Origin of the sequence: Streptomyces sp. NPDC126510 (assembly GCF_040302345.1) — a bacterium.
Taxonomy (GTDB): Bacteria; Actinomycetota; Actinomycetes; order Streptomycetales; family Streptomycetaceae; genus Streptomyces.
The window spans coordinates 229,081-286,751 of the sequence record NZ_JBEORR010000001.1; the positions used below are offsets into that span (position 1 = coordinate 229,081).

Genomic DNA, 57,671 nt, shown 5'->3' on the forward strand with positions numbered 1-57,671 from the left:
GGGTGGTTCGAAAAGCGAAGAGCGACGCGATGGCCGGCCAGGCGTGAGGCGGGAAGCGAACCGTTCGGGGTTACCTGTGGGTCAGCTGTGGTCGAACGATAGGCAAAGGGAAGGTCAGCGGGATACGGGGGAAACCCTCGATCCGGCGCGAACACCACCCTCTATGGCGGGCAGTCGAGCGCCCAATGAACCCTTTTCGAGCAGGTCGTGGCGTGATGAACGCGTCGGGCCGATTTCCCGTACTGCACTACCGAACGTCGCCGCCCGGGCCGAGGAGAAGCAGACGGATGCCTCGTACGACCGCACACCGCACCGCACTCGCGGCCGCCCTCGTGACCCCGCTGCTGCTGCCGCTGTGGGCTGCCGGGCCGGCCCGGGCGCACGGTGCTCCGACGGACCCGGTGAGCCGGGTGGTGGCCTGTTCGCCGGAGGGTGGTGACCGCACGGGCACGGCGGCCTGCCGGGCGGCCGTCGCGGCGAACGGGGCGCCTTTCACGGCGTGGGACAACCTGCGCGTGGCGAACGTGAACGGCCGGGACCGGCAGGTCGTTCCGGACGGGAAGCTGTGCAGTGGGGGCCTGCCCGCATACCGGGGTCTCGATCTCGCCCGCGCCGACTGGCCGTCGACCCGGATGACGCCCGGGGCGACCCTGCGGATGCGGTACGTCTCGACGATCCCGCACACCGGCACGTTCCGCCTGTATCTGACGAAGCCCGGCTACGACCCGGCCGGGCCGCTGTCCTGGTCCGACCTGCCCGAGAAGCCGTTCGCCCAGGTGACGGACCCGGCGCTGACGGGCGGCGCGTACCGCTTCCAGGCGACTCTGCCGTCGGACCGCACCGGGCGCCATGTGCTGTACACGGTGTGGCAGAACAGCAGCACGCCGGACACCTACTACTCCTGCTCGGACGTGGTGTTCCCGGAGACCGGGAAGGAGCCGCGGGAGAAGGAGCAGAAGCCGGAGGAGCGGGAGGCCGGGCAGAAGAGCGAGCCGCAGAAGGCGAAGGAGAAGCCGAAGCCCGCGGCGAGCCCTGCCGCGCACTCCTCCGGGCCCGTGCCTCAAGACGACCACACGCCGCTGGCCACCACCTCAGGCCCGGCCTCCGGCCCGTCCGCGCCCATGCTGGCGGGCGGCGCCGCGGCGGTGCTGTTGCTCACCGGCGGCGCCGCCCTGGTCGTACGGCTACGGCGGCGCTGAATCAGCGCCCGGGGGCTGCCTAGTTGACGTTGACGGCGACGCCGCCCTTGGTCACCGGGGCGTACTTGGCGGTGAAGAAGGCGTTGGCGAAGCACAGCGACGAGCCGGACACCTTGGTGAACTGCTGGTTGGTGAAGGAGATGCTGTTGTCGGCGTTGCTCGCCGTGCCGGTCAGGCCGGGGGCCTGGTAGACGCAGGTGACGCTGCCGAGCAGGGTGCGCAGCTTGACCGTGGACTGGACGGTGGAGCCCGCGGCCGGGGTGACGGAGACGGCGCCGCCGGAGGACACGCTGGTGGTGTAGGGCAGGTTGTCGACGGTGATGCCGCTGACGCCGAGCACCCCGACGACGTTGGTGGTGCAGCCGCTGGTGTCGAAGCTGTGCGAGGTCAGGGACTCGGTGGCGGTGCCGGGGGCGGCCGGGTTGTCGGTGACGGTGGCGGAGAACGCCGACTTGGTGCAGGAGATGCCGCTGGTGCCGGTGGCGCTGGAGTAGAACGTGGCGGCGGTGCCGCTCGCCAGGGACGCGTCGAGGACGTCACCGACGGCGACGGCCGCGCCGTCGGCGGTGGTCAGGACGGGGGTGTCGGCCGCGGAGGCGGGGGCGGCGAGACCCAGGGCGGCGACGGCGGCGGTGAGGGCGAGGAGGGTGCGCGTACGCATGCGGGTGTACCTCTTTCCATAGCGGGGGGTGAGGGGGTGGCGCCGGGCGCCCGCCGTTGCCGGCTCGTCACGCCTTCTCCGTACGTGACGGGCCGGCAACGGCAGACCGGACACCGGCCGGAGGCTCACACGGGAGGGGACCTCCGGCCGGGCCGGGCGGGGGGTGGCTGGTGGCACGTCACCGGGGAAGCGGCCATGCCGTGGCGAGGGCTCGGGCGAGGGAAAGCCCGTGCGGACGCACCGGGCGACGAGATGCCCGTACGGGGACGGGCGGGTCCGGGACACGGGGACGTGCCGAGTGACGGATCCGGCGCCACGGATCCGGTGGGACGAGGAGAGTTGTAGACCTGCCTCTCCGTCAACGTCAAGGCTTTGCTGGGGAGTTGTACGCAGGCTGAGCGTTGCGGAGCATGACCGGCTCACTCCCGGCGCACAATCGACACTCTTTGTTCACACTTCTCTTGACCCGTCATGTAACCCCCGGTAACTTCCTCGACGGCTACTGCGGCGTAATGAGAAAGCCCTTGCAACCGCCGGGAGTTGCGGGAGACGTGCGTACGCGGTCGATGTCCGCGCCAGGGCAACGTGCCACCGAAGTCCGATCCGCACCGACATGCACCTGGAGCACACATGACCTCCTCCGCCGAGCACACCCCCGAAAGACCGGACGGCGCCACCGCCCCCGACGTCCACGCCGGTCCCGCGCGACGCGGGCGGGTCCGGGCGCGCCGCGCCGCCGTGATGGCGGTGCCGGCCACCCTGGCGGCCGCCGGCCTCGCGGTCCTCACCGCCGAGGGGGCGCTGGGCGTGCAGTTCGCCATCTCCGGCATGCCGTTCACCGTCACCGCGACCGAGCTGAACGGCACCGGCTTCGCGCAGTTCGGCGGCCTGGACGAGATGGCCGAAGGCAGCCCCAACGCGGGCGACACCGGCGGCCAGGTGCTGGTCGTCACGTCCGTGATCAAGAACGCGACGCTCAACAAGCTGTGCCAGAGCGTGGACCTGGGCGGCACGAACCTGGTCATCAGGGCGGGTGAGGGCGCGCAGAAGGTCTCCGCCAGCGATCTGACGACCGACTCCACCGAGCTGACCGGTGACGCCGCGTTCACCAACATCGAGATCGGCAACGACGCCAGCACCCTGAACAAGGCCGGCCCCAAGGGCCGCGGGCCGAAGGGCGTGTTCAGCCAGCAGTCCGACACCGTGCACATCGCCAACCTGCGGCAGACCAACTACGCCACGACGGCGGGCGTGTTCAAGCTGCCCGGCCTGAAGCTGGGCTTCAGCGGATCGGGTTGCTGATGTCGCGCGGTCCGCGCGAGGGGTTCCGGCCCGCCTTCCGGCAGTGGCGGGCCGGCCGCCCGTTCTGGGGCGGGCTGCTGCTCGCCCTGGGCGGGGTGGAGGTGCTGCTCACGCTGAAGGCGTCGCTGGACGTCATCCTGCACGTCGGCATGCAGGGTCTGGCCGGCTACCTGCTCCCGGTCGTGATGCTGCTGTGCGGTGTGCTGATCCTCTTCAACCCCGCCCAGCGCCTGTTCTACTCGGTCATCGGGGTCCTGGTCACCCTGGGCACCTGGCTGACCTCCAACCTCGGCGGCTTCTTCGTCGGCCTGCTCCTGGGCCTGGTGGGCAGCTGCCTCGCCTTCGGCTGGCTCCCGGACCAGGAACCCCGCGTCGGCCGCAGGCAGCGCCGCAGGGAGGCCAGGGCCGCGCAGGCGGTGCCGAAGAACCTGGAGCGGCAGACCAGCCAGACCGCCTGAATCAGGTCAGTGCTCCTCCCAACCCTGGCGCCGCCCGGCCGCGGCCACTTGGCTGGACGCGTGACGCGCCCGCCCACCGGCGTGTGCGCGCCCCGCGACCAGCCGTCAGCCCAGGGAGAGTCCGATGGAGTTCAGCCGCCCGATGGTGATCGACCCGACCGGCCGCGACATCCACGGCGAGGCCGCCCGGATCCGTGAGCGCGGACCCGTCACACCCGTCGAACTCCCCCACGGTGTCCCGGCCTGGGCGGTCAGCAGCGCGCCGCTCCTGAAGCGGCTGCTCACCGACCCGAGGGTGTCGAAGGACCCACGCCGGCACTGGCAGCGCTGGATCGACGGCGAGGTCACACCGGACTGGCCGCTGTACACCTGGGTCGCGGTGCGGAACATGTTCACGGCCTACGGCACCGAGCACAAACGGCTGCGCACTCTGGTCTCCAAGGCCTTCACCGCCCGCCGCACCGCCGCGCTGCGGCCCCGGATCGAGGAGATCACCGCGGCGCTCCTCGACCGTGTCGCCAAGGCGGGGGCCGACGGGCTCGCGGTCGATCTGCGGGAGGAGTTCTGCTATCCGCTGCCCATCCAGGTCATCGGCGAACTGCTCGGACTGCCCGAGGAGCTGGGTGCCGAGCTGCGCGTCGTGGTGGACGGCGTCTTCCACACCTCGGCCGACGCGGCCGAGGTCGCCGACATCTACGCCCGGTTCTACGCGGTCCTCGGTGAACTGGTCGCCGCGAAACGGGCCGCGCCCGGCGACGACCTGACCTCCGCGCTGATCTCGGCCCACGAGCAGGAGAGCGGCACGCGACTCAGCGAGCAGGAGCTGCTCGACACGCTGATGCTGATGATCAGCGCCGGTCACGAGACGACGGTCAACCTGCTCGACAACGCCGTCCACGCGCTGCTCACCCACCCCGCCCAGCTCGCGCACGTCCTCGAGGGGCGGGCCTCCTGGGACGACGTGATCGAGGAGACCCTGCGGGCCGAGGCGCCGGTGGCCAGCCTGCCGCTGCGGTACGCCGTCGAGGACCTCCCCCTCGGCGAACTGGGCGGCCCGGACGGCGCGGTGATCCGCAAGGGAGAGGCGATCCTCGCCGCGTACGCCGCCGCCGGACGCGATCCGGAGCAGCACGGCCCGGACGCCGCCGTCTTCGACGTCACCCGGGCCTCGAAGGATCATCTGGCCTTCGGGTACGGGGTCCACCACTGCCTGGGCGCCCCGCTGGGCCGGCTGGAGGCCCGCGTGGCCCTGCCGGCGCTGTTCGGCCGGTTCCCCGGCCTCACGCTCGCCGCGCCGGCGGACGGGCCGGCGCCGGTGGACTCCTTCATCTCGCACGGCCATCGGTCGCTGCCGGTTCTGACCGGCTGACGGGCGGTGCGGCGGGCGCCGCGTCCGGGGAGCCCGGCTCCGCGGCGCCCTCCTCCTTCATGGCCTTGGCCTCGCTCTTGAGGATCCGCATCGAGCGGCCCAGCGACCGTGCCGTGTCCGGCAGTTTCTTCGATCCGAACAGGACGATCACGACGATCGCCACGATCAGCAGATGCCAGGGCTCCAGTCCGTTGCGCAGCACGTCCTGCCCTTCCTCTCGTCAACAGTTGCTACATTGCGCAACTGTACAACCCACGGGCGAGAGGCAAACAGACGCCGATGACGGTCACCAGCAATCGGACGACGGACCCGCCGCGGCACCGGAGCGGGGGCACCGGCCACGGCAGCCGGGGCGCGCCCCGGGACCGCAGGCGCCGGCGCGGCCGCCGCCGGGGCGGGGGCATACGCACCGCCCTCCTGATCACCCTGGCGCTGCTCGTCCTGGCCGCCGGCGGTGCCGGCTGGCTCTATCTGAAGCTGGACGGTGACATCAGTACGTTCGACTCCGGCGGGATCTCCGACAACCGCCCCGACGCCGGTTCGTCGAAGGGCGAGAACGTCCTGGTCATCGGCTCCGACACCCGCACCGGCGGCAACAACGCGCTGGGCGGCGGCGAGAAGGACGACGTGGGCCGCTCCGACACCGCCTTCCTGCTGCACGTCTACGCCGACCACCGGCACGCGATCGCCGTCTCCATCCCCCGTGACACGCTCGTCACGATCCCGCCCTGCAAGCTGCCCGACGGCACCTGGACCCAGGCCCGGCCGGACACCATGTTCAACGCCGCGTACTCGGTCGGCCAAACCCCCGAGGGCAACCCGGCCTGCACCCAGAACACGGTCGAACAGCTCACCGGGCTGCGCGTCGACCACACCGTCGTCGTCGACTTCAAGGGTTTCGCGGAACTGACGGAGGTGGTGGGCGGCGTGCGCGTGTGCCTGCCGCAGAACGTCTACGAGAACGACCTCAACCCGCATCTCACCGCCCCCGGCAAGCTGCTCTTCCCCAAGGGCGAGCAGACGGTGTCGGGGCAGAAGGCGCTGGACTACGTCCGGATCCGGCACGGGATCGGCGACGGCTCCGACATCGGCCGGATCAAACGCCAGCAGGCGTTCGTGGCGAGCCTGCTGAAGGAGGTCAAGAGCAAGGGCCTCACCCCCACGAAGCTGTTGCCGCTGGCCGACGCCGCGACGAAGTCGCTCACCGTGGACCCCGGCCTGGGCTCCGCCGACAAGCTGATCTCCTTCGCGATGTCCCTGAAGGACATCGACCTGCACAACACCAAGTTCGTCACCCTGCCCTGGCGTTACGTGGGGTCCCGGGTGGCGATCGTCCAGCCGGACGCGGACGCCCTGTGGGCCGCGCTCCGGTCCGACCGCACGATCGACGGCAAGAACGCCGGCGGGAAGAAGAGCGGAACATCCGGTGCCGGGGCTGCTTCCGCCTCCCCCGCGCCGGTCTCCGGTGAGGGTGTCGACGTCGCCGTCTACAACGGCACCACCGTCCCCGGCCTGGCCGCCCGCGCCACCGCCACCCTGACCGGGGACGGCTTCACCGTGACGGGCACGGCGACGGCGGCCGAGCAGGACCACACGAGCACGCTGGTCGAGTACGGACCGGGCCAGGAGGAGAAGGCCCGGACCGTGGCACGGGCTTTCCCCGGGGCCGAGCTCCGGTCCACGACCGGCAGCGGGATCAGCGTCGTCCTCGGGCAGTCGTACGCGGACGACCCGGCCGCGGGCGCCTCCGCGTCCCCGGCGCCGACCGCCGTGCCGTCCGAGGTCGCCGACGGGGCCAGGTCCGCGGACGACAACCCCTGCTCGAACCTCACCTACGGCTGACGCGCCGGTGCCGGGCCCGGGCCGCCAGCAGGGCCAGGGCGTACAGGCCGAGGACGACGGCCGGCAGCGGGTAGTACGCGACGGGGAGGGCCGTCATGCCGAGGGCCGACCCCAGAGGGCTCGGCGGGAGGAGCAGACCGACGGCGGCGAGGCCGGCCGCCGCCAGGCCGACCGGGCCCGGCGGGCGGCCCGCCGCGTCGCGCCGGCCGGTGCGCAGGAGCAGCATCACCGCGGCCTGGGTGAGCAGGTTCTCGGTGAACCAGGCGGAATGGAACACGGCCTCGTCGTCCACGGCGTCGGGGCCGTTCAGCGCCAGCGCGAGGACGGCGAAGGTCGCGAGGTCGGCGAGCGCGTTGAGCATCCCGAAACCGAGGGCGAACCGGAGGAAGGCACGCGGCCTCAGCACCGCCGGGCCGCGCAGGGCCGCAGCGCCGGGACGGTCGTGGGCGAAGGCGAGCTGGGCCGCGTCGAAGCACAGGTTCTGGGCGAGCACCTGGGCCGGGAGCATCGGCAGGAAGGGCAGGAGGAGACCGGCGCCCAGCATGGCGACGACGTTGCCCAGGTTCGAGGAGAGCGTGACGCGCAGGTACGAGGCGATGTTGCCGCTGGCGTGCCGGCCTGCCGTGATCGCGTGGCCGATCGCCGTGAGGTCCTTGTCGGCGAGCACGACGTCGGCGCTCTCCCGCGCCACGCCGACGGCCGAGCGGGGTGCGATGCCGACGTCGGCGGCGCGCAGCGCGGCCACGTCGTTCACGCCGTCGCCGAGGAAGCCCACGGTGTGCCCGGCGGCGCGCAGCGCGGTGACGAGGCGGGCCTTGTCCTCGGGGGCGCAGCGGGCGACGACCGTCGCGCCGCCGGGGCCGTCGGGGACCTGTGCGGCGGTCCGTACCTCGCCCGGGTCCAGGCCAAGGTCCCGGCAGGCCCGGGCCGCCGTGGCCGGGTGGTCGCCGGTGAGCACCTTCACGGTGACGCCGCGGTCGGCCAGGGCGCGCAGCGCCTCGGCGGCGGTGGGTGCGAGGGCGTCCCGGAAGGTCACCAGACCTCGGAAGGCCAGGCCCCGGGCTTCGGCCGTGCGGGCGCCGGCGGGGCGGTCGGCCGTGGCGACGGCCAGGACCCGCAGCCCGGCGTCCGCCTCCCGGGCGGCGAGGGCGAGCAGCCGCTCGTGTTCGCCCGGTCCTGTCGCGCAGCGCTCCAGGACGGCTTCCGCGGCGCCCGTGAGGACGACGGTGTGCTGTCCGAGGCCGCTTCGTACCACGGCCGTCGAGGTGCGCCGGACGGGGTCGAACGGCACGGCGTCCACGCCGTCGTACTCCTCGCCCACCGGCCCGGCCGCCTCCAGCAGGGCCTCGTCGAGGGCGTCCGGGGACGGCAGTTCGGCGAGCTGGAGGGTCCACCAGGCGCCGACGGCGGCCCAGCGCAGCACCTCGGGGTCGTCCCGGCCGGATGGGTCGAGGGCCCGTTCGACGACCGGGCGGTCCTGGGTGAGGGTGCCGGTCTTGTCGACGCACAGCACGTCGACCGCGCCCAGGTCGTGCAGGGCGGGCAGCCGTTTGACGATGACGGCGTGCGCGCGGGCGAGGAGCGCGGCGCCCCGGGCCAGGCAGGTCGTGACGATCACCGGCAGCATCTCGGGTGTCAGCCCGACGGCGACCGCGACAGCGAAGGGCAGTGTCTCCAGGCCGCGGTCGCGCAGGGTCGCGTTCGCCATCAGCACCAGCGGCGGTGTCAGCAGCATGAACCGGATGAGCACCCAGGAGATGCCGTGCACGGACCGGTCGAAAGCACCGCCCTGCCGGGGCGCGTCCGGCACCCGGTGAGCGGCGGCGAACCGCGTCGCGGCCCCGGTCGCGGTGACGACGGCGGTGGCGCTGCCGGAGGCGATCGTGCTGCCCTGGAAGCACAGCCGGGACTCGCCGGGGTCGTCGTCGTCGGCCGCCCGCTTCGCCACCGGCGCCGACTCCCCGGTCAGCGCCCCCTGTTGCACCATGAGCCCACGGGCCCGCAGCAGCCGTACGTCCGCCGGGACCAGATCGCCCGGACCGAGCCGGAGCACGTCGCCGGGGACCAGTTCGGCCACCGGCACCTCCCGGGGGTCCGGCTGCCCGGCGGGGTCGGCGCGGCGCAGCACCGTGGCGGTACCGGCGACCAGTTCACGCAGGGCGGCCAGGGACCGGTCGGCCCGGTGTTCCCCGCTCGCCCGCAGCACACAGCTGACCGCGACCAGGGCGAGGATCACCACGGCGGTGCCCCAGGAGGCGACGGCGGCGGAGACCAGGCCCAGACAGAGCAGTACGGCGGTGAAGGGGTCGCGCAGGGCGCGTGCGCACCGGCGGGGCCAGGAGGGGGTACGGCGGTCCGGCAGGGTGTTCTCGCCGGACACGGCCAGCCGGGAGGCGGCCTCCGTGTCGGTCAGCCCGCGAGGCCCCGACTCCAGCCGCCGCAGCACCTCCAGTGTGGTGCCCTCGGCGGGCTCAGAGGCCATGGAGGCGGCGGCGGCGCGTCGGCGCGGCGCGGTCGGTGAGCCGGTCCACGAGCAGCCGTACGACCTCGACGACGTCGGGGTCGTCGACGTAGTACACCTGCCGACGGCCCTCACGGCGGGAGCGGACGAGTCCGGCCAGCTTCAGTTTGGTGAGGTGCTGGCTGACCGCGGGCAGCGCGCCGCCGACCCGCTCGGCGAGCCCGGTCACGTCGCTCTCGCCCTGCGCCAGCGCCCAGACGATGTGCAGCCTGGCGGGCGAGGCGAGCAGAGCGAAGGACGCGGCCGCCTGGGCGAGCACGTCCTCGGAGGGGTCCTCGAAGCCACCGCCGGCTGCCGCCACCGTCACCGCCCCTTCCGTCGCCTGCCTCGCCCTGTGCGCCGCCCCAGTCTAGGCGGGCCCGGAAGGCCCGCCGCGGCCAGCGTTCCCGGCCTCGTCCAGCCGGCCCCCCGGGGCGGCCGAACCGCACGGACGGTATGGAAAAGCCGAGGTGAGAGCATCAAGACCCCCCTTTGTTCGACCGGCCGGACAGATCATCACGATGCGGCAGCATCAACTCACGGCATGTGGCCGCTCACTTGACGCCCGGTGGTCACACACGGTTGGCTCCGGGCCAGCGAGAGTCATCCGGCCGGTGCATCCCTGCGGCCCCGTCCGCACTCTCACCCTGCTCTTGCTCGGCCGCACAGCGAGGTCCGCCCCCCATGAACACTCCTTGCCCGCCCCACACCCCCGGCAGAGGCATCCGTGTCGCGGCCCTGCTGTCCGCCCTGTGTCTGCTGGTGTCGGGCTGCTCCGTCCTGGGCGCGGCCGACGACGCGGCGGGCGGGGACGCCGCGGGCGGACCGGGCGGCAAGATGAAGGTCGCCCTGATCACCCACGGCGGCAAGGGGGACGCCTTCTGGGACCTGGTGCGCAGGGGCGCCGAGACGGCTGCCGCCAAGGACGGCGTGGACCTCACGTACGCGGGCGACGCCGACCCGGCCGCGCAGGCCGGGCTGGTGCGGGACGCGGTCCGCGACAAGGTCGACGGCATCGCGGTGACGCTGGCCAAGCCGGCGGCGATGGGGGGCCCGATCGCCCGGGCCAGGGCGGCCGGCATCCCCGTCGTCGGGCTCAACTCCGGCATCGACGCCTGGCGTCCCGCAGGCCTGCTGGAGTACTTCGGCCAGGACGAGTCCGTCGCGGGCCGGGCCGTCGGCGACAAGCTGGACGACGTCCGGGCCCGGCACGCCCTGTGCGTGGTGCACGAGCGGGGCAACGTCGCGCTCGAGGCGCGCTGCGCCGGAATGCGGAAGACGTTCCGCGGTGACACCGACAACCTGTACGTGGACGGCAGCGACATGAACGCGGTGACCGCCGCGATCGCCTCCCGGCTGCGGCAGGACACGAGCATCGACGAGGTCGTCACCCTGGGCGCCCAGTACGGGCTCAGCGCCGTCGAGGCCGTGCGGCAGTCCGGCAGCCGGGCGAAGGTCGCCACCTTCGACCTGAACAAGGACCTGGTCAGGGCGGTGAAGAGCGGTGAGGTGCAGTTCGCCGTGGACCAGCAGCCCTATCTGCAGGGCTACCTGGCGGTGGACGCCCTGTGGCTGTACCGGACCAACGGCAACGTCAGCGGCGGCGGGACGGCGCCGGTGCTCACCGGTCCCGCGTTCGTGACCAGGTCGAACGTGTCCGCCGTGGCGCGGTTCGCGGCCGCCGGGACCCGGTGACCGGGCGCTTCCTGTGACGGTGTCGCCAAAGATTCGGTCAGGCCCGGCCCGCAGGTCCACTTGTACGGATAACATCCTGCGCATCCCATGTGCCGTGCCCGGGACGGCACCACCCTCGCGCCCGTCCCCCACACCCCCCGACCGCTCCCCCTTCTCCCCGTTCCTCAGCCCCCGCTGATCGCCCTAGGACGACGATGCCTCGACGGACAGGTGCCCGGCGCCGCCTCGGTTCCATACGCCTTTCCCTGGTGCTCCTGGCCCTCGTGCCCAGCGTCACCCTCGCCGCGATGTGGGGCGTGACGACGATCCAGATGTTCTCGGAGGGCCTCAGGCTGCGCGACCAGACGGAGCTCAGCCGGTCGACCGGCGCCATGGGCACCGACGCGACGCTCGCGCTGCAGCGGGAGCGCAGCCTCTCGGCCGCCTGGCTGTCCTCCGCCAAGGGCTCCCGGGCGGCCCTCGACGCCCAGCGCCAGGAGACCGACAAGGCGGTGGCCAAGCTGGTCGGACAGGCGGACGCGATCGAGAAGGCGCCCGCTCGCATATCCGACCGGCTGTACTCGGTGCTGGGCTCGGTGGGCAGCCTGGAGTACTACCGGGACCAGGTGGACCACCCCACCGACATCACCGCGCAGCAGGCGCTTGACCAGTACTCGTCGATCATCGACGACCAGATTCACGCCTTCCAGGAGCTGTCCCAGGTCGACGACGGCGACCTCACCTCGCAGGCCGGCCCGCTGATCGGTCTCGAGCACGCGGCGGAGCTGGTCTCCCGCGAGGACGCGCAGTTGACCCTGGCCTGGCCGGCCGGGCACCTGGACGACAAGACGTGGACGCAGTTCACGGAGATGGTGAACACCCGGCGCTGGCTGGTCCAGGACCAGGTCATGCCGCAGCTGACGGGCAGCGCCAAGACCCAGACCGAGCGGATCCTGGCGAGCCGGGACTGGCAGACGCTGCAGTCCGTCGAGGACCGGGTGCTGGCCTCGCGCAACGCGAGCGGCAGCGCCGACCGGATCGCCCTTCCGGACGCGCGAAAGCAGTGGTCCGCCGCCATGGGCAAGCTGTCCGATCAGTACACGGCCCTCATCCAGCAGCAGACGGCGAGCCTGCTGCAGCGCAGCGCCGACAAGGCGGACGCCCTGCTGCTCAAGGCGGCCCTGCTGAGCGCCGGCGGGCTGCTCGCGCTGCTGCTGTGCGCCGGCATGTCCTGGCGGATCACCCGCTCGCTGTCCCGGCGGCTGCGGGGCCTGCGCCGGGCCGCCGTCGACCTCGCTCAGGAGCGGCTGCCCGACGTCGTGGCCCGGCTGGAGCGGGGCGAGACGGTCGACCCGGAGTCGGCGACCACACCCCTGGACTACGGACACGACGAACTCGGCCAGGTGGCACGGGCGTTCAACACCGCCCAGCGCACGGCCGTGCACACCGCCGTCGAACTCGCCGACACCCGGCGCGGCTTCCAGAAGATCATCCTGGGCATCGCGCGGCAGAGCCAGAACCTGGTCAACCTCCAGCTGAGCAAGCTCGACACGCTGGAGCGCGAGCACACCGACCCCGACATCCTCAAGGGCCTGTACGAACTGGACTCCACGGCGAGCCAGTTGCGCCGGTACGAGGAGAACCTGGTCATCGTCAGCGGCGAACGGCCCGGCCGCAGCTGGAGCGAGCCGGTGGCGCTGATGGACATCCTGCGCAGCGCGGTCGGGGAGGTCGCCGAGTACCAGCGAGTGGAGGTGCTCACCGAGGAGGAGGTGTGCGTCGCGCCGCCCGCGGTCGCCGACGTCATCCATCTGCTGGCCGAGCTCATCGACAACGCGACCGCGTACTCCCCCTCCCCGAGCTCCGTCACGGTGCGGGCCGCGATGGTGGCCAAGGGCCTGGCCGTGGAGATCGAGGACCGGGGCCTCGGCATGTCGGAGGAGGACTACACGTCCTTCAACGAACAGCTGGCGGTGCCCCCGCAGTTCGACGTGGTGGCGCTCGCCGACGACCTGCGCCTCGGCATGTTCGTGATCGCCCAGCTGGCACACCGGCACGGCATCGCCGTCACCCTGCGCTCGTCGCCCTACGGCGGGACCACGGCGATCGTGCTGATCCCGCACGAGATCGTGGTGCGCGAGCCGGCGGACGACACGGCGCCGCAGCCGCGGGCCGCCGGGGCCGGAACCGGTCCGAACGGACTCGCGGCCCCGGCCGGCCCGAGAGGAACGGGCGGCGGGAAGGACGGCGACGCCCAGGAGGACGGGCCGGTGGCGGTGGACGGGCCTGTGGTGGACGGACGGGATGGGAAGGACGCCGAGCCGAGCGGGGCGCCGCAGCGCGCCGGGGTGCCGGGGGGAACCGGGAGCGCCGCCGGGTCCGTTCGCGCGCTCAGACCTCTCGTCACGGCCCGCACCGCCTCCGCCGCCCCGTCGCCCGCCGGCCGCGAGGTCCTCCCCCGCCGGGACGGTCTCGCCCCGCTGCCCCGCAGGGTGCCGCAGACCAGCCTGGTGGAGGAGCTGCGCGAGGAGGCACCACCGGCCGCCGACGACGGCTCCCTCGACGACTTCACCGCGGAGGCCGCCGCGTCCTCCCTGGCCGGCTTCCAGCGCGGCACGCTCCGGGCCCGTGACGCCGGCACCGAGCCGCCCCACCCCGACGAGACGACCTTGGTGCCCCGGCAGGCCGCCGCCGATCCCGTCGCCCCGACTCCGCCCGCAGACCGCTGACGAAGGACACCGCAATGACACGCCCCATCCCCGCCACGCACACCCAGCTCGACCAGCTGCTGACCGGACTCGTGGAGCGGGTCGCCGACGTGAACCAGGCCGTGGTGCTCTCCGAGGACGGCCTGGTGGTCAGCAAGTCCACCGGATTCCTGCGCGACGACGCCGAGCGGCTCGCGGCTACCGCGTCCGGGCTGATGAGCCTCAGCAAGGGCGTCAGCATGGACTTCCGGGGCGGTCCGGTGCGCCAGGCGCTCATCGAGATGGCCAACAGCTATCTGATCCTCACCTCTGCGGGCCCCGGCGCGCACCTGGTCGTGCTGACCGGGCCGGGCGCGGACGTCGGGGTGGTGGCGTATCAGATGAACATGCTGGTGAAGAAGATCGGCGAGCACCTCAGCGCGGCACCCCGGGGCATGGCAGGCCCCGTCGTCGATCCCGGTGTGTGAGGTGGACGTAGGTGATCCGGCGGGCCGGCTCGTCAGGCCGTTCGCTCTGACCGGTGGCCGGACCCGGCCCAGCCGCGCCGACTTCACACTCATCTCGACGGTGACGGCGGTCGATCCGCCGCCCGACACGGCGGCCCGCTGCCAGCCCGAGCACACCCGGATCCTGCGGTTGTGCGCCGAGCCGGTCGCCGTGGCGGAGCTGGCCGCCCGGCTCGATCTGCCGGTGAGCGTGGTCGTCATCATGCTGTGCGACCTGCTGGAGGCGGGCCGGATCACCGTCCGCCCGCCGCGCCTCGTCTCCCGTACCTCCCCGGACCTGGACCTGCTGCAGAAAGTGAGGGACGGCCTTGGCCGGCTCTGACCTTGCCACTGACGCGTCTTCGGCACCCGACACGGTGAAGATCCTCATCGCCGGGGGCTTCGGCGTCGGCAAGACCACCATGGTCGGGTCGGTCAGCGAGATCGTCCCGCTGCGCACCGAGGAACCCCTGACCATGGCCGGTCTGGGCATCGACGACCTCGACGGCATCGAGGAGAAGCGGGCCACCACCGTGGCCCTGGACTTCGGCCGGATCACCCTCAGCCGGGAACTGGTGCTGTACCTGTTCGGTACGCCGGGGCAGCAGCGGTTCTGGTTCATGTGGAACGACCTGGCGCTCGGCGCGCTCGGGGCGGTGGTCCTGATCGACGTGCGCCGGCCCGAGTCCAGCTTCGCCGCGATCGACTTCTTCGAGCGCCGGGGCATTCCGTTCGTCGTCGGTGTCAACGGCTTCCACGGCGAACACCCTTATCCGCCCGAGGAGATCAGGGAGGCGCTGGCGGTGCCCGATCACGTCCGGGTGCTGTTGTGCGACGCCCGGGACCGGGAGTCGTGCCGGGACGTGCTGATCGCCCTGATCGACCAGCTGATCGCGTCGGCGGTGCAGGCGTAGGGGCGGCTGCCGCAAGGGAGCGGCCCGGGCGGTCGCGCTCGCCCGGGCCGGTTTTCCCCAAGGCCGTCAGGCCGTCAGTTCAGGCCCGCCGACTTCAGCCACGCCGTCGCCACGTCCAGCGGGTCCTTCTTCTGGAGCTGCACCTGCAGATCCAGTTCCCGGAGCGTCTTCGTGTCCAGCTTGGCGGAGACGGCGTCGAGCGCGTCGACGCCCTTCTGGGGGAGGCCGCTCTTGTTGACCAGCGGGGTGACGTTGGCGAACCCGAAGAGGTTCTCCGGGTCCTTCAGGACGACGAACTTCTCCTTCACGATGGTCGGGTCCGTGGTGAAGATGTCCGCGGCCTGGATGGTGTTCCTGGCCAGGGCCGCCTGGGTCAGCGGGCCGCCGGCGTCGAGCGCCTTGAAGGACTTGAACTCCAGGCCGTACACGGACTTCAGGCCCTTCAGGCCCTGCTGACGGGTCTGGAACTCGGGCGAACCGCCGATCACCAGGTCCGGGGCGGCGTCCTTGAGGTCCGCGAGGGTGGAGGAGGAGGTGAGCTTGTACTTGTCGGCCGTCTCGGCGTTGACGGTGACCGAGTCCTTGTCCTCGGCCGGCGAGGACTGAAGCAGCGTCAGCCTCTTGTCCAGCTTGGCCTTGACGGCCTCGTTCACCGCGTCGGACGACTTCTGCTCGGCCTTGGGGTCCAGGTAGGCCAGCAGCGAGCCGTTGTACTCCGGCAGCACGGTGACGGAGCCGTTCTTCATCAGCCCGTACGACGTCTCACGGCTGCCGATGTTGTGCTTGTAGGTGACCTCGATGCCCTTGGCCTTGAGCGCCTCGCCGTAGATGTCGGCGAGCAGGGTGCTCTCGGCGAAGTTGTTGGAGCCGACGACGACGGTGCCGGCCTTCGCCTTCCCGTCCTCGAGGGGGTTGTCGGAGGAGTCGCCGGACGAACAGCCCGCGAGCAGCGCCGCAGCGGCGGTGAGCGCGACGGCCGCCACGCTGGTGTGCCTCGTCCTGGACCTGCTGCTCTTCGCGGTGAAAGTCATTCACCGATCCAATCCAGCCGCTTTGTGATCAGTCAAGAGCACCCTGGTCACGGTTTGTTACAGACCGGACCATCAACGCCGGCGCACCCCCGGTGACACGGCCGCCCGGCCCGCCACCCAGAACAGCGCCAGCGTGACCAGGGCCAGGGCGGCCACCAGGGTGGCGCCGCCGACCACCTTCTCGTAGTCGCGCTGGTAGAGGCCGTCGACGATGTACCGGCCGAGGCCGCCCAGACTGACGTAGGCGGCGATGGTGGCGGTCGACACGATCTGGATGGCCGCCGAGCGCAGACCGCTCAGGATCAGCGGCAGCGCGACCGGCAGTTCGACCTGGAACAGGATCCGCGACTCGTGCATGCCCATGCCGCGGGCGGCGTCCACCGGGGACGGGTCGACGGTGCGCACCGCCTCGTAGGTGGTCACCAGGATCGGCGGTACGGCGAGGACGACCAGGGGGATCATCACGGGCAGCAGGCCGAAGCCCATCACGATGACGATCAGCACCAGCAGGCCGAAACTGGGCAGTGCGCGGGCCGCGGTGGCGATGAAGGCGAGGGCGTTGCCGCCCCGCCCGGTGTGCCCGGTCAGCAGCCCGACGGGCAGGCCGATCGCGGCGGCGAGGGACAGGGCGAGCAGCGCGTACTGGACGTGCTCCAGCAGACGTTGCGGGATGCCGTCGTAGCCGTGCCAGTGCGCGCTGTCGCTGAAGAAGGCGTTGACGAAGTTCAGTACGTTCACCGGGTCACGTCCTGGGGGGCGGGCAGGGGCTGCCGCACCCTGCTCTTCGGGCGCCTGCGGGTGCCGTTCGGCATCCACGGGGTCAGCGCGACGCGCAGCAGCACCAGCAGGGCGTCGCACAGGATGGCCAGGACGGCCGTGGTGATGACGGAGTTGACGGCCAGTTCGGGACGGTCGTACTTCTGCGCGTCGGCGAGGAGGTTGCCGAGGGCGCCCTGGTTGCCGATGAGGGTGCCGACGCTGACCAGGGAGATGCTGGAGACGGTGGCGACCCGGAGCCCGGCGATGATGGCGGGCACGGCGATCGGCAACTGCACCTGGAGATAGCGGGGTACGGGTCCGAAGCCCATGGCGGTGGCCGCGGCCAGGGTCTCCTGGGGCACGGACCGCACCCCGTCGACGATGGCCGGGACGAGCACCACGAGGCTGTACACGGCCAGCGGGATCATCACGGTCAGCTCGGTCTGGCCGGTGTAGTCGATGAGGACGACGAAGAAGGCCAGCGACGGGACGGCGTAGAGGACGGTGGTGGCGCCGAGCACCGGCGGGTACAGCCAGCGGAAGCGGATGCAGAGCTGGGCGAGCGGCAGCGCGAGCAGCAGTCCGGCCAGGACGGGCAGCAGGGCCTCGCGCAGATGGAGTCCGATCAGGCCGGCGTAGCTGTGCTGGAGGTCGCTCGGGATGTCGAAGAAGCCGTTCACGACGCGACCTCGGCCACATCGGCGTTGCCTGCGGCGTGGGCGCTGCGGATCGCCTCGCCGATGGCCGCCTGTGAGACCACGCCGGTCACCCGCCCGGCGTCGTCCACGGCGACGGCCCAGCCGGCCGGGGAGAGCACGGCGCAGTCGAGGGCGGCGCGCAGGGAGTCGGTGCCGGGGACGAACGGCCGTCCGTGCGGCAGGAGCCGTCCGGGGTCGATGCCGCCGGCCGTCAGGTTCGCCGGCTCGGCCCAGCCGAGGGGTTTGCCCCCGGCGTCGGTGACCAGCAGCCAGGTGGCGTCGGCGGCGGCGATCCGCTCGGCGGTGGCGTCGGCCGGGATCACCGGGCCGGTGGTCAGCGGGAGTTCGGCGGAGGGAAAGAACGACAGCCGCCGGATGCCGCGATCGGCCCCGAGGAAGTCCTCGACGAAGGCGTCGGCAGGGCTGGACAGCAGCTCGGCGGGGGGCGCGTACTGGGCGAGGTGACCGCCCTCGCGCATCACGGCGACCATCGTGCCGAGTTTGATCGCCTCGTCGATGTCGTGGGTGACGAAGACGATGGTCTTGCCCAGCTCGTCCTGGATGCGAAGCAGTTCGTCCTGGAGTCCCTTGCGCACGACCGGGTCGACCGCCGAGAACGGCTCGTCCATGAGCAGCACGGGCGGGTCGGCGGCGAGCGCCCGGGCCACGCCGACGCGCTGCTGCTGGCCGCCGGACAGCTGGTACGGGTACCGCTTGGCGAGCGCGGTGTCGAGTCCCACGCGCTCCATCAGCTCGGCCGCCCGGGCCCGGGCCTTCTGCTTGCCCCAGCCGAGCACGCGGGGCACGGTGGCGATGTTGTCGAGGATCGTGCGGTGCTGGAAGAGGCCGGCGTTCTGGATGACGTAACCCATGGACCGGCGCAGGGTGGTGACGGGGCGGCGCTGGATGTCCTCGCCGTCGAGGAGGATCGTTCCCTCGCTGGGTTCGACCATCCTGTTGATCATCCGCAGGGTGGTCGTCTTGCCGCAGCCCGAGGGTCCGACGAGGACCGTGATCGAGCGGTCGGGTATCTCCAGGGAGAGCCGGTCGACAGCCACCGTGCCGTCCGGATACCTCTTGGTGACTGATTCGATCCGTATCAAGGCGCCGGAGCCCTTCGGGTTGGCGGAAGCGTTGGCCAGGGTCGTACGGGCTGTTTCCGGACGAGTCTAGAGGGCGCCTCTCAGCGGTCCGCAGGGCGTACGTCCCGCACGGGCAGGCGCACGGTGAACACCGTCGCCCCCGGTGCGCTGTTCAGCTCGATGCGGCCGCCGTGGGCACGGACCAGGGACTGGGCGACCGCGAGGCCCAGGCCGCTGCCGCCGCGGTCGCGGCTGCGGGCCTTGTCGACACGGTAGAAGCGGTCGAAGACGCGGGCCCGGTCCTCGGGCGGGATACCCGGCCCGGTGTCGGCGACCCGCACCTCGGCGGCGCCGGGCAGGAGGGCGACCTCCACCGACACCTTCGTCCCGGCGGGGGTGTGCACGGCGGCGTTGGTCAGGAGGTTGTCGACGACCTGCCGGATGCGCAGCGGGTCCATCGGCAGCGTCACCGGGCCCGGACTCGCCAGGACGGTCAGCGGATGGCCGGGGCGGCCCGCGCGGAAGGCGTCCGCGGCCTGCCCCACCAGCTCCACCAGGTCGGCGTCCTGCACGCGCAGCGGTGTCTCCACCTCCGCCGCGTCCAGCCGGGCGAGCAGCAGCAGGTCGTCCAGGAGGATGCCCATGCGGGCGGCCTCGGCACGCAACCGGGCCAGGTGCCGGTCGCGTTCCTCGGGGGCGTTGGCGGCGGCGTACTGGAAGAGGTCGGCGTAACCGCGTACCGACATCAGGGGGGTGCGCAGTTCGTGCGAGGCGTCGGCGACGAAGCGGCGCAGCCGCTGCTCGGCCTCGGCGCGTACGGCGAGGGAGTCGTCGATGTGCTCCAACATCGTGTTGAAGGCGGTGCGCAGTTCGTCCACCTCGGGGCCGCCGTCCCGGCCGTCGGCGCGCAGCGGGAGCCGGGCCGCCGACTCGGTCAGGTCGTGCGAGGCGATGCCGTGCGCGGTGGACGCCATGTCGCTGAGCGGTTTCAGACCGCGGCGCAGCATCCGCCGGCCGAAGACGACCAGCGCGAGCAGGGCGAGGACGAAGGTGACGACCTGGATCGTGATCAGCTGCCCGACCGTGTCCTCGATGTCGTCCAGGGGCGCGGCGCTGACCAGGACCACCCCGGGCTCGACCTGGCAGGCGCGCAGCCGGTAGGAGCCCGCTTCCCCGAGGTGCTCGGTGCGCAGGATCTCCTGGTGCGCGGCGGTCTGGGCCCGGGCGAGGGAGGTGAAGTCGTCGACGTCCTTCGGCAGGTCGGCGGGGTCCTCGGGCCTGCGGAGCTCGGGTGTGCCGTTCCGCACGTCGTACACGGCGTAGAACCAGCTGTAGTACTTCTTGCCCGACAGCGTGCCGTAGTCCGCGATGCTCTTGGACTGGGCGATCTGGGCCTGCGCGAGCTGGGTGTCGAGCTGGGCCGAAAGATAGTCCCGCATGTACGTGGTCAGGGCCGTGCCGACGACGGCGAACACCACCAGGGACAGGGCACCGAGGCCGAGGGCCAGCCGGGTGCCCAGCCGCATCCTGCGGTAGGCCCGCCGCAGCCGGGCGATCACTCGGCGGCCTGCCGCAGCACGTATCCGAAGCCGCGCACGGTGTGGATGAGCGGCGAGCCGCCCTCGTCGGTCTCGTCGAGCTTGCGGCGCAGCCGGCTGACGACCAGCTCGACGACGTTGGAGCGGCCGCCGAAGCCGTACTCCCACACGTGGTCGAGGATCTGCGCCTTGGTCAGCACGGTGGGCGACTTGCGCATGAGGTAGCGCAGCACCTCGTACTCGGTCGGGGTCAGCGACAGCAGCCGCGCGCCGCGCCGGACCTCGCGGGTGTCCTCGTCCATCGTCAGGTCCCCGACCCGCAGCACGGACCGCTGGAAGGCGGGTCCGGCGCTGCGCCGCAGCACGGTCCGCAGCCGCGCCATCAGCTCCTCCACGGCGAACGGCTTGACCAGGTAGTCGTCGCCGCCGCGGGTGAGGCCGGCGACCCGGTCGGCGACGCCGTCGCGGGCGGTGAGGAACACCACCGGCACCATCGTGCCGGAGGCGCGCAGCCGGTCCAGGACACCGAAGCCGTCCACGCCGGGCAGCATCAGGTCGAGCACCACGATGTCCGGGTGGAACTCGGCGGCCCGCACCAGCGCGTCCTCGCCGGTGTACGCCGTGACCGCCTCCCAGCCCTCGTAGCGGGCGACGGTCGCGACGAGGTCGGCGATGGGCGGGTCGTCGTCGACGACGAGAAGTCGTACTTTCTCCACGCGCTCATAGTGCGGCACGCCTCCCGCGCCGCCCTAGCCGCCCGCCCTCCCGCCGCCGGATCGATAAACACTTGAAAGTCGGGCGACAGCTTCCCGACAGCTCCCGAGCGCCAAGCTCGGTGTACCAGGAGCCGATCAAGGAGCTGCCGACCGTGACGACCCTCCATCGACGTCCTCCGGCACCCCGAGCGGGGGTGCGCCCCGAAGTGGTGGGCCGCACCGGCCTGTCCGCGCTGCTGCTGGCGAACGCGGTCGTGGTGGCCGTGTTCTTCACGCAGGCCGGTTTCGCCTCGAACGCGCTGATCGTGCTGGGCCGGCTGGCCGGTCTGTACGCGGCGCTGCTCATGGCGTTCCAGCTGCTGCTGGTGGCCCGGCTGCCGTGGTTCGACCGGCGGATCGGCATGGACCGGCTGACGTCCTGGCACCGCTGGACGGGCTTCTCGGTGCTGTGGCTGCTGCTGTCGCACGCGGTGTTCATCGTCTTCGGCTACGCGCAGGCCTCGTCCCTGGACCCGGTGAACCAGCTGGTGGACCTCGCCGAGACGGTCGAGGGCGTGCTGCGGGCGATCGTCGCGCTGGCGGTCATCCTGGTGGTCGGCGCGGTCTCGGCCCGCTACGCCCGGCGCCGGCTGGCGTACGAGACCTGGCACTTCATCCACCTGTACACCTACGTGGCGGTGGTGCTGGCGTTCACCCACCAGGTCACGGCGGGGACGACGTTCGCCTCGTCGCAGGTCGCGACGGGCTACTGGTACGTCCTGTGGGGCGCGGCCCTCGCCGCGGTGTTCGCCGGCCGGCTGGTGCTGCCGCTGTGGCGCAACCTCCGCCACCGGCTGCGGGTGACGGCCGTCGTCCCGGAGAACGACAACGTCGTGTCCGTCTACGTCACGGGCCGCGACCTGGACCGGCTGCCGGCCCGGGCGGGGCAGTTCTTCCTGTGGCGCTTCCTGACCAAGGACCGCTGGTGGCAGGCGAACCCGTTCTCCCTGTCGGCCGCCCCGGACGGCCGGACGCTGCGCCTGACCGTCAAGCGGGCCGGTGCCGGCAGCGCGGCCCTGCGGCACCTGAAGGTCGGCACGCGTGTCTTCGCCGAGGGCCCCTACGGCGCCTTCACCACCCTGCACCGCACCCGCCCCGACGCCGTGCTCATCGCCGGTGGCGTCGGTGTCACGCCGATCCGGGCGCTGCTGGAGGAACTGCACGGCCACGCGGTCGTGATCTACCGGGTGGCCACGGACCGGGACGCCGTCCTCTACGACGAACTGCGCGACCTCGCGCTCGTCAGGGGGGCCGAGCTGCACCTGGTGACCGGCACGCCCGTGCCCGACCGGCTGGCTGCGCCGGAGCTCGCCCGGCTGGTGCCGGACCTCGCGGAGCGGGACGTCTACCTGTGCGGCCCGCCGCCGATGATGAACGCGGTGCTCGGCAGCCTGCGCGAACTGGGTGTGCCGGGGCCGCAGATCCACTTCGAACGCTTCGGCCTGGCCGGATGACGAGGAGAGATTCGTGAAGCGCGCCCTGCCCGTCCTCGTCCTCAGTGTCGCGGGCCTGATCCCGCTCTGGCGCTACGCGCCCTCGCAGGACACCGGTTCGTCCTCCGCCCCCGCCGAGGCGGCGGCTCCGGCGTCCACCCCCTCGGCCTCCTCGTCGGGCGGCACCACGACCACGGTCGTGTCGGGGTCCCTGGTCGACACCGAGAAGGGCCCGGTGCGGGTCGAGGTCACCTTCGACGGCGACCGGATCGCCTCGGTGCGGATGCTCCGGCAGCCGGACCACCCGCAGACCACGGCCGCCGTGCCCCGGCTGATCGAGGAGACACTCCAGGCGCAGAGCGCCGACATCGACACGGTGTCGGGCGCGACGATCACCAGCGACGGCTACAAGGAGTCGCTCCAGGCCGCCCTCGACGCGAGGGGCTGAGCGGGATGAGGGGGATGCGGCGCGTCGAGCACGTCATGGGGTTCCCGGTGTCGGTACGGATCGACGACGCGGACGTCCCCGAGGCGGCGGTGGACGGCCTGTTCGCCTGGCTGCGCGAGGTCGACGCGCGGTTCAGCCCGTTCCGCCCGGACAGCGAGGTGTCCCGGCTGGACCGGGGCGAGGTGCGCGAGCCCGGTCCGGAGCTGCGCGAGGTGCTGGACCTGTGCGAGGAGTACCGGATCGCCACCGGGGGAGCCTTCGACGCGCGGCTGCCCGGCCGCGGTCTGGACCCCTGTGCCGTGGTGAAGGGCTGGTCGGTGCAGCGGGGAGCGGAGCTGCTGTCGGCGGCGGGTGCGCGCCGCTTCTGCCTCAACGCCGGCGGCGACGTGATCGCCTCCGGCGGCCCCTGGCGCGTCGGCGTGCGCCACCCCGAACACGCCGACCGGCTCTGCACGGTCCTGGATGTCACGGACCGGGCCGTGGCGACCTCCGCCCGCTACGAACGCGGCGACCACATCCTCGACGGGCGCACCGGCCGCCCCGCGACCGGCCTGCTCAGCCTGACCGTGGTGGCCCCGACCCTGACCGAGGCGGACACGGTCGCGACGGCGGCCTTCGCACTCGGCGCGGAGGGCGTCGGGTGGGCCGCCGCCCGCGAGAACTGCGAGGTGTTCGCGGTGGACGCGGACCGGAGGGTGCTGCGCACTGCCGGATTTCCGGCGGCTGGGACGGACACGGTCGCGGCCGCGTGAGCCGGGTGGTGCCGGTCAGCCGCTGCCCGGCAGATCCTCCAGGAAGCCCGCCGGCGGCACGAAGAACAGGCTGCCGGTGACGGCACGCGAGTAGTCCAGCAGTGGGTCGGGGCCCGAGCCCGGCCCGCCGAGGAACATCTTGCGCAGCATCGTCTCGGGTATGCCGGGCGTCGCCGCGTACGCCACGAAGTACGTGCCGAACTCTCCGTGCCCGGGCCTGCCGAAGGGCATCGCCGACCGAAGGATCCTCAGCTCCGCGCCGTCCGGGCCGAGGACGGTGTTGACGTCCTTGTGCGAACCGGGTGCGTCGAGTTCCAGGTTGGTGAGTTTGGTGCGGCCGATCACCTTCTCCTGCGCCTCGACGGCGAGCGCGTCCCAGGCGTCCACGTCGTGCAGGTATTTCTGCACCAGGGCATAACTGCCGCCCCGGAAGCCGGGATCCTCATCGCCGACCAGTGCGGCGTCCGCCGCGGCCTGCCCGACCGGGTTCTCGGTGCCGTCGACGAAGCCGAGGAGGTTGCGCGAGTCGAAGTAGGAGAAGGCCTGCGTCTCGTCCCGCACGGTGACCGCGCCGCGCAGCCGCCGCACCAGCTCGGCGGCCAGCGCGAAGCACAGGTCGGTGCGGGCGGCCCTGATGTGGAAGAAGAGGTCGCCCGGGGTGGACGGCGCGTGGTGCCGGGGTCCGGCCAGTTCGCGGAACGGGTGCAGTTCGGCGGGCCGGGGGCCGCCGAACAGCCGTCCCCACGCCCGGGATCCGACCCCGGCGACGCAGCCGAGGCCGCCGTCGGGGCTGGGGAAGCCCACGGAGCGCACCAGGCCCGCGAGCGAGCCCAGTGCCTCCCGTACGGCGTCTTCCCCGCCGGGTTCGATCGTCGCGACCAGGAACACCGCGACCGACGCCGGTGGGTTCGGCGCCGGCTGCGGCAGCGTCTCGCCCGAGGGCAGCGGTGACGTCATGGCTTCCCATCCCTTCGCCCGGACGGCACGGCCCGCCCGCTCCCCCTCCGGGACGGCACGGCCCACGCCCCTGACACGATGCCCAGCGAACAGGCGGCCGGAACTCCCTTAACGGGGCGGGCAGTTGTCGGTCACTCCGCCGGCGGCATCTTGACGTCCCACGGCCCGAGCGGCACCGCATCCCCGGGTGAGGACCGGGTCGGGGACGGTGCCGACGCAGGTGATGCGTCCGGCCTCGGGGAGACGGGGGGTGGCGGGCCGACGGCCGAAGTGCGGGTGCTCGTAGGACGCCAGGTCCCGGCGCCCCGCGACGACAGCCCGTCCGCCCGGTGCAGGGCGTGCGCGCCGGGCGACAGGGTGAGGGCTTTCGTGCCGGTGACGGGCAGCGGACCGGACACGTTGCCGAGCTCGTCGTACGTCACCCCGGCGGCTCGGCGGGCCGGCCCGGCCGCCGTGGTCACGCCGGCGCGGGGTCCGGCAGTCGGCGTCGACGGCCGGGGCCGAACCCGCTCCCCCACACCCCATTGATTGATTCATTCAGCATCTCTAGCATCACTTGGTGGCTCCATTCACCTCTTCCTCTCCGGCCCGGGGACATGCGCCCGCGGCCCCGAAGGAGCATCCGTGTTCCCAGCCACTCGCGTCAGACCGCCCGCAGCCGCGCTGCTGCTGGCGCTGAGCCTCCTCCTCACGCAGGCACCGGCCGCCGACGCCGCGCCGACGCCGCCCCCGCAGAGCGCCCCACCCCAGGTGTGGCCGCAGCCCCGGCACATGGACGCGGGGACCGGCCGGTTCCCGGTGCCCGACCGGGTGGTGGCGGTAGTCGGGCGCGACACCGACGCGTCGGCACGCCGGCTCGTCGAGACCGTCCTGCGCCACGCCGGGGCCAAGCACATCGACACGGTCACCGAGCCGCCGGCACGGGCCGGATTCACCGTCTTCCTCGGCGGTCCGAGGGAGAACGCCGCCACGGCCCCGGCCCTGCGCCGCCTGCACGCCCCCTCCCCCGCCGGGCTGCCCTCCGGCGGTTACGTCCTCGCCTCGGGCCGCGGCGCCGGCCGCACCGTCCTCGCCTTGTCCGGCGCCGACGCCACGGGCACGTTCTACGCCGCCCAGACGCTGCGTCAGCTGGTCACCCGGACCGTGCCGCAGGTGACCGTCCGGGACTGGCCCACCGCCCCCCTGCGCGGAGTGGTCGAAGGCTTCTACGGCGCCCCGTGGTCGCACGCCGAACGGCTGAGCCAGCTCGACTTCTACGGCCGCACCAAGCAGAACGTCTACGTCTACTCCCCCAAGGACGACGCGTATCTGCGCGAGCGCTGGCGGGACGAGTACCCGTCCGCGGAACTGGCGCAGTTGCGGGAACTGGTCGACCGGGCCCGCGCCAACCACGTCCGCTTCACCTACGCCCTCTCCCCCGGCCTGTCCGTCTGCTACTCCTCGGACGCCGACATCGCGGCCCTCACCCGCAAGTTCGACTCGCTGTACGCCATCGGCGTGCGGTCGTTCGCGATCCCGCTGGACGACATCAGCTACACGAAGTGGAACTGCGATGCCGACGAGCGGGAGTTCGGCACGGGAGGCGGCGCCGCCGGGGCGGCCCAGGCGCATCTGCTGAACCGGGTGTGGCAGGACTTCTCCGCGGGTCACCCGGGCCTCGAACCGCTGGAGATGGTCCCCACCGAGTACTCCGACCTCGCCGACTCCCCCTACAAGAAGGCGCTGCGGGAGAGGCTGGACCCGTCCGTGGTCGTGGAGTGGACCGGCGTCGGGGTGATCGCGCCGACCGTCACCGCCGACCAGGTCGAGCAGGCCCGTGCGGTCTACGGCCATCCGATCCTGCTCTGGGACAACTACCCGGTGAACGACTACGTCACCAGCCGGCTGCTGCTCGGCCCCTACACCGGCCGCGAGCCCGGCGTGGCGAAGGCGGTGACCGGGGTGACGGCCAACCCGATGGTGCAGGGCGAGGCGAGCCGGATCGCCCTGTTCACCTCCGCCGCCTACCTGTGGAACCCGGACGCCTACGACCCACGGGCGGCGTTCCTCGCCTCCGTGCGCGACTTCGCCGGGCCCGGCGCCGCCCCGTGGCTGCGCATCTTCGCCGAGAACAACCACTCGTCCCAGCTGGACCCGACCGAGTCCCCCACCCTGAGCGCGCTCATCTCCCGGTTCCGCACGGCGTACGAGAAGGACTCCGGCCTCGGCCCCGCCGCCGAGGCGCTCCGCTCGTACTTCGCCCGTATGGCGGCCACGCCCGCCGAACTCCGCTCCCACCTGCGCAATCCGGGCTTCCTGAAGGAGACCGCGGCCTGGCTGGACAAGCTCGGCCGCTACGGCACCGCCGGGCGGACGGCCGTGGACCTGCTGCTGGCGGGCAAGAAGGGCGACACCGAGGCGGTCAGCACGTACTGGACCCGGCTCAGGGCCCAGCGCAAGGAACTCGACGCCACACCCGAGCAGGTGGCGCCGGGCGTGATGGACCCGTTCCTCTACTCGGCGATGACGGCGAACGCGCCCGACCCGGGCGTGGACGCCGCGTTCACACCCGGGTCCGTCAGCCTGGAGCCGGGGGGTTCCGCCGAGGTGACGCTCTCCTTCTCCGACGCCTCGGCGAAAACGGTCGCGTGGAAGCTGACCGTCCCCGACGGGGTCACCGTCTCGCCCGTTTCCGGCACCGCGACCGTCCCGGCCGGGGGCAGCGCCTCCACGACCGTGACCGTCACGGCCCGGGCGGGCGCCTCCGACGGGGTGCGGTCCGTCGTGGTGACGGGCGAGGGCGTGGTCAGCCGTGCGATCCCGGTGCGGGTCACCGACGGCACGGGGTCACCGAGGGCGCTGACCGCCGACTTCAGCGGGGCGTCGGTCAGTTCGATCGACCTGACCTCGAGGAAGACCACGGCCATCCCGGTGGGCGCCAACCCCGGTGAGATCGTGACCAGTTCGGACGGGCGCACCGCCTACGCGGCAGCCCAGGGCGCGAACACGGTCAGCGTGATCGACGTGGCACAGGGGAAGGTCACCGCCACGGTCCCGGTCGGCAAGGTACCCGCAGGGCTCGCGCTCACCCCGGACGGCCGCACCCTCTGGGTCGCCAACTACGGGGACGGCACGGTCCAGCCCGTCGACACGGCCTCCCTCACCGCGGGCGCTCCCGTACGGGTCGGCAACGGGCCGGAGAACCTCGCCGTCACGCCGGACGGACGAACGCTCTACGTGCCCAACATCAAGGACAACACCGTCACCCCCGTGGACCTGGCCACCCGTGAGGCCCAGGCCGCCGTCCCCGTGGGCCCGGGCCCCTTCAACGTCGTGGCCGCGCCGGACGGGAAGACCGTGTACGTGTCCAACTCCGGTGGTTCCACGGTCACTCCGATCGACACGGCCACGAACGACACCGAGCCGACGCTCCTGGTCGCCGGCCAGGCCTACGGTCTCGCCCTGTCGCCGGACGGCCGGACCCTGTGGGTCAGTCCCAGTACCGGCGACACCGTCACGCCCCTCGACACGGTCACCGGCGCCCAGGGCAGGACGGTGAAGGCCGGCAGGTCCGCCTTCGACGTCGCCCTGGACTGGAACGGCGCCACCGCGTACGTCACCACGGCCGACGCGGGCGCCCTGGTCCCGTTCGACACGGCCTCCGGGGCCGTCGGGACACCGCTGACGACCGGCGCGTATCCACTGGCCGTGGCACTGACACCGGTACCGGTGCGGTGACGCGGGACGGCCGGGGCCCCCGGTGAGGGGCCCCGGCCGTCGGGATCGGAGGAACGGGCTCAGCTCGCCGTGCGGCGTATGCGGCCCGCGTACTTCCCCTCCAGCTCCAGGTTGCCCTCGAAACCACCGGGCACGTTGGCGGAGACGTAGACCGGGGGGCGTTCGCCGGCGGCGAGGAGGCGGCCGGCCGCCTCGGCGACCGTCATCTGGACCAGCATCGCGCCGGTGAGCGTGGACAGGGCGCAGACCGCGCCGCCGCCGGGGAGTTCGAGCAGGGCGTCACCGCGCGGCGCCGCGTTGTCGAGGACGACGTCGGCGATGTCGGCGAGCTTGTGGCCGCTCGGGTGGGCGGCGGGGACGGCCCGGCTGTGGGCGAGGGAGGTCAGGGCCAGGACGCGGTGGCCGCGTTCCCGGGCCCGCAGGGCCATCTCCACGATCACGTTGTTGACACCGGAGTTGGAGATGACGACGAACAGGTCCTGGGGGCGCGGGCCGGCGAGGTCGTAGAGCCGGTCGGCCACCCCCGCCCGGCGTTCGAGGAGCGGGTCGTCGAGGACGGACGGGTCCTCACCGCCGTAGAGGACGAGGTCGGCGATGCTGAGCCGGTTGGTGGGGACCAGTCCGCCGGCGCGGCCCGCGAGTTCCAGGACGAGAGCCTGGGAATGGCCGGTGCCGAAGGCCTGGACGACTCCGTCCGCGCGCACGCACTCGGCGACCAGGTCCGCCGCGGCGGCCACGGCGTCACGGGAGGACTCCACGACGCGCTCCAGGACGGTGCGGCTCTCCCGCGCGAACCCCTGGGCGCTCACAGACTCGACGGACATCGCGACACTCCCCACTGAAGACTCCCAGCCGAAGACCTACCCAGCTGATGGATTGAATCACCCTACACTTACTCATGGGTGAATCAATGAATCACACCCGGCATCGGCCGGGAACCGGGTCCTGGTATTCAATCCACGCGCAGAAGGGTGGCTGGTACCTTCTCCCTCATGCCTCCCACGGACGTCACGACACTGATCCGTACCGAGCTGCCCCGGCTGGCCGGCTCCCTGCGCAAGGTCGGCGAGCTGATCCTGGAGGATCCCGCAGCCGTCACCCACTGCTCGGCCGCCGAGCTGGGCCGCCGCACCGGCACCTCCCAGGCCACGGTGACCCGTTTCTGCCGCGCCATCGGGCTCGACTCCTACCAGCACCTGCTGATCGAACTGGCCCAGGAGCGCGGCCGCGGCGAGGCCTCCGACTGGGGCACCGCCGAGATCGGCCCGGACATCTCGCCCGACGACAGCCTGGAGCGGGTCGTGCAGGTCGTGGGCACCGCGGACCTGCGGGCCATCCAGCAGACCATCGACCGGATCGACCTCGACGCCCTGGAGCGCGCCGCCCAGGCCCTGGCCAAGGCCAGGCGGATCGACGTCTACGGCGTCGGGGGCAGCGGCGCGGTGGCGCACGAGACCGAGACCCGGCTGTTCCGCATCGGCTGCTCCGTGCGCGGCTGGACCGAGGTGCACGCCGCGGCCACCTCGGCCGCCCTGCTGACCCCGGCGGACGTGGCCATAGGCATCTCCCACTCCGGGGCGACCCGGGAGACCCTCGAACCGTTCGAGATGGCCAAGGAGCGCGGCGCCACCACCGTCGCCCTCACCACCGACCCGCGCTCGCCGCTGTCCCGGGCCGCTGACATCCGGCTCATCTCCTCGTCCTCCGAGACCAGCTTCCGCGCCGAGAGCATCAGCAGCCGGCACTCGGTCCTGATGCTCATCGACTGCCTCTACGTCCGGGTCGCCCAGCTCTCCTACCAGCGGGCGAGCGCCTCACTGGCACTGACCGACCACATCGCCGGGCAGCACGCGGTGAAGTCGCGGCGGGCCAGGTGAGCCCGGCCCGCACCGTGGAGAACCGCGGTCGGGCATGGCCAGGTGTGCATGGATGAACCACCAAGTTGACGTGAAGATGGTTGTTTGAATCACTCCTGCCGTGCAGGATGGGGCTCCCCCCAGCGCACCTCGTAGGAGCCCCATGCGCGTCACCTCTGTCGAGTCGACCGAGCTCTTCACCGGGACCACCGAACACCCGCTCCAGGTGGTGGCCGTCGAACTGAGCCACACCCCGGGCCGGGCCGTCCGGCTCACCGTGGAGGGGCCGGGCCTCAGCGGCACCGCGGAGACCACCGTGGGTGGGGACGGCACCGTACGCGCCGAGATACCCGTCACCGGCGAGGACCTGGTCCCCGGCGACCGCCGCCGGATCACGGTCACCGCCGCGGACGGGAACGAGGTCACCACCCGCACGGGTGAGTTCACCGCCGCCCAGCCCGGCTGGACCATGTTCATGGTCAGCCACTTCCACTACGACCCCGTCTGGTGGAACACCCAGGGCGCCTACACCGAGACCTGGGACGTCGCCGACGACCCGGCGACGAGCGGCCTGCCCGCCCGCACCTTCGACTCACGCGGCCAGTCCGGCATGAGCCTGGTGCGCGCCCACTGCGACCTGGCCCGCCGCGACCCGGCGTACACCTTCGTCCTCGCGGAGGTCGACTACCTCAAGCCCTACTGGGACTCCTTCCCGGAGGAGCGGGCCTTCCTGCGGCAGCTGATCCGCACCGGCCGCGTGGAGATCATGGGCGGCACCTACAACGAGCCCAACACCAACCTCACCGGCGCCGAGGCTACGGTCCGCAACGCCCTGTACGGCGACGGCTTCCAGCGCGGGATCATCGGGGCCCGTCCCGAAACCGCCTGGCAACTGGACGCGTTCGGGCACGACCCGCAGTTCCCGGGGCTGATGGCGGACGCGGGACTCGGCTCCAGTTCCTGGGCGCGCGGACCGTTCCACCAGTGGGGGCCGACCCTGTCGGTGTTCGGCGAGGAGCCGAGGGACCCGGGCCGGATGCAGTTCCCGGCCGAGTTCGACTGGATCGCCCCCTCGGGACGCGGACTGCTGACGGCGTACATGGTCAACCACTACGGCGCCGGCTGGGCGATCGACAACGCGCCCACCCTGCCCGAGGCGGAAGCGGCCGCGTACACGCTCTTCCAGCGGCTCAAGCAGGTCGCGCTCACCCGCAACGTGCTGCTCCCGGTCGGCGGGGACTACGCGCCGCCGTGTCGCTGGGTGATGGACATCCACCGCGACTGGAACGCCCGCTACGTCTGGCCCCGCTTCATCAGCGCGATCCCGCGGGACTTCTTCGCCGCCGTGCGGGCGGAGCTGGAGGCGGAGGGCCGCAAGGCCTCCCCGCAGACCCGCGACATGAACCCGGTGTACACCGGCAAGGACGTCTCCTACATCGACACCAAGCAGGCCCAGCGGTACGGCGAGACCCTCCTCGCCGACGCCGAGGCCTGGGCGACGCTCGCCTCGCTCGTCACCGGCCGGCCGTATCCGGACGCGGCCCTGGACAAGGCCTGGCGGCAACTCGTCTACGGCGCACACCACGACGCCATCACCGGCTCCGAGTCGGACCAGGTGTACATCGACCTGATGACCGGCTGGCGCGAGCTGCACGACCTGGCCGTGAGCGTGCACGGGGACGCGACCCAGGCCCTGGCCGACCAGGTGGCTCCCGGCGACGGCTCCGACCTGGTCGTCTTCAACTCCGCGACCTGGCCGCGGCGGGACGTACTGACGATCGACGACCCGGGCCTGGTGCCGCGGGATCTCCCCGCGGTCCGCGAGGACGGCCGGCTCCACGTCGTCGTCCCGGACGTGCCCGGCATGGGCCTGAAGGCGTTGCCGCTCGCCGAGGGCACCGCCCCCGGCTGGGAGCCCGCCGACGGCCTCACCATCCGCAACGAGTTCTACGAGGTGACGGTCGACCCGGCGCGCGGCGGTGGCGTGAGCAGCCTGCGCGCCCTGGCCGAGGGCGGCCGGGAGCTGCTGCGCTCCGGGGACATCGGCAACGAGATCGTCGTCCAGGAGGAGTACCCGAGGCACCCACGCTTCGGCGAGGGCCCCTGGCACCTCACGCCGACCGGCACGACAGCCGCCCGCGGCCGGGACGTGACCGCCGAGGTGCGCGCCGAGCGCTCCGCGGCCGGTTCCCGCGTCACCGTCACCGCCGACCTAGGCCTCTTCCGGTACACCCAGCGGCTGACGCTGTGGCAGGGCGTCGACCGGCTCGACGTCACCACGACCGTCGACGGGTACGACGGCGAGGACCGGCTGATCCGGGTGCGCTGGCCGTCGGACGTGCGGGGCGGGCTGCCGGTGCACGAGGTGGCGGACGCGGTGATCGGGCGCGGCTTCGGGTTCGTGGAGGTGGACAGCGAACGGTTCCCTTGGACGCTGGACAACCCGGCGAACACCTGGTTCGGCCTCGGCTCCACCGCCCGGGTCGCCGTCCACGACGACTCCGGCACCCTCCTCGGCCACCGGTCCATCGGCGTCGCCGAACTCGTGTACCCGGACTGGGACATCGCGGGCGAGCTCGGCGCCCCGCTCGCGGCGGCCCTGGTCCGCGCCGGGGTCACGGCGACCTCGACCATCGCGGGCGGCCCCCGCTACGGCGACCTGGAGGTCGACTCCAACCTCCCCGACATCCGGATCACCGTCGGCGGCCCCGAGCGGAACTCCGTGACCGCCGAGGCGCTCGGCTGGGACCCGGCGGCCGCACGGGAACTCAGGCGGCAGCTCGCCGAGCGGGGCGTGGCGGCCGTCTGGGTCGCGCCGCGCGCCTGTCTGCGCGAGGAGTGGATCCCAGGCGCGGACCTGCGCGATCTGGAACGCCTGCCGCTGCTGGTGGTGGCGGGTGCCCGTCCCGAGGACGACGCCAAGGCGGTGGACGCGCTGATCGCCGACCTGGACGACTTCACGGTGACGGCCACGGCGGCCGGCGGCGGCGAGGCCCTGCCTCCCGGTGACGCCTGGGACGGCCGCAGCTTCGCCGTCCTCAACCGCGGCACACCCGGCTGCGTGATCACCTCCTCCGGTGACCTCTACATGTCCCTGATGCGTTCCTGCTCCGGCTGGCCCTCCGGGATCTGGATCGACCCGCCGCGCCGGACCGCCCCCGACGGCTCGGGGTTCCAGCTCCAGCGCTGGTCCCACACGTTCGAGTACGCCGTCGTCGCGGGTACCGGCGACTGGCGGGACCTGCGGCTGCCGCGGGCGGGCCACGCCTACAACCGCCCGCTCACGGCACGGCTGAGGCGGTCCGCCGGCGGCTCCCTGTCCCGCGAGTCGGCCCTGCTGGGGCTGGAGCCGGCCGGCGAGGTGCTCCTCGACGCGCTCAAGCCGGCCGGCTCACCGCTGGCCCGGGGCAGCGAGGCACGCGTCGATCCGGGGCAGGGCGTCGTCGTCCGGGTGCACGAGGTCGACGGGCGCCCGGTGCGGGCACGGGTCACCGGACCCACGGGCTGGTCGTCGGGCGCCCGCGCGGACGTCCTGGAGACACCCGGAGCACCCCTGGCCCCGGACGGTGGGGGCGTTCTCGAAACCGGCCTGACCGGCTTCGAGGTCGCCACGCTCCTGGCCGCACCGGCGGCCGGCAGGACACCGTCGCCGGGCCCCGGCGTCGAGGCCCACGAGCCCGCGCAGCCCGTCGCCACCCGCTACTGGCTGCACAACTCCGGCCCGGCGCCCCGCGGCAACATGCCGGTCGCCGTCTACCTCTCCCCCGCCGCCCTCACGGCCGACGGCCCCGTCACCGCGACGGTCCGGGTCTCCTCGGAGCTGACCGACGCCCCGGCGTCCGGCACGGTGACCTTCGAGGTCCCGCCGGGCTGGACCACCGAGCCCGCCGAACTGCCCTACACCCTCGGCCCGTCCGGCTTCACCCTCACGGACGTCACGGTCACACCGCCCCCGGCCCCCGAGCCCGGCCGCCACCGGCTGGCCGCCCGGCTGTCGTACGGCGGCCAGACGTACGAGGACGTCGTCGCCCTGGACGTCCCCGGCGGGCACACCGGCCCGACCCTGGTGGCGGACCTGGCAGCCGACCGGGTGACCGTCCGGCGGGGCGAACGGGCCAGGGTCCCGGTGGCCCTGCGCAATCCCACGCGCGGCCGCGTCGACGGCACGCTCTGGGCCGTCTCCTCCTGGGGCACCTGGCCCGGCGTCACCCCGGGCTGCCAGGGCTTCACGGTGCCGGGCGGGGAGCAGGCCGAGGCCGTGATCGAGGTGGACGGCGACGCGGTGCCTCCGGGTTCGTACTGGCTGATGGCGAAGGTGGCCTGGCACGGCTGCGTGGCGTACACGAAGACGGTGGAGCTGGTGGTGACGCCATGAGGGAGAGTTCGGCGGCGCGCGTCAACGGCAGGGCGGTCCCGGAACAGCGCGTGGAAGCATTCCTGGGCCGCAACGCCCCAAGGGGCGCGAGGCTGTATCGATCTGCGGCTCCGCCGCGGGGCGCGACCGGCCACAGCGCGGCCGCACCCGCGCGACGGCAGCGCCAGCAACGACGCTGGGCGACCCAGGTGGTCGTCACCGACGAACTGGCCCGTCGGGCCTGCGCGGAAAGGGGCCTCGAGCCACCGGACGATCTCGAACCGATGAGCCTCCTCACCATCCCGGAAACCGACGTCGCCGACCTCGGCAGCATCGTCGCCGCGGCCCTCGCCCACTCCCCGGCCGCCCGAGCCCTCCTCGCCGACCTGGAGCAGGAACAGCACGTCCCCGGCCCGGCCGTACGTGACTACTACGACCGCAACCGGGACCGCTTCCTCACCCCCGACGCCCTGCGCCGCGGCGTGGACCCGTACGACGATCCGGACCCCGCGGACATCCAGCCGTACCGGCGGGTCCGCGACGGCATCGCACAGGAGCTGCGCCGGGCCGCGGCGCGGCGCGCGTTCTTCACCTGGCTCGACGAGGCCCGGGCCGGCGTCGAGTACGCCGAGGGCCACGAACACCCCGGCGATCCCTCGCACCCGGACCACGAACACCGGCACTGATCGCCGCAAGCAACCGAACAGCAACACCGCAAACCATTGACCTCCGATGAATTCTGGTCCACATTTTCATCAATCGAAGTCCAACTTGGTGATTTGAGCCAGCACGACTGGCCCCAGGAGGGCAGCAATGCGCACAAGAAGACTCACCGGATCCCTGACCTGCCTGGTCGTGCTGACGCTGACGGCGGCCGGCTGCGGCCTGTCCGGCGGTGGTTCCGGCGACGGCGACACCACGGCCGGCGGCTGCAAGGTCGACAAGGGCAACGTCGGTTCCGGCAAGCTCTCCGGCGAGGTCAAGGGAAAGATCACCTTCCAGACGACCAACCTGAAGAAGGACTTCGGGAAGTACTTCAACGGAGTCATCGACGCCTTCGAGCAGGCGCACCCCGGCACGAAGGTCAACTGGATCGACGACCCGGGCGACGCCACCTTCACCCAGCGCCTGGTCGCCGACGCCCAGGGATGCACCCTGCCGGACGTGGTGAACATCAACGTCAACACGGCGGTGGCACTGACGAAGAACGGCTACCTGCTGAACCTGGACGACAAGGCTCCGGACGCGGGCAAACCGTTCGCCCCCGCGCTGTGGAAGTCCAGCATGTACGCCGACGCGGACGGCACGAAGGTGCACAGCGTGCTGCCCTGGTACTCCGGCGGCATCGTGCAGACCTTCAACACCACCCTGATGAAGAAGGCGGGCCTGGACCCGGCGAAACCTCCGACGACCGTCCTCGGGCTGTTCGACGACGCGGAGAAGGTCGCCAAGGTGTCCGGCGGCAAGTACTACGCGTTCCTCGCCAACCCGCAGCTGCGCATCCCCGCCGACTGGCAGCAGATGGGCATCGAGGTCCTCTCCGGCAACGGCAAGAAGTTCACCTTCGCCGACGACCCGAAGACGGCGCAGTGGGTGGAGGCCATGACCAAGCTCTACAAGGCCGGCGGCATGCCCCGGGACTCGCTGTCCTCCACCCAGGACCCCGCCAACGTCTACGGCCAGGGCAAGCTGGTCTACGGGCCCACCAACCCCAACTTCCTGCGATTCATCCAGCAGAACAACCCGAGCGTCTACAAGAAGACCGGTGTCGCCCGCTACATGCTGGACGCCCTCGGCCACACCGTCGGCGCCCCGCAGTACATCGGTGTCGCCTCCACCAGCAAGAACGCCTCCACGGCACTGGCCTTCGCGCGGTTCCTGACCAACGCGGAGAACCAGCTGGAGTGGGCGAAGGACCCGAACGTCGTCATCTTCCCGTCCACCACGGCCTCCCTGAACGACCCGTTCTTCCAGTCGGTCAAGGGCGACGACCCGTTCGCCGAGGCCCGCAAGATCGTCGCCGGCGACCGCAAGACCGCCACGGCCGACGAGATCGCCCTGACACCCGGTGAACTGAACGCCATATCGGCCCAGATCCAGCTGGCCATGCAGGGCAAGAAGAGCGCCGAGGACGCGCTCAAGGAGGCGCAGTCCAAGGCGAACCAGCTCATCGAGCAGGGCAGTTGAGGATGACGCAACCGACCGTGCACCAGGTGCCCGTGCCCGCTCCCCCGGGCGCGGGCGCCCGGGGCCCCGGCGTCTCCCCGCCCTCGCCGGGGCCGCTGCGCCGCGCCCTCCGCTCCGTGACGCCCGGCCCGAGCGCGGACGCGGGGGGCGCGGCGCTGTACCGCCGCTGGTGGCTGCCGTGGCTGTGGATGACCCCGGCGATCCTCGGCGCGACCGTGTTCGGGGTCTTCCCTTTCCTCAACACGGTCGTGGTCTCCTTCACCGACGCCAAGCCGCTCGGTGGGGCGTACGACGTCGTCGGGCTGACCAACTACCGCCGGATGCTGGGCGATCCGGACTTCTGGCTGGCCACCCGCAACAGCCTGCTGTACGCGCTGATCGTCGTCCCGCTGATGGTGCTGCTGCCGCTGCTGCTCGCGATCCTGGTGGAGAAGAACCTCCCGGGTATCGGCTTCTTCCGCTCCGCGTTCTACACGCCCGTCCTCGCCTCCAGCGTGGTCGTGGGCCTGAGCTGGCAGTGGCTGCTGAGCGACCAGGGTCTGGTCAACACCTGGCTGCTCAAGGCCCACATCGTCCGCGAGGCCGTCCCGTTCCTGTCGGACTCGTGGCTGATCCTGCTGTCCGCGATGGGGCTGACGCTGTGGAAGGGCCTCGGCTGGTACATGATCTTCTACCTGGCGGCCCTCGGGAACGTGCCCCGGGAGCTGCACGAGGCGGCGGCCGTGGACGGGGCGGGTGCCGTGCGCCGGTTCTGGAACGTCACGGTGCCGGGCGTGCGCCAGTCGATGATGCTGGTCGGCACCCTGACCGGTATCGGCTCCCTCAGGGTCTTCACCGAGATCTACATGCTCGGCGGCTCGACCGGCGGCCCCGGCGGCGCCGACCGCACCCTCCCCTTCTACATCCGCGACGTCGGCCTCGATCCGCTCACCGGCAACGCCGGCTACGGCGCGGCCGTCAGCGTCGCCCTGTTCGCCCTGACCCTTGGCCTCACGCTGCTCGCCCAGCGCCTGACGAAGGAGGACGAGTCATGACGACCGCCGTCGAAAAGCGCCGTCGCCTGACGCCCCGCTGGCGCGACTACGGCCGCCCCCGCGAACTGGTCCTGCGCTACCTGCTGCTGGTGTTCGTCCTGTTCATCACCGTCGGCCCGCTGCTGTGGCAGCTGCTGTCGTCCCTCAAGGGCGCGGGCGAGGACGTCTTCGGCGCGGGCGCGTCCCTGATCCCGCACCACCCCTCGCTGCGGGCGTACCGCGAGGTCTTCGACCAGGTGCCGGTGTGGACGTACATCAGGAACAGCGTGTTCGTGGCCCTGCTGTCCATCACCAGTCAGCTCGTCTTCTCCACCATGGCCGGCTACATGCTCTCCAAGCCCGGCTGGAAGGGCCGCAAGCTGGTCTGGATCGTGCTGCTGGCGTCCATGATGTTCCCCTTCGAGTCGATCATGGTGTCGCTGTTCCTGAGCATCCGGGACATGGGCCTGGTCGACAGCCTGGCCGGCGTCTGGCTGCCCGGCTTCGTCGCCGCGATCAACGTCCTCATCATGCGGGCCGCGTTCCTCGCCGTGCCGCGCGAGATCGAGGACGCGGCCATGCTGGACGGGGCGGGCGAGTGGAAACGCTTCCGGTACCTGTATCTGCCGTCCGCCTACGGCGCGATCCTCGTCGTCACCATCAACACCTTCATCAGCGCCTGGGATGACTTCCTGTGGCCGCTGATCGTGCTGCGCACCGAGGGCCACTTCACGCTGACACTGGGTCTGGCGAGGCTGCAGACGTCGTCGTTCGGCTACGACCAGAGGATGGTGATGGCCGGCTCGGTGATCTCCGTGATCCCGGTGCTGGTGCTGTTCGTCATCACCCAGCGGTGGTTCTACAAGGGCGTCTCGTCCGGGGCCGTGAAGCTCTGATCGACTCGGAGCACGGCCGGTACGGCGGTCAGGGCCCGGCGCGCCGACTCCGCGACGCGGATCTCGACGGTGCCGGGCAGGAGCGCCGTCTCCAGGTCCGCTCCGACCTGGGCGAGTTCCTCCGGCCCGAGCACGAAGGCGACCGTGCGGCACTCCCCCGGCGCCAGGTCGACGGCCTCGAAGCCCCGCAGTTCGAGCGTGCGCGGCCAGACGGGCGTGACGAGTCTGCGCAGGTACAGCTGGGCGACGGTACGCCCGCGCCGCTGCCCGGTGTTGGTGATGTCGGCCTCGACCGTGCGCCCCGACAGCCGGGGCGGGCCGTAGGCGAAGCTCGTGCGGGACAGTCCGTGGCCGAATCCGAAGAGCGCCTCGGCGCCGCCGTCGACGTAGCCTCCGTACTCGGTGTCCTTGTGGTTGTAGTGGACGGGCAGGTGCCCGGCCGAGCGGGGCACGGAGACCGGCAGCCGGCCCAGCGGCTCGGCACGGCCGAGCAGTACGTCGGCGATCGCCTCCCCGCCCCAGGGGCCCGGGTACCAGGCGGTGAGCAGCGCGGCGGCCCGCTCGGCCGCCTCGGGGACGGCGTGCGGGCGGCCCTGGACCAGGACGACGACCGTGGGTGTGCCGGTCGCGGTGACGGCGTCGAGCAGGGCGTGCTGGGCGGCGCCGAGCCGGATCCCCGCGAGGTCGGCGCCCTCTCCGCAGGTCATCTCGGACACGGCGGTGCGCGCGGCCCCGTTGGCGTCGAACTCGGTGTCCGGCGTCCTGGCGCTGCTGCCGCCCAGCACCAGCACGGCCAGATCGGCTGCGGCGGCCTCGGTGATCGCCGCGGGGATGCCGGACAGGTCACCGCCGGTCAAAGCGCACCCTCGCGCATGGCGTGCGTCGAGGCCCGCCCGCCGTAGCGCGTCGAGGACGGTGGTGCCGGTGCCCGGGCGTTGAGGCGCGGTGTAGTCGCCCAGTTGGTGGGCGACGGTGTCGGCGTGCGGCCCCAGGACGGCGATCCGGGAGGCAGTCCTCAGGGGGAGTACGCCCTGGTCGTCGTGGAGCAGGGTGACGGCGGCACGGGCGAGTGCGGTGCTCAGCTCGCGCCCCGCGGCGGGATCCGGGAACGGGCAGGCGGCGTAGGGCTGTTCGAACAGCCCGAGGCGGAACTTGAGCCGCAGCACCCGCCCGACGGCCCGGTCCAGATCCTCCTCGCTCACCAGCCCCCGCTCGACCGCCTCCTCCAGATGCGTGAAGCCCTCGTCCCACAGACTCAGGTCGACCCCGGCCCGCAGCGCGAGGGCGCCCGCGGTGACGGTGTCGCCGGTGATGCGGGCCAGCCGGTCCACGGCCAGTCCGTCCGCCATGACGAGCCCCTCGAAACCCCAGCGTTCGCGCAGCAGCCCGGTGAGCAGGGCGCGGTTGCCGGAGCAGGGCATCCCGTCGACCTCGTTGTAGGCGGCCATGACGGCGGCGGCTCCGGCCCGGACACCGGCGCGGGCGGCGGGGAGATGGATCTCGTGCAGTTCCCGGGGCCCGAGTTCGGACTCGGCGGAGTTGCGGCCGCCGACGGTTGCGCCCTGGCCTGCGAAGTGCTTGAGGACGACGGGGGCCCTGTCGGGGGCGAAGAGCCCGTCCGGCCCCTGTTGCCCCTGCATGCCGTGGACGAGGGCCTCGGTGAGCCGGGCGGCGAGGTAGGGGTCCTCGCCGAAGCACTCCTCGGTCCGGCCCCATCGCGGGTCCCGGGCGATGTCCAGGGCGGAGACCAGGGCGACATGACCGCCGCGGGCACGCAGTTCGGCCGCCGCATGGGCCGCTGCCCGCTCGTACAGCCCGGGGTCCCAGGTGGCGCCGACGGCCAGGTTGACGGGCAGGACGGTGCCGTCGAGGGCCATGTGGCCGTGCGGCACCTCCTCGACGAACAGGGCCGGGATGCCGAGCCGGCTGCGTTCGACGACATGGCGCTGGACGAGGTGGGCCAGTTCGGCACCGTCTTCGGCGCCGGAGCCGGTGGTGTGGTCGACGCCGGACCACGCGTCGGCGCGCAGCAGCCCGTAGAGAGCGCCGAGTCCGGCGAAGCGCTCCGTCTCGGCGTGGAGGGCCTCGGTGAGTTCGAAACCACCGCCGGCGGTGCGACGGTAGGCGTCCCAGCCGTACATCCGCTGGTTGAGCTGGCCGGCCTTCTCGCGCAGGGTCATCCGCGCGAGCAGATCGCCGACGCGGGCCTCGACGGGGGCCGTGGGGTCGCGGTAGAGGGGCGCGGTGACGGTCATGTGCGGCCCTCGTGGGCGAGGCGGGCCAGGGCGACGGCGCCCCGGCAGCCGTCGGGCACCCAGTCGAGGGTCAGGCCGAGGGCGTGCAGACGGGTTTCGAGGCGGGCGGTGAGGGGCCCTTCGGGCCCGAGCAGTCCGCCGGTGGCGACGATCCGCTCCCCGGGGCCGGGCTTTAGCGCCCGTACGGTCTCGGTGAGCCGGTCGGCCGCCTCGTCCAGGATGGCCAGGGCGACGGCGTCCCCGGCGGCCCGGGCCCCCTCGGCGACCAGGGGGGCGAGCCGTGCCAGCCGGATGGGCGGCTCGGCCATGACGGCGGGCAGCAGGTGCCGGCGGTAGGCCTCGCGGTGCGGGCGGGGCCAGGGGGTCTCGTCGTGGGGCGGGAGTGCGTGCCCGGCGGCGCCGGGGAGGTCGGCGCTGTCGCCGGCCTCGTACGGGGCGTCCTCCCCGAGCGGCCGGACCACGACACCGCCGGCCGGGGCGAGCGGCGGCCCGCCGGGCAACGCCTCCTCGGGCACACCCAGTTCCCTGCCGACCGCTCCGGCCAGCACCGTCGGCGCGCCCCTGCCGTCGGCCATCCGCAGCGCGGCCCGTACCGCGGCCCTGCCGATCCAGAAGCCGCTGCCGTCGTCGCCGAGGAGCCAGCCGTCTCCGTCCACGGTGGCGACCCCGCGGCGGCCGGTGATCCGCAGGGCGACCGCGCCTGTGCCGGCCACCAGCGCGAGTCCGTCGGCCGGGGCTCCCGGGGCGGAGGCGAAGGCCGCCTCGATGTCGCTGCCGACGACGGGCGGACCGGCGTCGATGCCCAGCCGGCGCAGGGCGGCGGTGAGGGCGGCCAGGGCGTTGCGCCGCCCCGGCTCGTCCTCGGCGGCGCCGGTCGCGCCTGCGAAACCGCCGGCCACGGCCACGACCCTGCCCCGGTCCGGCTCCGGCACGGCCTGGCCGACGGCTTCGGCGAGGTGCTCGGTGAGCCGCGGCACGGGAACGGTCAGGGCGTTGCCCGGCCCGGCCGCGCCCTCGCCAAGCGGACGTCCGTCGGCGGCGTCCGCCAGGACCGCCCGGGTCCGGGTGCCGCCCGCGTCGAGACCGACCACCAGGGTGGAGACGCCTCGACGTTCCTGGTTCAATTCATTACCCATCGCCGACTATGGTGATTGATGCATTCACCCAGGGCAAGGCCCGACCCGAGGAGGATCCCATCCCTACGCTCCGCTTCGGCGTCAACTACACGCCCCGCCGCGGCTGGTTCCACGCCTGGCACGACTTCGACCCGGCGCACGCCCGCGAGGACCTGGAACAGATCGCCGCGCTGGGCCTGGACCACGTCCGGGTCTTCCACCTCTGGCCGCTGCTGCAGCCCAACCGCACCTTCATCCGCCCCGCGGCCGTGGACCAGCTGGGGCGCCTGGTGGACCTCGCGGCCGAGGCCGGGCTCGACGTCCTGGTGGACGGCGTGCAGGGCCATCTGTCCAGCTTCGACTTCTATCCGGAGTGGACCCGCAGCTGGCACCACCGGAACGTGTTCACCGACCCGGAGGCCGTCGCCGCCCAGGCCGAGCTGATGCGGACCCTCGGCCGCGCCCTGGCCGGCCGCCCCAACCTCGTCGGTCTCCAGCTCGGCAACGAGCTCAACAACCTCGTCGAGCACAACCCCGTGACCGCGGACGAGGTGGACCTCTACCTCGACACGCTGCTGGCCGCTGCCCGTGAGCACCTGCCCCCGGGGCGGCTCGCGACCCACTCCGCGTACGACGCGGCCTGGTACGGCGACGACCATCCGTTCACCCCCGAGGCCTCGGCCCGCAAGGGCGACGTCACCACCGTCCACCCCTGGGTGTTCTCCGGCGACTGTGCCCGCCGCTACGGCCCCCGCTCCCCGCAGGTGCTGCATCTCGCCGAGTACGGCACGGAGCTCGCCAAGGCCTACGCCGAGGACCCGGCCCGCCCGGTCTGGGTCCAGGAGACCGGCGCCCCGGAACCGCACATCCCGGCGGCGGACGCCCCGGACTTCGCGCGGGCGACCGTGCGGAACGCGGCCGGGTGTGCGGGACTGTGGGGTGTGACCTGGTGGTGCTCCCACGACGTGGACCGCGCTCTCGCCGACTACCCGGAACTGGAGTACACACTGGGCCTGTTCGACTCGCGGGGCCGCGCCAAGCCGATCGCGGCCGCCCTGGCCGAGACCGTCGCCGAGGTCCGCGCGGGACACCACCCGGTCCGGGCTCGCGAGACGGCCCTGCTCCTCGACTGCACACCGTCCACCCGTTCCGTCTCCGGCCCGGGTGGCGCGTTCTTCGAGGCGTGGATGGGACTGCGCGCGGCGGGTGATCACCCCGCGGTGGTCCTGGCCGGGCGGGCGGACGACGCCGGCCACCTGGCGGCGCGCGGCATCAAGGAGGTCGTACGCGTTCCGTGAGGCCGCAGGGCGCCGTGAAGCCGATGGGCGCAGTAAGGACGTAGGGCGCCGTGAAGCCGATGGCGCCGTAAGGGCGCGGGGCGTGAGGGCGTACCAGGGCGGCCGTGGGCGTACGGGGCCGTGAGCGCTCAGCCGCCCGCCAGCACCTCGGCGACCGCCCGAAGGTTCACCCGCCCCCGCCCGTAGGAGCAGAGCGCGCCGCCCTCCGGCAGCCCGGTGTCGACCCGTACGGCATCGGGCCGCCGGGCCAGCAGGGCGGCGCGCAGCCGCTGCTGCCAGGGGTGCAGTCCGGCGTCGCAGGTGGCGACGACCAGGGGCGCGTCACCGCAGGCGCGCAGGATCTCCTCCTGGACGGCGGCCGGGTCCGCCGGCTCCCCGGGGACCGCGGTGCCCGTGGCCGTGGGGTCGACCGCGCGCACCTCTGTCAGCAGGTCCTCGCCACCCCAGTTGAGCGCGGGGTGCGGCGGCGGGAACAGGTCGGCGACATGGGCACCCCGCACGGTCTGCGGCACCGGCCGGGACCGGACGGCCCTACGGGCCGCCTCGAGACCGGCCCCCGCGTCCCAGCCGCCGACCGGCCCGGCCGGAGCGGCGTACCGTTCGGCCAGCCGCCGCACCCGCCCGGCGGCCTCCCGCACCCGCTCCTCGGGCAGCACCCCGGAGGCCAGCGCGCCGAGCACCGCGTCCCGGCAGTCCAGGGTGACCTCGAGCTCCGGCACGGCCACGACGACCTGGTCGGCACCGGCCGCGAGGGCGATCCGTGCCCCGGCGGCCTCGCCGTAGCGGTCGGAGATCGCCTTCATCTCCAGCGCGTCGCTGACCAGGACCCCGCCGAAGTCCAGCTCGTGCCGGAGCAGATCGCCCAGGATGCGGCGGCTCAGGGTGGCGGGCCGCTCCGGGTCCAGTTCCGGGAACACGACGTGTGCGCTCATGATCATCGGCACGCCCGCCGCGACGGCCGCACGGAACGGTTCGAGATCGGCCCGCAGCTCCCCGCGCGGCCGCGGGTCGACGGCGATGCCGTGGTGGCTGTCGGTCTCGGTGCCGCCGTGGCCGGGGAAGTGTTTGGCGCAGGAGGCTATGCCGCGCCGCTCGGTGGCGGTGATCCAGGCCCGCAGATGCCGGGCGGCGAGCGCGGGCTCAGCACCGAAGGCCCGGGTGCGCACGATCGGGTTGCCCGGATGGTGCTGGAGGTCGGCGACCGGGGCGTAGGAGACGGTGATGCCGAGGGTGGCCAGGTGCCCGGCGAGCGCGTCGGCGCAGCGAGCGGTGAGGGCCGGGTCGTCGACGACGCCGAGGGCGTAACCGCCGGGGACGTCCGGTGCGTCCGCGCTCACCAGGTGGCCGATGCCGCCGCCCTCGTTGTCGATGCCCACCAGCAGATCGGGCCGCAGGGACCGCAGTGCGTCGGTGAGCCCTCGGACCTGCTCCGCGTCGCGCACGTTCCGGGTGAAGAGGATGACCCCGCCGAGGCCCCGGTCGATGAGCCGCTTGAGCGGGTCGGGCACGGTCGTGGTGCCGGCGAAACCGGCGACGAGACAACGGTGGGCGGCCTCGTCGAGGCCGAGGGGCAGGTGCACGGAGTGGGTCACCCCGGGAATACTCTGGCTCGATCAACCAAATGTCAACATCGTGATGGATCGTCCATTCAGGGGTGGCCGTCGGCGAGGAACCGAATCGAGGGCCCGGCGCCGGCGAAGAGGCGAATCGCTCCCGGAGTTCGTTCGTCACCCACTCGCACCCCACCGGCAACGGTTAGTCTCATGGGTCACCGAAGGTTAACGGGGGGTTGCCCATGGTGAAGGACCATCGCACGCCGCCGGACTGCCCGGGGGGCCACGACGGCATGCCGGAGAGCGACGCCGGGCGCCATCTCCAGAACCAGCTCGAAATCCTTATCCAGGACTTCCGCAGGAGCACCGAACCGCCGATGCCGGTGTTCGTCGTACACGCCCAGGAGGGCCGGGACGACGACGCGGTGGCCGGGCTGGTCCGGCAGCTGCACGCGGGCCAGGAGGCGCACGGCACGCGCTGCGCGGTCACGCAGGACGCCTACGAGGGCGCCACGGAGGTACGCCGGGCCGCGGCCCTGGTCCGGGCGTTGAGCGACCCGCGGAAGTGGGGCGGCCCGAAGGCGCTCTACCGGCGCTACGCGTTCCCGCGGCTGCGGCTGGTGCACGCCATCGACGACGCGGTCGCGGCGCTCGGCGACAGCTGGCCGGCGCCCACCCCGGGCAGCCCCGAGGCGGGGCAGGACCAGCGGCTGCGCCTGCTGAACGAGCTGGCGCAGCAGCGCTGGCGGCCGAAGCACACCGCCCGCTGGCGTTCCGGCCTGCCGCTGTTCGACATGGCGCACATCCTCCCGGCGAGCCTCGTGACCGTCCTCGCCGCGCTCCTCGCCCGCAGCGAGTGGTACGTCGCGGTCGGCGCCGGCCTCGTCTTCCTGCTGCTGCTGACCGTCCTCAACTACGTCCTGCCGGGCCGTGCCCCGATCTTCCTGTGGCTGCGCCGGGAGAGCCGCTGGTTCATGACGACGACGTTCCTCAGGGCGGCGGACCAGGAGGAGTCCACCGAGGTGTCGCTGCTGCGGCCGGTCCGCTCCTGGAAGGCGATCGCGGCCCGGGCCTACGACGTGGCGGAGGCGCTCACGGCGGGCGGCGACTTCCACCTCCAGCTGTGCGTGCTGGCGCTGCGCGAGGACCTGCGGGACAACCACCGCCGCTGGAGCTGGGACCTGCGCGGCTTCAAACGGCCGCGTCCGCCGATGCTGTTCCTGCCGCACGCGGACGACCGCAACGGCGGCATCGAGCTGATACGGGCCATCAGCGACGTCCGCAGCCGGCGCAGCGAGCTCGACCCGCTGCTCGTGGTGGCCGCGGTGCGCACGCAGGACGTGCCGCGCCTGGAGCGCAGTGTCGTCCAGGCTCCGCCCGCCCCGGACGCTACGCCCCCGACGTTCGGCGTCCGGTTGCGCACCTGGTACCAGGAGTGGGGCCGCAACCTGCGCGCCGAGCAGTCACCCAGCCGGGAGCGGTCCGTCCTGCCGTGGGTGATGAAGATCCCGCTGCCGCACGACCAGCTGGGCCCGCTCGAGGAGGGCCGCCACCATCTGCGGGCCTCCTCCCGGCCGACGCTCGCCCGGCTGGTGTGGGCCCTGCACACCCTGGTCCTGGTCATCGCCCTGCTCACCGCGGCCACCGTCATGCGGGCCGACGCCCTGCACGACCGGTACTGCTCGGCGTCCGTGCTGACCGCCAACCGGGACACCCGGCGCGAGGCGGCGCCGGGCGGCGGCACCGAGTGCATCGGCATCGCGACGCACGACGTCCGCTTCGCCGACTGGCTCCCCGCACCCGAGCCCGGCGACGACGTCAAGGCGCTCCAGACCGACGACGAGACGCCCTGGACGGTGGCCGACCTGGAGGACCGCATCGCCCGGCAGAACGCCGGCGTCCTCGCGGACCACCCCGGCAAGTACGTCACCGTCGTCTACGCCGGTCCGCTCAGCGCCGATGCCTCGGCCGGCTCCTCCCTCGTGAAGGGCGCCGAGGAACTGGCGGGCGTGTATCTGGCGCAGGCCGTCATCAACGAGAACTCCAGCGTGAAGCTGCGGGTCCTGATCGCCAACGGCGGCGTCGACTTGGGCCACCAGGAGGAGATGGCCGAGGCGATCGCCGCGTACGCCGCCCACGACCCGACCGTGGTGGGAGTCGTCGGCACCGGCCGCGACCTGAAGTCGAGCCGGGCGACGACCCGCACGCTGATGCGGGCCGGCCTGCCGGTCGTCTCCGGCACGAACTCCGCGACGTATCTGCCCCGCGAGTTCGCCAACTGGTTCAGCCTGGCCGCCACGGACGAGTGGCAGACCCGGCAACTCGGCCTGGTCGCCGCCCAGTTGCGCACACCCGGCCGACGGCAGTACGCCCTCGTCCTGGCCCGTGACACCGCGAAGACCGACGACCTCTACACCGACGAGCAGGCGCGCTACGGCCAGCGGATGCTGCGGCACCAGGGCTTCACCCTGCTCGAGCAGCGGCGCTACACCCTCAGTGGCGGCAAGCCCGAACTCCGCTCGCACGCCCAGGAGATCTGCCGGGGCGGCCGGGTGCCGTCCTTGGTCTACTTCGCGGGCCGGGTGGAGGACATCGATCCCCTGATGACCCAGCTGGGCACCGAGCCGGGCTGCGCGGACAAGCCCCTGGCCATCCTCACCGGCGACGACCTGTCCAAGGCCGACTTCGCCGGCGGCGGCCAGTCCGTCGCGCCGAAGGTCACGCTGTACCACGCGGCCCTCGCCGAGCTGGAGACGGCCGCCGAGAGGACGGCCTTCTACCTGGACGCCGCCCAGCACCTGCCCGGACTGCGGGGCCACCGCCTGCGCTACGACAGCCCCGCCCTGGTCAGCGGCCAGACAGCTCTCGCCCATGACGCGACCCGCGCCCTGTTCTGGGCGGCCACCCGCGACGACCGGCCGCAGAGCCGCGCCTCGACCTGGGTGAACCTGCGCAACGTCAGGATCGAGGGCATGGCCACCGGCACCATCGACTTCACCGGCGCCCCGCTCTACGGCGACCGCACCGGCCACAGCATCGTCCTCAAGCAGGTCAGCCGCGACAAGGACGGCACTTCCGACACCCACGTGCTGTGCAGTCGTACCGCGGGCGACACGAAGCGCCTCACACAGAAGGAGTGCCGGATCCGCTGAGCGCCGCCTCAGCCCTCGTCGGGGGCCAGCCGCAGCGCGATCGAGTTGATGCAGTACCGCTGGTCGGTGGGCGTGGGATACCCCTCGCCCTCGAAGACGTGCCCGAGGTGCGAGCCACAGCGTGCGCAGCGCACCTCGGTGCGCACCATGCCGTGCGAGCGGTCCTCGATCAGCTCCACGGCGTCGGTGTCCTTCGGGTCGAAGAAGGACGGCCAGCCGCAGTGCGACTCGAACTTGGTGTCCGAGGTGAACAGGTCCGCTCCGCAGGCGCGGCAGGAGTAGACGCCCCGGGTCTTGGTGTCGGTGTACTCACCGGTGAAGGCGGGCTCCGTGGCCGCCTGGCGCAGCACCGCGTACTCGCCCGGGCTCAGCTCCACGCGCCACTGCTCGTCCGGCTTCTCGACGTCGTACGGCATGAGCCTCCAGCCCCTCAGTTCGACAGACGGTCCAGGATGTGCGGGCCGAGGTCGGTGACGTCGCCCGCTCCCATGGTGAGAACGAGATCCCCGGGCTTCGCCATTCCCGCGACGACCGACGGGACGTCGGCCTTGTCGTGCAGCGGCGTCACGTCGGCGCCCGCGGCCCGGGCCGCCTCGACGATCAGCTCGCTCGTGATACCCGGGATCGGGTCCTCGCGCGCCGGGTAGATGTCCAGCACGACGGAGGCGTCCGCGAGGGCCAGGGACCGGCCCATCTCCTTGCCGAGCTCCTGGGTCCGCGAGAAGAGGTGCGGCTGGAAGACGACCAGGATCCGGGCGTCACCGGCCGCCGCGCGCATGGCCTCCAGGTCGGCGGTCATCTCGGTGGGGTGGTGGGCGTAGGAGTCGATGACCTGGACGCCCGCGGCCTCGCCCTTCAGCTGGAGCCGCCGCTTCACGCCGGTGTAGGCGGCGATCGCCGGGGCCAGCTCGGCCGCCGGGACGCCGAGGGCCGCACCGGCCGCCAGCGCGGCGACCGCGTTGTGCGCGTAGTGCCGGCCGGGGACGGAGACCGCGAAGGTCAGCTCCTCGCCCTCCAGCACCACGGTGACCTCGCTCTTCAGCCCCTGCGGCACGACCGACAGGATGCGCACGCCGGCGTCCTCGGACTCGCCGTAGGTCACCACGCGCACACCGCGTCCGGCGACCCGGCGCGTCAGCTCCCGCGCACCCTCGTGGTCGGCGGCGATCACCAGCGTGCCGCCCTCGGTGATCCGGTCCACGAACGTCTCGAACGACTCGTAGATCTCGTCCATCGACGCGTAGTTGGCGTGGTGGTCGAGTTCGACGTTGAGGACGATCGCGACCTCGGGCGCGTACTTGTGGAAGCTGCGGTCCGACTCGTCCGCCTCGGCGACGAAGATCTCGCCCTCGCCGTGCAGCGCGTTGGAGCCGGGGGCGTCCAGGTCTCCGCCGATCGCGTACGAGGGCTTCAGGCCCAGCTCGCTCAGCGACACGGCCAGCATCGACGTCGTGGTCGTCTTGCCGTGCGTACCGGCGACGGCGATCGGCCGCAGCCCGTCCATCAGCGCCGCGAGCGCGTCGGACCGGTGCACGACGGGGACGCCGAGTTCGGCCGCGCGGGCCAGCTCGGGGTTGTCCTGCCGGATCGCCGACGACACGACCACACAGCTGGCGTCGTCGGCGAGATGCTCCGCGGCGTGCCCGATGTGCACGGTCGCGCCCAGCGCCCGCAGCGCCCCGGCCGTCGCCGACTCCTTGGCGTCACTGCCCGCGACCACGGCACCGCGCTGGGCGAGGATCTTCGCGATCCCGGACATTCCGGCCCCACCGATCCCGATGAAGTGCGGTCGGTCCATGGCGGGAGGAAGGCCGGCTGCCATGCGTGTCTCCAAGTTCGGGTGACGGGGGTTAGCGGGGCCAAGCCTATTGCGTGCGCAGGGCCGGCCTGCCCATCAGGGGCGCGGGGCTGTATCGATATGCGGCTCCGCCGCGTGGGCGCGAACGGCCACGAACGACCCGCACCCGGCAAACCCCGCGATCCACCCCTACGCCTTGCTGTGCGAGAACAGCTTCAGCACCGGGACCCCCACCTTGTGCCGGGCGCGCGAGGCCCAGTCCCGGTGGAAGAACTCCTCCACGTAGTGGGGGTCTGTCAGCACGATGACCTCGTCCGCGCCGACCTCCTCCACCAAGGACTTCAGCGCGTCCAGCGGATGGTCCTCGATCAGCCGCCCCTGCGCGGGGCTGCCCGAGGCGCGCAGCGCGGCGAGGGACACCTCCAGCGCCCGCTGCCCCACGCTGAGCGCCTCCTCACCCTCCGGGGTCTCGCCCTCGCGGACGGCCTCGTCCAGTTCGCCGAGCGCCACGTCGTCGATGGCCCGCAGCAGGCGGTCCGCCTGCTCGCCGCGCGGCTGCAACAGCACCTCGAAAGAGACCTGCTCCTCACCGTGCAAGGTGGTGACGAACTCCACGTCGGCCGACGTCAGCGCCTTCTCGATCATCAATACGCTGGTGAACACCAGGCGCCCCTTCTGCTCCGGGGGCCCAGGGCCCCACTTCGCCGCAGGCCGGCCGCACCGGGCCCTGCGGAAACCATCCTTCACACAGGTACTGCCGGATCCAGTGTGCCCTCCGAAATCGAAACAGAACGGCCTATTCCGTCGATGAACGGACCGATGGCGGGTCCACCCCGCTGCCACGGCGTACCCGGCCGGCCGGATTTCCCGACCGCCTTGTACCCCGGGCCCGGCGTTTCAGTACGCGGCTCGGGCGCGCCCGTACCGCGTGAACAGGAAGCCGTCCTCCTCCAGCATCGACACCAGCCCGAAGCGGTGCGGGACGGTGACCGCCGGCCCTCCGGCGATGCGCTGCGCCTCGCCCGCCGTGAGCATCGGGGAGACGGTCAGGCACAGCTCGTCGAGCACGCCGGCCGCGACCATCTGCCCGAGCAGTCGCGGGCCGCCCTCGGTGAGCAGCCGGGTGTGGCCGAGGTCGGCGAGGGCCCGGACGGCCAGGGCGGGGTCCACGCCGATGCCGTCACCGGCGGTCACCACCCGGGCGCCCGCCTTCTCGGCGGCGGCGACGCGGTCCGCGGCGGCCGCGGCGCCCGTGAGGATCAGGGTGGGGACCAGGGGCGAGGTGAACAGCGGGAGCGAGAAGTCCAGGTCGAGACTGGCCGTGACGACGGCGATCGCCGGTGCGGGCCGCTGCCCGGCCGCCTCCCGCATCGCCGCGAAGTCCTCCCGCGCCCGTGCGGGCCGGTAACCCTCCTGCCGCACCGTCTCCGCGCCGACGACCACGACGTCGGCCAGCGCCCGCAGCGTGCCGAAGATCCGCATGTCGGTGGCACTGGAGATGGGCTGCGAACGGCCGTCGTGCTGGGCGGCCCCGTCCAGCGTGGACACCATGTTGGCGCGCAGCCACGGAACCGGCCCCCCGGGCCCGGGCTCCGGATAGGCGTACGCGGCGGCCAGCTCCGAGAGGCTCCACTCCCGGCCGGCGCCCTCGGCGGACGCGCCGCCCGGCACCGGAGCTGCTGTTTCATCGGTCACAGGGAACAGACGTCGCATGCCGTGCAGTGTTCCACGCGCCGTAGCATGGTGAACCGTGTCTTCTCCCCTGGCCCCCTCCGGTAGCGGCCCCATAACCGACCCGGCCCCGCTGTCCCTGTGCGCCCGTGAGCCGCACGTACCCGCGGACCGGCTGGTCGCCGAGATGGTGCCGCCGCCGCGGTTCGACTCGGTCCGCTTCAGCACGTACATCCCCGACCCGAACCAGCCCAGCCAGACCGAGGCCGTCCGGGTCCTGGAGGGTTTCGCGGCGGGCCTCGACTCGGGAGGATCGGCGGGAGCGGGCAAGCGGCGGCTGTTCGGTTTCGGCAGGGCGGCGAAGAAGGCCCCCGCCGGCCCGCGCGGCGTCTACCTCGACGGCGGCTACGGCGTCGGCAAGACCCACCTGCTGGCGTCCTTGTGGCATGCCACCCCGGCCGAGCCCGCGCTCAAGGCGTTCGGCACGTTCGTCGAGCTGACGAACCTGGTCGGCGCCCTCGGGTTCCAGCAGACCGTGCGGACGCTGTCCGGGCACCGCCTGCTGTGCATCGACGAGTTCGAGCTGGACGACCCGGGCGACACCGTCCTGGTCTCCACCCTGCTCGGCAAGCTGGTCGACGCGGGCGTGGCGCTCGCCGCCACGTCCAACACGCTGCCCGGCAAGCTCGGCGAGGGCCGGTTCGCCGCGGCCGACTTCCTGCGCGAGATCCAGGGCCTTTCGGCCCACTTCCGCGCCCTGCGCATCGACGGCGAGGACTACCGCCACCGCGGTCTGCCCGAGGCGCCGCCACCGTACTCCGATGAACAGGTGACCGACGCGGCGCACGCCACCGAGGGCGCCTCCCTTGACGCGTTCTCACCCCTCCTGGACCACCTGGCCCGCGTCCACCCCAGCCGGTACGGCGCTCTGACCGACGGGATCAGGGCCGTGTGCCTCACCGGTGTGCATCCGGTTCCCGACCAGTCGACGGCCCTCAGGCTGGTCGTACTCGCCGACCGGCTCTACGACCGCGAGGTGCCGGTGCTCGCCTCGGGCCTGCCCTTCGACCAGCTGTTCAGCGACGAGATGCTGAACGGCGGCTACCGCAAGAAGTACTTCCGAGCCATCTCCCGGCTCACCGCTCTCGCCCGCGACGCGGGTTCGCTGGCGGACCCCCGGTAACCACATCCCCATTACCGCGTCAACCGCCCTGCGGGTAGGGCTTGTTCAAGCCACCCCAACTGCGGTTTTCAGGCTCTCTTCAGCTTGAAACGTTAAGTTAACCCTGCAAACGACTTTGCAGGGTTAACGTGTTTCTTGACCGGCCGTTGACCAACTGTTGGTCCGCACTAGACGTGTGACGCACCGGAAGGGGGGCGCATGTACCGAGGTACGACGGCTCGGACCGTGGTTTCGATCCTCGCCGCCGTCCTGCTCGCCCTCCAGTTCTTCGCACCGACGGCGTCCTTCGCATCCGCGCATACGTACAGTCAATCCGAGGCCAAAGCTCAGCCCGGAACAAAGCCCTCCGGCACGTCCTCGCGCCCCGGCCACAAGCCCCTGGGGAAGGCGCTGCGCGACGAGACGGCCGCCTGTCGCGCCGGGCATCACGGGGACCCGACCGGCCCCCTGCGGACCCGCGACCGGTCCCACACCGCGGACCTCGCACCCGCGGGCCCCGAGCGGCCGCTGCAACGGCACATCCGGCCCACGGGACCCGACCAGGTCAGACCCGGCGCCGCGCACGACCGCACGTCGAGATCCTCGACGTCGCACACCCCGGCGGCACTTCAGGTCTTTCGCTGCTGAGCGGCAGAGCAGTTTCCCCCCACCCTTGTCATGCCCGTCCGACGCGCCCCCACTGCGCGCCAGGAGGAATCAACACACTCATGCAACCCCTCATCGACAACGCCCGCATCTTCGGACAGCGCCCTGAGGAGTTCGCCCACCTCGCCGAGGGCCAGTCCCCCGACGTCCTGTTCATCACCTGCTCCGACTCCAGGGTCGTACCGGCCCTGATCACGGGCGCCCGTCCCGGCGAGCTCTTCGAGCTGCGCACCGCGGGCAACGTCGTTCCCCCGCACTCCTTCGAGCACGCCACCTCGGAGGCGGCCACGATCGAGTACGCCGTGGAGGTCCTCGGCGTCAAGGAGATCGTGGTCTGCGGCCACTCGCACTGCGGCGCCGTCGGCGCGGTGGTACGCGGCGACGACCTCGCCGCGGTACCGGCGGTGCGCGACTGGCTCGCCCGCGCGGCCGACGAGCCCGCGTGCTCGGACCCGGCCGACCCGACGGTCACCGAAGCCGTGCAGAACCACGCACTCACCCAGGTGCTGCGGCTGCGGTCCTACCCCTGCGTCGAGCGCCGCCTGGCGGAGGGCCGCCTCGGCCTGCGCGCCTGGTTCTACGAAGTGCACACCGGCACCGTGCGCGAACACCGCGCGGACACCGACTCCTTCGAGAAGCTGTGAGGGCGACCATGACCAAGTTCCCTTACCTGAAGCAGGACTTCCTCGCCTCGATCGTCGTCTTCCTGGTCGCGGTCCCGCTGTGCGTCGGCGTGGCCGTCGCCTCCGGCGTTCCCGCGGAGCTGGGCCTCATCACGGGCATCGTGGGCGGACTCGTCACCGGGCTGATGCGCGGCAGCAGCCTTCAGGTGTCCGGTCCCGCCGCCGGACTCACCGTGCTGGTCTTCGAGGCCGTCAGCCAGTTCGGAGTGGCCACGCTCGGCGTGATCGTGCTGCTCGCCGGCCTGCTCCAGCTCGCCATGGGCTTCCTGGGGATCGGCCGCTGGTTCCGGGCGATATCCGTCTCCGTCGTCGAGGGCATGCTCTGCGGCATCGGACTGGTGATCATCGCCGGGCAGATCTACGCGGCGGCAGGCCTGAAGGCCCCGGAGTCCGGACTCGGCAAGATCGCCGGCCTGCCCGGGATGTTCGCCGACTCGCTCGGCAGCACCGAGGCCCTGACCTCCCTCGCGATCGGCGCGGGCACCATCGCCGTCATCGTGCTCTGGAAGAAGCTGCCGAAGGCGGTCCAGACGGTGCCCGGCGCCCTCGCAGCGGTCGTCCTGGCCACGGTCGCCACGCTCGCCTTCAGCCTGCCGGTCGCCACCGTCCAGGTGGAGGGTCTGCTCGGCGTCATCCAGCCGCCCGGGTCCGAGGCCTTCGGCGAACTGGCGAACCCGGCCATCTGGGGCACCATCATCGCCTTCGCACTGATCGCCTCCGCGGAGAGCCTGTTCAGTGCGGCAGCCGTGGACCGGCTGCACAACGGCCCGCGCACCGAGTACAACAAGGAGATGATCGCCCAGGGCGCGGGCAACACCCTGTGCGGTCTGCTCGGCGCGCTGCCGATGACCGCCGTCATCGTGCGCAGCTCCGCCAACGTCAACGCGGGCGCCAAGACCAAGGCCTCCCGAGTGCTGCACGGCGTGTGGCTGTTGCTGTTCGCCGCCGCGATGCCGTGGGCCCTGGCCCTGATCCCGATCCCCGCCCTCGCCGGCATCCTCGTGCACGCCGGCTGGAAGCTGATCCCGTTCGGCCAGATCACGGCGCTGTGGCGGGCCCACAAGGGTGAGGCGCTCATCCTGATCGTCACCGCGGTGTCGATCGTCGCGGTGAACATGTTCGAGGGTGTGCTCATCGGTCTGGCCCTGTCGGTCGTCAAGACCGCCTGGGAGGCGTCGCACATCAAGCTCGAGATCATCGACAAGGGCGCCGGCCCGATCCAGGCGTACCTGTCCGGCAACGCGACCTTCCTGCGGCTGCCGAAGATCCTCGACAGCCTGGAGGGCCTGCCGCAGGACCGCCCGGTCGAGCTGGACCTTTCGGGCCTGCACCACCTCGACCACGCCTGCCGGACGGCCCTGGAGAACTGGGCCGCACGCCACAGCGCGACCGGCACCGAACCGGTGAAGGTCACGGAGCCCGAGGCGGCTCCGGCGGAGAAGGTCACCGTCGCCTAGCCGGCGGACCGGATCACCCACCCCTTGGTCCGGGGCGCGCCGGCTGCGCGCCCCGGACCTAGTGCGTCCGCCCCGTTTCGGCCCGGCCCCCGGCCATGGCCCCACGCCCCGGTTCGGGCATATCGTTACAGAAACGGACGGATTCGGACCTCTGAGCCGGGAGGTCGGCATGGTCGAAGAACTGGTCGGCGTGGTGGCCGCGGTCGGGGCCGGGGCGCTGGTGTACGTGGCCTCCGCGGCACGGGTCGTCAAGCAGTACGAGCGCGGGGTCGTCTTCCGGCTCGGGCGTCTGCACGGGGACGTGCGGCGGCCCGGGTTCAACCTCGTGATCCCCGCGGTGGACCGGATGCGCAAGGTCAACCTGCAGATCGTGACCATGCCCATCCCCGCCCAGGAGGGCATCACCCGCGACAACGTGACCGTGCGGGTCGACGCCGTCGTCTACTTCAAGGTCGTGGACCCGTCGGCCGCGATCGTCAATGTCGAGGACTACCGCTTCGCCGTATCGCAGATGGCGCAGACCTCGCTGCGCTCGATCATCGGCAAGAGCGAGCTGGATGACCTGCTGTCCAACCGGGAGAAGCTCAACCAGGGCCTGGAGCTGATGATCGACAGCCCGGCCGTGGAGTGGGGCGTGACCATCGACCGTGTGGAGATCAAGGACGTCTCCCTGCCGGACACCATGAAGCGCTCCATGGCCCGCCAGGCGGAGGCCGACCGGGAGAGGCGGGCCCGGCTCATCAACGCCGACGCCGAGTACCAGGCCTCCAAGAAGCTGGCCCAGGCCGCCCACCAGATGGCCGACACGCCCTCGGCACTCCAGCTCCGGCTGCTGCAGACCGTCATGGCGGTGGCGGCGGAGAAGAACTCCACGCTCGTCCTGCCCATTCCGGTGGAGCTCCTGCGGTTCCTGGAGCGGGGCGCGCAGCCCGCGGCGGAGGGCGCGGGACGGCCGAGGGACGCGAGGGACGAGAGGGACATGGGGGACGCGAGGGACGCGGAGACTGCGGACCGCGCGCAGACGACGGACCGCGCGGAGATCGAGGAGCGTGCGGTCGACCTGACGGAGCAGCGCGCCGTCGACCTGACGGAGCAGGCCGGGGAGGCCATGGAGCGGCTGCGGCGGGCCGTGGAGCAGTGACGCGCGCTACGCGCGTGGTTCCCGCGGCCCGCACCAGGTGATAGACACAGCGGGATCACTGTTCCTGTCCGCCAGCAGGAAGGTTTCCCCATGACCGAATCCGGTCGCTTCGCCACCCGACGTCGGATGCTCGCCGGAACGGGCGCCCTGGGCGTCGGGATCGCGTTCTCCGGCGCCCTCTCCGAACTCTTCGCCGGCACCGCCGCCGCGCAGGACCTCGGCCGCACCGGCTACGGCCCGCTCGTCCCCGACCCGAAGGGCGTCCTCGACCTGCCGGAAGGGTTCCACTACCGGATCCTGTCCCGCGAGGGGGACGAACTCCGCTCCGGCGAGGGCAAGGTCCCCTCCAACCACGACGGCATGTCGGCCTTCGGGGGCAGAGGCGGCCGGGTCCACCTGGTCCGCAACCACGAGAACCGTGTGAGCGGCAAGGTCCCGGTCCCGACCGTCGAGGGCCTCACCTACGACCCGGCCGGCAAGGGCGGCTGTACGGCGCTGACGCTGGACCCCCGGGGCAGGGTCCAGTCGGAGCGGGTCGCGATCGCCGGCACCGCGGTCAACTGCGCCGGCGGCCCCACCCCTTGGAACACCTGGCTGACCTGCGAGGAGACCGAGGACCGGGCCGGCACCAACGGCTACACCAAGGACCACGGCTTCATCTTCGAGGTCGACCCGGTCGATCCGCACCGCACCGGGGCCGTGCCGCTGACCGCGATGGGCCGCTTCGCGCACGAGGCGATCGCCGTCGACCCCCGGCGGGGCGTGGTGTACGAGACCGAGGACGCCTTCGAGAAGCCCTTCGGCCTCTTCTACCGCTTCCTGCCGAACCGGCCGCTGGGCGGCAGGGGTTCGCTGCGCGCGGGCGGCCGGCTCCAGGCCATGCGCGTGCCCGGTGTGCCGGACCTGTCCTCCATCCAGGAGGTCGGCGCCGAGTTCGACCACGTCGAGTGGGTGGACGTACCGGACCCGCAGGCGGCGCGGACGCCGATCCGGTTCCAGGACTTCGGCCGCGGGGGCATCACGCACGCGCAGAAGCTGGAGGGCTGCTACTGGGGCGGCCGCTCGGTGTACTTCGTGTCGTCGTTCGCGCGCCGGTCGGACGGTTCGGCCGCCGACCACTACGGGCAGGTCT

General features: G+C 72.5%; 48 protein-coding genes (1 of these 48 running past the window's edge). 28 read left to right on the top strand and 20 right to left on the bottom strand.

Features of this window, described 5'->3' with window-relative positions:
- Positions 1-287 precede the first annotated feature (287 nt).
- Entirely contained in the window at positions 288-1,199 is a 912-nt protein-coding gene (locus ABTX60_RS00865; protein WP_352094928.1) for a lytic polysaccharide monooxygenase auxiliary activity family 9 protein, read from the top strand.
- Between the two features lie 19 nt (positions 1,200-1,218).
- Here the strand turns inward: ABTX60_RS00865 and ABTX60_RS00870 are convergent, their stop codons facing one another.
- Positions 1,219-1,860 (bottom strand): Tat pathway signal sequence domain protein, encoded by a 642-nt coding sequence (locus tag ABTX60_RS00870; RefSeq protein WP_352094929.1) that lies wholly within the window; start codon positions 1,858-1,860, stop codon positions 1,219-1,221.
- Positions 1,861-2,490: 630 nt separating this feature from the next.
- Between ABTX60_RS00870 and ABTX60_RS00875 the strand changes: the two genes are divergently transcribed.
- From ABTX60_RS00875 to ABTX60_RS00885, 3 genes are all read left to right on the top strand, one after another.
- A complete protein-coding gene (locus tag ABTX60_RS00875) occupies positions 2,491-3,162 on the top strand; it encodes a DUF6230 family protein (protein WP_352094930.1) in 672 nt (223 codons plus the stop codon).
- Positions 3,162-3,620: a DUF6114 domain-containing protein gene (locus ABTX60_RS00880; RefSeq protein WP_352094931.1), complete on the top strand. Its 459-nt coding sequence runs from the start codon at positions 3,162-3,164 to the stop codon at positions 3,618-3,620. Before ABTX60_RS00875 ends, ABTX60_RS00880 begins: the two co-directional genes overlap by 1 nt.
- A gap of 124 nt (positions 3,621-3,744) precedes the next feature.
- On the top strand, positions 3,745-4,989 hold the full coding sequence (locus tag ABTX60_RS00885) for a cytochrome P450 family protein (protein ID WP_352094932.1): 1,245 nt from the start codon (positions 3,745-3,747) through the stop codon (positions 4,987-4,989).
- Here the strand turns inward: ABTX60_RS00885 and tatA are convergent.
- Positions 4,946-5,191, bottom strand: a complete 246-nt coding sequence (gene tatA / locus ABTX60_RS00890) for a Sec-independent protein translocase subunit TatA (RefSeq protein WP_352094933.1) — start codon at positions 5,189-5,191, stop codon at positions 4,946-4,948. The two genes, ABTX60_RS00885 and tatA, sit on opposite strands and share 44 nt — an antisense overlap.
- Positions 5,192-5,268: 77 nt before the next feature.
- Here tatA and ABTX60_RS00895 point away from each other — a divergent pair, with 77 nt between their 5' ends.
- A complete protein-coding gene (locus tag ABTX60_RS00895) occupies positions 5,269-6,831 on the top strand; it encodes an LCP family protein (protein WP_352094934.1) in 1,563 nt (520 codons plus the stop codon).
- Here the strand turns inward: ABTX60_RS00895 and mgtA are convergent.
- Complete coding sequence (gene mgtA, locus ABTX60_RS00900) at positions 6,818-9,313, bottom strand: magnesium-translocating P-type ATPase (RefSeq protein ID WP_352094935.1); 2,496 nt, start codon at positions 9,311-9,313, stop codon at positions 6,818-6,820. The two genes, ABTX60_RS00895 and mgtA, sit on opposite strands and share 14 nt — an antisense overlap.
- Positions 9,303-9,653, bottom strand: a complete 351-nt coding sequence (locus tag ABTX60_RS00905) for an ArsR/SmtB family transcription factor (RefSeq protein ID WP_352095132.1) — start codon at positions 9,651-9,653, stop codon at positions 9,303-9,305. The genes mgtA and ABTX60_RS00905 overlap by 11 nt, the downstream gene beginning before the upstream one ends.
- A 362-nt stretch (positions 9,654-10,015) precedes the next feature.
- Here ABTX60_RS00905 and ABTX60_RS00910 point away from each other — a divergent pair, with 362 nt between their 5' ends.
- The 5 genes from ABTX60_RS00910 (at position 10,016) to ABTX60_RS00930 (ending at position 15,112) form a co-directional block, all read left to right on the top strand.
- On the top strand, positions 10,016-11,026 hold the full coding sequence (locus ABTX60_RS00910) for a substrate-binding domain-containing protein (protein WP_352094936.1): 1,011 nt from the start codon (positions 10,016-10,018) through the stop codon (positions 11,024-11,026).
- 194 nt (positions 11,027-11,220) lie between these two features.
- Positions 11,221-13,734, top strand: coding sequence for a sensor histidine kinase (locus tag ABTX60_RS00915; protein ID WP_352094937.1), 2,514 nt, complete (start codon positions 11,221-11,223; stop codon positions 13,732-13,734).
- A gap of 14 nt (positions 13,735-13,748) precedes the next feature.
- Positions 13,749-14,180: a roadblock/LC7 domain-containing protein gene (locus ABTX60_RS00920; protein WP_020271575.1), complete on the top strand. Its 432-nt coding sequence runs from the start codon at positions 13,749-13,751 to the stop codon at positions 14,178-14,180.
- 1 nt (position 14,181) lies between these two features.
- On the top strand, positions 14,182-14,541 hold the full coding sequence (locus ABTX60_RS00925; RefSeq protein ID WP_352094938.1) for a DUF742 domain-containing protein: 360 nt from the start codon (positions 14,182-14,184) through the stop codon (positions 14,539-14,541).
- A complete protein-coding gene (locus ABTX60_RS00930) occupies positions 14,528-15,112 on the top strand; it encodes a GTP-binding protein (RefSeq protein WP_352094939.1) in 585 nt (194 codons plus the stop codon). Before ABTX60_RS00925 ends, ABTX60_RS00930 begins: the two co-directional genes overlap by 14 nt.
- A gap of 74 nt (positions 15,113-15,186) precedes the next feature.
- On the opposite strand, the gene ABTX60_RS00935 is transcribed toward ABTX60_RS00930, so the two are convergent.
- The 6 genes from ABTX60_RS00935 to ABTX60_RS00960 all read right to left on the bottom strand — a co-directional run bounded on the left by ABTX60_RS00935 (position 15,187) and on the right by ABTX60_RS00960 (position 20,936).
- Positions 15,187-16,143 (bottom strand): ABC transporter substrate-binding protein, encoded by a 957-nt coding sequence (locus ABTX60_RS00935; RefSeq protein ID WP_352094940.1) that lies wholly within the window; start codon positions 16,141-16,143, stop codon positions 15,187-15,189.
- A 72-nt stretch (positions 16,144-16,215) separates the two neighbouring features.
- On the bottom strand, positions 16,216-16,881 hold the full coding sequence (locus ABTX60_RS00940; RefSeq protein WP_352094941.1) for an ABC transporter permease: 666 nt from the start codon (positions 16,879-16,881) through the stop codon (positions 16,216-16,218).
- On the bottom strand, positions 16,878-17,582 hold the full coding sequence (locus ABTX60_RS00945; RefSeq protein ID WP_352094942.1) for an ABC transporter permease: 705 nt from the start codon (positions 17,580-17,582) through the stop codon (positions 16,878-16,880). The genes ABTX60_RS00940 and ABTX60_RS00945 overlap by 4 nt, the downstream gene beginning before the upstream one ends.
- On the bottom strand, positions 17,579-18,703 hold the full coding sequence (locus ABTX60_RS00950; protein WP_352094943.1) for an ABC transporter ATP-binding protein: 1,125 nt from the start codon (positions 18,701-18,703) through the stop codon (positions 17,579-17,581). Before ABTX60_RS00950 ends, ABTX60_RS00945 begins: the two co-directional genes overlap by 4 nt.
- Positions 18,704-18,783: 80 nt before the next feature.
- Positions 18,784-20,241, bottom strand: coding sequence for a sensor histidine kinase (locus ABTX60_RS00955; RefSeq protein WP_352094944.1), 1,458 nt, complete (start codon positions 20,239-20,241; stop codon positions 18,784-18,786).
- Positions 20,238-20,936, bottom strand: a complete 699-nt coding sequence (locus tag ABTX60_RS00960; protein ID WP_352094945.1) for a response regulator transcription factor — start codon at positions 20,934-20,936, stop codon at positions 20,238-20,240. The genes ABTX60_RS00955 and ABTX60_RS00960 overlap by 4 nt, the downstream gene beginning before the upstream one ends.
- A 206-nt stretch (positions 20,937-21,142) precedes the next feature.
- Here ABTX60_RS00960 and ABTX60_RS00965 point away from each other — a divergent pair, with 206 nt between their 5' ends.
- The 3 genes from ABTX60_RS00965 to ABTX60_RS00975 are packed head-to-tail and all read left to right on the top strand — an operon-like array spanning position 21,143 to position 23,608.
- Positions 21,143-22,429 carry a ferredoxin reductase family protein gene (locus ABTX60_RS00965; protein ID WP_502992261.1) on the top strand — a complete coding sequence of 429 codons (1,287 nt, stop codon included), beginning with the start codon at positions 21,143-21,145 and terminating at the stop codon, positions 22,427-22,429.
- A 13-nt stretch (positions 22,430-22,442) separates the two neighbouring features.
- Positions 22,443-22,856, top strand: coding sequence for an FMN-binding protein (locus tag ABTX60_RS00970; protein WP_352094947.1), 414 nt, complete (start codon positions 22,443-22,445; stop codon positions 22,854-22,856).
- A 14-nt stretch (positions 22,857-22,870) separates the two neighbouring features.
- A complete protein-coding gene (locus tag ABTX60_RS00975) occupies positions 22,871-23,608 on the top strand; it encodes an FAD:protein FMN transferase (protein ID WP_352094948.1) in 738 nt (245 codons plus the stop codon).
- A 15-nt stretch (positions 23,609-23,623) separates the two neighbouring features.
- On the opposite strand, the gene ABTX60_RS00980 is transcribed toward ABTX60_RS00975, so the two are convergent.
- The gene (locus ABTX60_RS00980) at positions 23,624-24,565 is read right to left on the bottom strand and encodes a Dyp-type peroxidase (RefSeq protein WP_352094949.1); all 942 of its coding nucleotides are present in this window, start codon (positions 24,563-24,565) and stop codon (positions 23,624-23,626) included.
- A 131-nt stretch (positions 24,566-24,696) separates the two neighbouring features.
- Positions 24,697-25,026, bottom strand: a complete 330-nt coding sequence (locus ABTX60_RS00985; RefSeq protein WP_352094950.1) for a hypothetical protein — start codon at positions 25,024-25,026, stop codon at positions 24,697-24,699.
- A 163-nt stretch (positions 25,027-25,189) separates the two neighbouring features.
- Here ABTX60_RS00985 and ABTX60_RS00990 point away from each other — a divergent pair, with 163 nt between their 5' ends.
- Positions 25,190-28,282: a beta-N-acetylglucosaminidase domain-containing protein gene (locus tag ABTX60_RS00990; RefSeq protein ID WP_502992256.1), complete on the top strand. Its 3,093-nt coding sequence runs from the start codon at positions 25,190-25,192 to the stop codon at positions 28,280-28,282.
- Between the two features lie 59 nt (positions 28,283-28,341).
- Here the strand turns inward: ABTX60_RS00990 and ABTX60_RS00995 are convergent, their stop codons facing one another.
- Positions 28,342-29,106: a sugar isomerase domain-containing protein gene (locus ABTX60_RS00995; protein WP_352094951.1), complete on the bottom strand. Its 765-nt coding sequence runs from the start codon at positions 29,104-29,106 to the stop codon at positions 28,342-28,344.
- A gap of 168 nt (positions 29,107-29,274) precedes the next feature.
- Here ABTX60_RS00995 and ABTX60_RS01000 point away from each other — a divergent pair, with 168 nt between their 5' ends.
- The 6 genes from ABTX60_RS01000 to ABTX60_RS01025 all read left to right on the top strand — a co-directional run bounded on the left by ABTX60_RS01000 (position 29,275) and on the right by ABTX60_RS01025 (position 38,588).
- Positions 29,275-30,159, top strand: coding sequence for a MurR/RpiR family transcriptional regulator (locus ABTX60_RS01000; protein WP_352094952.1), 885 nt, complete (start codon positions 29,275-29,277; stop codon positions 30,157-30,159).
- A gap of 142 nt (positions 30,160-30,301) precedes the next feature.
- Positions 30,302-34,513 (top strand): glycoside hydrolase family 38 N-terminal domain-containing protein, encoded by a 4,212-nt coding sequence (locus ABTX60_RS01005; protein WP_352094953.1) that lies wholly within the window; start codon positions 30,302-30,304, stop codon positions 34,511-34,513.
- Positions 34,510-35,178: a peptidyl-prolyl cis-trans isomerase gene (locus tag ABTX60_RS01010; protein ID WP_352094954.1), complete on the top strand. Its 669-nt coding sequence runs from the start codon at positions 34,510-34,512 to the stop codon at positions 35,176-35,178. Before ABTX60_RS01005 ends, ABTX60_RS01010 begins: the two co-directional genes overlap by 4 nt.
- A 127-nt stretch (positions 35,179-35,305) precedes the next feature.
- Positions 35,306-36,679, top strand: coding sequence for an extracellular solute-binding protein (locus tag ABTX60_RS01015; RefSeq protein ID WP_352094955.1), 1,374 nt, complete (start codon positions 35,306-35,308; stop codon positions 36,677-36,679).
- A 2-nt stretch (positions 36,680-36,681) separates the two neighbouring features.
- Positions 36,682-37,713 (top strand): carbohydrate ABC transporter permease, encoded by a 1,032-nt coding sequence (locus ABTX60_RS01020; RefSeq protein ID WP_352094956.1) that lies wholly within the window; start codon positions 36,682-36,684, stop codon positions 37,711-37,713.
- On the top strand, positions 37,710-38,588 hold the full coding sequence (locus ABTX60_RS01025) for a carbohydrate ABC transporter permease (protein ID WP_352094957.1): 879 nt from the start codon (positions 37,710-37,712) through the stop codon (positions 38,586-38,588). The genes ABTX60_RS01020 and ABTX60_RS01025 overlap by 4 nt, the downstream gene beginning before the upstream one ends.
- On the opposite strand, the gene ABTX60_RS01030 is transcribed toward ABTX60_RS01025, so the two are convergent.
- Positions 38,552-40,843: a glycoside hydrolase family 3 N-terminal domain-containing protein gene (locus tag ABTX60_RS01030; RefSeq protein ID WP_352094958.1), complete on the bottom strand. Its 2,292-nt coding sequence runs from the start codon at positions 40,841-40,843 to the stop codon at positions 38,552-38,554. The two genes, ABTX60_RS01025 and ABTX60_RS01030, sit on opposite strands and share 37 nt — an antisense overlap.
- Positions 40,840-41,979: an N-acetylglucosamine kinase gene (locus tag ABTX60_RS01035; protein WP_352094959.1), complete on the bottom strand. Its 1,140-nt coding sequence runs from the start codon at positions 41,977-41,979 to the stop codon at positions 40,840-40,842. The genes ABTX60_RS01030 and ABTX60_RS01035 overlap by 4 nt, the downstream gene beginning before the upstream one ends.
- Before the next feature lie 8 nt (positions 41,980-41,987).
- Here ABTX60_RS01035 and ABTX60_RS01040 point away from each other — a divergent pair, with 8 nt between their 5' ends.
- Positions 41,988-43,256 carry a glycoside hydrolase 5 family protein gene (locus ABTX60_RS01040; protein ID WP_352094960.1) on the top strand — a complete coding sequence of 423 codons (1,269 nt, stop codon included), beginning with the start codon at positions 41,988-41,990 and terminating at the stop codon, positions 43,254-43,256.
- A gap of 128 nt (positions 43,257-43,384) precedes the next feature.
- Here the strand turns inward: ABTX60_RS01040 and ABTX60_RS01045 are convergent, their stop codons facing one another.
- The gene (locus ABTX60_RS01045) at positions 43,385-44,848 is read right to left on the bottom strand and encodes a glycoside hydrolase family 3 N-terminal domain-containing protein (protein WP_352094961.1); all 1,464 of its coding nucleotides are present in this window, start codon (positions 44,846-44,848) and stop codon (positions 43,385-43,387) included.
- Positions 44,849-45,051: 203 nt separating this feature from the next.
- On the opposite strand from ABTX60_RS01045, the gene ABTX60_RS01050 reads away from it, so the two are divergent.
- Complete coding sequence (locus ABTX60_RS01050) at positions 45,052-47,961, top strand: ABC transporter substrate-binding protein (protein ID WP_352094962.1); 2,910 nt, start codon at positions 45,052-45,054, stop codon at positions 47,959-47,961.
- An 8-nt stretch (positions 47,962-47,969) separates the two neighbouring features.
- On the opposite strand, the gene msrB is transcribed toward ABTX60_RS01050, so the two are convergent.
- The 4 genes from msrB to ABTX60_RS01070 all read right to left on the bottom strand — a co-directional run bounded on the left by msrB (position 47,970) and on the right by ABTX60_RS01070 (position 51,472).
- Complete coding sequence (gene msrB, locus ABTX60_RS01055) at positions 47,970-48,377, bottom strand: peptide-methionine (R)-S-oxide reductase MsrB (RefSeq protein WP_352094963.1); 408 nt, start codon at positions 48,375-48,377, stop codon at positions 47,970-47,972.
- 14 nt (positions 48,378-48,391) lie between these two features.
- Positions 48,392-49,783: a UDP-N-acetylmuramate--L-alanine ligase gene (gene murC / locus ABTX60_RS01060; RefSeq protein WP_352094964.1), complete on the bottom strand. Its 1,392-nt coding sequence runs from the start codon at positions 49,781-49,783 to the stop codon at positions 48,392-48,394.
- A 165-nt stretch (positions 49,784-49,948) separates the two neighbouring features.
- Entirely contained in the window at positions 49,949-50,422 is a 474-nt protein-coding gene (locus ABTX60_RS01065) for a beta/alpha barrel domain-containing protein (RefSeq protein WP_351625800.1), read from the bottom strand.
- A gap of 234 nt (positions 50,423-50,656) precedes the next feature.
- Entirely contained in the window at positions 50,657-51,472 is an 816-nt protein-coding gene (locus ABTX60_RS01070) for a pyrimidine reductase family protein (RefSeq protein ID WP_352094965.1), read from the bottom strand.
- Positions 51,473-51,509: 37 nt separating this feature from the next.
- Here ABTX60_RS01070 and zapE point away from each other — a divergent pair, with 37 nt between their 5' ends.
- From zapE to ABTX60_RS01100, 6 genes are all read left to right on the top strand, one after another.
- Entirely contained in the window at positions 51,510-52,613 is a 1,104-nt protein-coding gene (gene zapE / locus ABTX60_RS01075; protein ID WP_352094966.1) for a cell division protein ZapE, read from the top strand.
- 198 nt (positions 52,614-52,811) lie between these two features.
- Positions 52,812-53,240, top strand: coding sequence for a hypothetical protein (locus tag ABTX60_RS01080; RefSeq protein ID WP_352094967.1), 429 nt, complete (start codon positions 52,812-52,814; stop codon positions 53,238-53,240).
- 80 nt (positions 53,241-53,320) lie between these two features.
- The gene (locus ABTX60_RS01085; protein ID WP_352094968.1) at positions 53,321-53,902 is read left to right on the top strand and encodes a carbonic anhydrase; all 582 of its coding nucleotides are present in this window, start codon (positions 53,321-53,323) and stop codon (positions 53,900-53,902) included.
- An 8-nt stretch (positions 53,903-53,910) separates the two neighbouring features.
- On the top strand, positions 53,911-55,398 hold the full coding sequence (locus ABTX60_RS01090) for a SulP family inorganic anion transporter (protein ID WP_352094969.1): 1,488 nt from the start codon (positions 53,911-53,913) through the stop codon (positions 55,396-55,398).
- A 169-nt stretch (positions 55,399-55,567) separates the two neighbouring features.
- The gene (locus ABTX60_RS01095) at positions 55,568-56,539 is read left to right on the top strand and encodes a slipin family protein (RefSeq protein ID WP_352094970.1); all 972 of its coding nucleotides are present in this window, start codon (positions 55,568-55,570) and stop codon (positions 56,537-56,539) included.
- 90 nt (positions 56,540-56,629) lie between these two features.
- Positions 56,630-57,671 carry the 5' portion of a PhoX family protein gene (locus ABTX60_RS01100; RefSeq protein WP_352094971.1) on the top strand. It continues 341 nt past the right edge of the window, so only the first 1,042 of its 1,383 coding nucleotides appear in the window; its start codon is at positions 56,630-56,632; its stop codon lies beyond the right edge, outside the window.

What these genes read in the sequence shown, in the direction of transcription:
- ABTX60_RS00995 (WP_352094951.1), bottom strand. Translation starts at nt 29,106, where the DNA reads ATGTCCGTCGAGTCTGTGAGCGCCCAGGGGTTCGCGCGGGAGAGCCGC.
- ABTX60_RS01050 (WP_352094962.1), top strand. Translation starts at nt 45,052, where the DNA reads ATGGTGAAGGACCATCGCACGCCGCCGGACTGCCCGGGGGGCCACGAC.
- ABTX60_RS01095 (WP_352094970.1), top strand. Translation starts at nt 55,568, where the DNA reads ATGGTCGAAGAACTGGTCGGCGTGGTGGCCGCGGTCGGGGCCGGGGCG.
- ABTX60_RS01015 (WP_352094955.1), top strand. Translation starts at nt 35,306, where the DNA reads ATGCGCACAAGAAGACTCACCGGATCCCTGACCTGCCTGGTCGTGCTG.
- msrB (WP_352094963.1), bottom strand. Translation starts at nt 48,377, where the DNA reads ATGCCGTACGACGTCGAGAAGCCGGACGAGCAGTGGCGCGTGGAGCTG.
- ABTX60_RS01035 (WP_352094959.1), bottom strand. Translation starts at nt 41,979, where the DNA reads ATGGGTAATGAATTGAACCAGGAACGTCGAGGCGTCTCCACCCTGGTG.
- ABTX60_RS00980 (WP_352094949.1), bottom strand. Translation starts at nt 24,565, where the DNA reads ATGACGTCACCGCTGCCCTCGGGCGAGACGCTGCCGCAGCCGGCGCCG.
- ABTX60_RS00920 (WP_020271575.1), top strand. Translation starts at nt 13,749, where the DNA reads ATGACACGCCCCATCCCCGCCACGCACACCCAGCTCGACCAGCTGCTG.
- mgtA (WP_352094935.1), bottom strand. Translation starts at nt 9,313, where the DNA reads ATGGCCTCTGAGCCCGCCGAGGGCACCACACTGGAGGTGCTGCGGCGG.
- ABTX60_RS01005 (WP_352094953.1), top strand. Translation starts at nt 30,302, where the DNA reads ATGCGCGTCACCTCTGTCGAGTCGACCGAGCTCTTCACCGGGACCACC.
- ABTX60_RS00885 (WP_352094932.1), top strand. Translation starts at nt 3,745, where the DNA reads ATGGAGTTCAGCCGCCCGATGGTGATCGACCCGACCGGCCGCGACATC.
- ABTX60_RS00975 (WP_352094948.1), top strand. Translation starts at nt 22,871, where the DNA reads ATGCGGCGCGTCGAGCACGTCATGGGGTTCCCGGTGTCGGTACGGATC.
- ABTX60_RS00880 (WP_352094931.1), top strand. Translation starts at nt 3,162, where the DNA reads ATGTCGCGCGGTCCGCGCGAGGGGTTCCGGCCCGCCTTCCGGCAGTGG.
- ABTX60_RS01090 (WP_352094969.1), top strand. Translation starts at nt 53,911, where the DNA reads ATGACCAAGTTCCCTTACCTGAAGCAGGACTTCCTCGCCTCGATCGTC.
- ABTX60_RS01070 (WP_352094965.1), bottom strand. Translation starts at nt 51,472, where the DNA reads ATGCGACGTCTGTTCCCTGTGACCGATGAAACAGCAGCTCCGGTGCCG.
- ABTX60_RS01085 (WP_352094968.1), top strand. Translation starts at nt 53,321, where the DNA reads ATGCAACCCCTCATCGACAACGCCCGCATCTTCGGACAGCGCCCTGAG.
- murC (WP_352094964.1), bottom strand. Translation starts at nt 49,783, where the DNA reads ATGGCAGCCGGCCTTCCTCCCGCCATGGACCGACCGCACTTCATCGGG.
- ABTX60_RS01010 (WP_352094954.1), top strand. Translation starts at nt 34,510, where the DNA reads ATGAGGGAGAGTTCGGCGGCGCGCGTCAACGGCAGGGCGGTCCCGGAA.
- ABTX60_RS01080 (WP_352094967.1), top strand. Translation starts at nt 52,812, where the DNA reads ATGTACCGAGGTACGACGGCTCGGACCGTGGTTTCGATCCTCGCCGCC.
- ABTX60_RS01030 (WP_352094958.1), bottom strand. Translation starts at nt 40,843, where the DNA reads ATGACCGTCACCGCGCCCCTCTACCGCGACCCCACGGCCCCCGTCGAG.
- ABTX60_RS01040 (WP_352094960.1), top strand. Translation starts at nt 41,988, where the DNA reads ATGGTGATTGATGCATTCACCCAGGGCAAGGCCCGACCCGAGGAGGAT.
- ABTX60_RS01020 (WP_352094956.1), top strand. Translation starts at nt 36,682, where the DNA reads ATGACGCAACCGACCGTGCACCAGGTGCCCGTGCCCGCTCCCCCGGGC.
- ABTX60_RS00895 (WP_352094934.1), top strand. Translation starts at nt 5,269, where the DNA reads ATGACGGTCACCAGCAATCGGACGACGGACCCGCCGCGGCACCGGAGC.
- ABTX60_RS00865 (WP_352094928.1), top strand. Translation starts at nt 288, where the DNA reads ATGCCTCGTACGACCGCACACCGCACCGCACTCGCGGCCGCCCTCGTG.
- ABTX60_RS01000 (WP_352094952.1), top strand. Translation starts at nt 29,275, where the DNA reads ATGCCTCCCACGGACGTCACGACACTGATCCGTACCGAGCTGCCCCGG.
- ABTX60_RS00875 (WP_352094930.1), top strand. Translation starts at nt 2,491, where the DNA reads ATGACCTCCTCCGCCGAGCACACCCCCGAAAGACCGGACGGCGCCACC.
- ABTX60_RS01025 (WP_352094957.1), top strand. Translation starts at nt 37,710, where the DNA reads ATGACGACCGCCGTCGAAAAGCGCCGTCGCCTGACGCCCCGCTGGCGC.
- ABTX60_RS00915 (WP_352094937.1), top strand. Translation starts at nt 11,221, where the DNA reads ATGCCTCGACGGACAGGTGCCCGGCGCCGCCTCGGTTCCATACGCCTT.
- ABTX60_RS00870 (WP_352094929.1), bottom strand. Translation starts at nt 1,860, where the DNA reads ATGCGTACGCGCACCCTCCTCGCCCTCACCGCCGCCGTCGCCGCCCTG.
- ABTX60_RS00910 (WP_352094936.1), top strand. Translation starts at nt 10,016, where the DNA reads ATGAACACTCCTTGCCCGCCCCACACCCCCGGCAGAGGCATCCGTGTC.
- ABTX60_RS00935 (WP_352094940.1), bottom strand. Translation starts at nt 16,143, where the DNA reads ATGACTTTCACCGCGAAGAGCAGCAGGTCCAGGACGAGGCACACCAGC.